Origin of the sequence: Nocardioides sp. (assembly GCA_037045645.1) — a bacterium.
Taxonomy (GTDB): Bacteria; Actinomycetota; Actinomycetes; order Propionibacteriales; family Nocardioidaceae; genus Nocardioides.
The window spans coordinates 1-57,671 of sequence record JBAOIH010000006.1; the positions used below are offsets into that span (position 1 = coordinate 1).

A 57,671-nucleotide genomic window follows, 5' to 3' on the forward strand; every position below is an offset into this window, starting at 1 on the left:
ATTGTAATCACCGCACCCTCAAGCAGGTCCTGCGCGCGCGTATGAACGGCGAGAAGGGCAACGACAGCTTCAAGGCGATCGACGGCGTCTCGTTCGAGGTCCAACAGGGCGAGTCGATCGGGCTGATGGGTCTCAACGGATCAGGCAAGTCCACCCTGCTCAAGATGATCAACGGTGTGATGCGCCCCGACGAGGGCCAGGTCCTCACCCGCGGCAGGATCTCGGGCCTGATCGCCACCGGCGCGGGGTTCCACAAGGAACTCACCGGCCGGCAGAACATCTACATGAACGCCGCGATCCTGGGGATGTCGAAGCAGGAGACCAACGCGAAGTTCGACGACATCGCGAGCTTCGCCGATGTCGGCCGCTTCATGGACACCCCGGTGGGCAACTACTCGTCGGGGATGTTCTCGCGCCTCGGCTTCTCGGTCGCGGTGCACGTGGACTGCGACATCTTCATCGCCGACGAGGTCTTGGCGGTGGGGGACAAGCCGTTCAAGACCAAGTGTCTGGCCAAGATGGAGGAGATCCGCGACTCCGGCGTGACGCTTTTCTATGTCAGCCACGCCGCTGGTTCGGTCAAGCGCATGTGCGAGCGCGTCGTCGTGCTGGAGCAGGGCCGGCTGGGCTACGACGGTGAGGTCAAAGCGGGCATCAAGTACCTCAAGTACGACGACGACGTGGACGAGAAGGACGCCGAATCCGAGCGTGACGACGCGCTCGCCAACGACATCTGATTTGACATTTCCAGAAACTACCGGCGTGTCGACTGGAAATTACAGGCTTGTAGTTACTCGCGAACCCTTGCGGTGACCAGTGTGACTGATGTGAAACTTGCGCATCCTGTGACGTCTCTTCCCCACGGAGTCGCTTGTCATGCGCGCGCTTCAAGGTCGTGTGATCACCGCGTGCCAGCAGTTGCTGGCCCTCGCGGTGGTCCTGGCCGCCCTCACCCCGGCGGCGTCTGTCGTCAGCCTCGATGTCGTCGGGGCGGACTCCGGATCGCGCACCTCTGACGCGGTGCACACCCGCGCGCTGGAACTCTCGGCGTACGCCCGCAAAGCGAGTGCGCCTGCGCTGGTGGACCGGGCTCCCGTCGAGCCCCGCGTACGCAAGATCGCGCTGACGACGCCCACCGGCAAGCCTCTCGCCGGACTCGCTGCCCGAGCCGGTGGCGACGAGGCGCTGTCCGCGCGGGTGGTCAGCAAGCCCCAGGCGGTCTCAGGCTTCGGCGCCGTGGGAGTCACCTGGGCTCGTGGGACGCAACTGGCCGACGACCAGATCACCGTGGAGAGTCGCACCCTCGACAACGGTCGCTGGTCGAAGTGGACCCAGATCGAGTTCCACGACGAGCACGGCCCCGACCCGAAGAGTGCCGAGGGGCGTCGGGCGATTCCCGGCACCGACCCTCTGCTGGTCGGGCGTGTCGACGACGTCCAGGTGCGAGCGACCACGGCGAAGGGCGTACCCATGCCTGCGGGCATGCAGGTGTCCCTCATCGACCCGGGGACCGACCGTGTGACCGCACGTGCGCGTCCCGAACTCTCGCCGACCCAGGCCAGCGACACCGCCGCGTACACCGCGAAGACGAACGCGCGCGCGGCCTTCACGCCGATGCCGGCGATCTTCTCGCGTGCCCAGTGGGGCGCCGACGAGCGGATGCGCGGTGCGAGCTCGCCGAAGTACTACGAGGTCCATGCGGGCTTCGTCCACCACACGGTCACCGGCAATGACTACACCCAAGCCGACGTCCCGGGCATCATCCGCGGGATCTATGCCTTCCACACCAAGTCTCGGGGCTGGAGCGACATCGGCTACAACTTCCTGGTCGACAAGTTCGGCCGGATCTGGGAGGGCCGCTACGGCGGAATCGACCGGCCGGTGGTGGGTGCCCACACCTTGGGCTACAACGAGTACTCGTTCGCGATGTCGGCGATCGGCAACTACGAGACCGCGAACCCGACCCCGCAGATGCTCCAGGCGTACGGCGCGATCTTCGCCTGGAAACTCTCCCTGCACGGCGTCTCCGCCTCGTCGCCGGCACAGCAGGTCGGGCGCAAGACGTTCCAGGCCATCAACGGTCACCGCGACGCCGGCTCCACGGCGTGCCCGGGCAGGAACCTCTATGCCGAACTCCCGACGATCCGGGCGTACGCAGCCGGCGGACAGGTTGGCTGGTCGGGCCGAGAGCGGGAATCGAATCTGATGGGCACCGCTCACCCAGACCTGATCGTGCGTCGTGCCTCGGACAAACAGGCCTTCATCATCCAGACGGCCGGATCAGGTGCGGCCGTCGCTTCGCCGGTCGCCACCGGCGTCGACCTGTCGTCCGCGCGCCAGGTGCTCAACGTGGGGGACTGGGATCGTGACGGCAACGGTGACTTCATGACCCGGCAGGCCCCGGACAACGCGCTCTGGCTGTATCGAGGTGACGGAGCCGGCGGGTTCGCCGCCCCGGTGCAGGTCGGCACCGCGGCCGGGCTCAGGCTGCTCAGCGCGGTCGGCGACATCACGGGGGACGGCTATCCGGACCTGATGGCGCAGCCCAAGGGTGCCTCCATGCGGATCTATGTAGGTGCCGGGATGGGCGGCTTCTCGACCAGCTATGTCGCGTACTCGCCGATCACGGCCCGACAATTCATCGGCATCGGACTGATGAACGGTGACGGGGCGCCCGACGGGCTCTACGTGACAAAGGGGCCCGACCGGGTATTGATGCTGGTGGGCGGCAACGGCCCCGGAGGACTGACCAAGGGTGCTCGGCAGGTCAAGAAGCGGATGCAGCGCTTCGACTGGGTCCTCGGCGTCTCCGACGTGGACGTGACCGGCCATGCCGACCTGGTCGTACGCCGTAAGTCCAACGGCGCCCTGCTCGTGATGCCGGGGTCGGAGTCCGGCTTCGGGCGCGCCATCAAGATCGGCAACGCCTCCGGGTTCGACCTGGCGGGCTGATCGATGACTGTGCTGCGGCCCGCTACTCGGCCTCGACCGGCCAGGACGAGGTCGCACGTTCCACGTCGTAGGTGTGCCGACGAGCGGCGACATCCCCGCCGCTGACCCAGACCGCCGAGCCACCCAGTGCGAGTGGCGCGGTGAAGGTGGCCAATCCGGAAGGGGAAGCCGGGTTGGCCCCAGTGAAGAGGCGGCCGCCGCGGACGAGACCAGAACCCTCGAGTTCGGTCGCAGCGGTGGCCGCCTCCCACACTTCTTCGTGGGTCAGTCCCGACACCGCCAGATCGTCGGGCTCCGGCGGGTCCCACGGGATGAAGGCATCCGGCTGGCTCCATACCTCGACGCCGAGATCGCGTACGCCATCGGGCAGCGCCCCGGGTGCAAACCGCAGCCCGAGCGGATGCAGCGCACTCGCGAGCACCGGTCGCCCCTCGAACGAGCGCGCCTGCATCGAGCCGGGTCCGCAGATCGCCAGATCCGCATCCCCGTCCCAGACGACCTCCGCTCCCACGGTCCATGCCGCCCCCAACGCGACCGGTCCGAGCCAACTGGCGGGCAGGTCGATCAGCACCCGCCCACCTCGTTCGATGTCGAACTCCTCGGCCAGCAGCGAGGCGACCTTGGCGACCCAGTTGGCGTACGTCGTCACGGAGAGTTCGGTGCGCTCGGCCGTGGTCAGGTCGTAGTACGTCACCAACGGACGGCCCGGCTCAACTCGCAGGGCAGCCTGAAGGATCGAGGCGAAAGTCGTCACCCAGCGCACAATAGAGGCACACATTAAGGTTCGGGCCATGACGTTCTGGGCGGTGATCCCAGCCGGCGGTGCCGGCACCAGGCTCTGGCCACTCTCGCGGCAGGCGCGCCCGAAGTTCCTGCTCGACCCCACCGGTGCCGGTCGTACGCTCATCCAACAGACCCGCGACCGCTTGCGGCCCCTCACCGACGACCGCGTGCTCGTGGTCACCGGGCTGCTGCACGCCGCCGAGGTCGGAAGTCAGTTGGACGACCTGCCCCGCGACCACATCCTGGCCGAACCGTCGGCGCGCGACTCGATGGCCGCCATGGGCCTGGCCGCAGCCGTCCTCGAACTGCGAGATCCCGACGCCGTGATGGGAGCCTTCCCCGCCGACCACGTGATCTCTGATCCTGCCGGGTTCCGGTCTGTGGTCACGACGGCGGTCTCCGTTGCTGCGGAGTCCGACCTCCTCGTCACGCTCGGTATCGACCCGACGCATCCGGCCACGGGCTTCGGCTACATCCGCCTCGGTGCCGCGTTGGGTGAGACCGGCGCGTACGCCGTCGAGGAGTTCGTGGAGAAGCCCGACGCCGAACGCGCTGCGTCCTATCTCGCGCAAGGGGGGTTCCGCTGGAACGCCGGAATGTTCGTCGTACGCCCTACCGTCCTGCTCGACCTCCTGGCCGCCCAAGACCCCGACTTCGCGGCCTCGCTGCGTGCCCTCGCAGCGGCGCCCGATCGGCTCGACGAGTTGTGGCCCACACTCACCAAGATCTCGGTCGACTATGCGGTCGCCGAACCGGCCGCCGCAGCGGGCCGGGTGGCCGTCGTACCCGGCGCATTCGGCTGGGATGACATCGGCGACTTCGCGTCATTGCGCGAACTCGCCGGGAATGATGCCCTCAACGTGATCGGGCCCCGCGACCTCGTCGTCTCCCGTGATGCCACCGGCCTGGTCGTCCCCGGCTCGGGGCGCACGGTCGCCGTCATCGGTCTCGAGGACATCGTCGTGGTCGACACCCCCGACGCGCTGCTGGTCAGCAGTACGGACCGCGCTCAGGACGTGAAGTGGATCGTCGACGAACTACGCGAGCGCGCCCCCGGGTTGCTCTGACGGCCAGCGCGCTGGGCTTGTTCGGACGTACGTCCGAAGAGGCTCGTGTGAGCCCTCAGACGACATTGAATGTCGCCCTCGGGCCTCCACTCGTCGCTCGCTCCCGGCTGCGCCGGGGCGACCTCCTCGCTGCTTGAATGTCGCCCTCGGGCCTCCACTCGTCGCTCGCTCCCGGCTGCGCCGGGGCTCCCTCCTCGCTCCAGCCCTCGGACGACGCAGCCCTCAGACGACGGTCGGCTCGGGCGAGTCCATGTACGGGTACTTGATCATGAAGTCCTGCAACGCGGCACCGCTGGGAGACGAGCAGTACTGCCATACGCCGACCTGCTTGCCGGTGGCGTCCGAGCCGGTGCCGCCGACAGACCAGTGGGTGTAGGCGATGTGCTGGCCCTTCGGGAATGCCTTGCCGTCCGACTTCAGCCACGGCACCGCAATGAACTTGTGCCGAAGGTTGGTCGTGCCACCGAACTTGTCGGCCATTCCGCGGATCACGCTCATCATCTCGGGATCACCCGCGGCCGTCTTGTCGTACCACACCAGCGTGTAGCCGTGTTCGAGGTTGTGGATCAAACGCCCCACCTCCGGGCGGTCGCCCTTGGTGTAGAGTTTCTTGTCCATCGGCTCCCACACGTTGTAGTGCGTGCCGAAGGCCGGGGGAGCGTCCTTGAGATCCAGTGGCGTGCCCGGCTCGACGTGCTCCTGGTTGCCGGTCGCCTCCTTCGTCGTGATCTTCTGGCATGCCGACGCGGGTGCGCCCAGATCCTCCAGCGCGGTGTCGCGGTGCTGGCGCGCGTCGAGCCGTTCCATGATCGGCTTGTACGCCGCCGCGCCGATGATCAGCAGGCCGACCAACATGCACGCACCGACGATCATCATGCCGCGGCTCCGCTCGGCGGAGCGCTGCTGGTTGAGCATCTTCTCGACGCGGGCTTGCCGCTCGGTGCGCTCGGACTTGGTCGGTTTTGCCACAGGAATCCTCGAGACAGAAAGAGACAGACAGAACTGGCGGGGTAGGTGGCGCGGAGTCTACGGAGCGGTCGGTCGGATCATGGGCCCCCGGTCGTCGACGCGCACGAGAGTCCAGCCATGGGCGTACGCCAGCACGCGCACGAGCGCCTCGCCGACGTCCGGTACGACCAGGCCGTGCTCGACCTGCTCGGCATCGATGTCGAACGCGATCCGGACTGCCTGCGCCACCTCGGCCTCGCTGGCGGGGGATCCGAAGATGGCCATGTCGTCGGCTGCGCCCGCGAGTGCTCGTACGACCGCCTCCCGCGCACCGAACCCGAACAGATCGCCGCCTTCGGGTCGCACCAGAAGCTGCCGCGCCCGGACCGTCGACGTCAGGAGGCAGTACGTGTCGCGCCAACCCGCGCACGATCGCGAAAGGCCGCCCGCCCAACTTGGTCTGTGCCAACTCGGCCGCTCCCGCGATCTCGTCGGCGACGGCCGGGGCGGTGACGGCCAACTCGTTGCCGTGCGCATCGAACTGACCCGCGAAGGACTCCAGCGGCAGCAGTCCGGCCGCGCCGATGGCCACGTCGGTCTGTCCCTCGCGCCACGGCCGGCCCAGCGTGTCGGTCACGATCACCGCGACGTCCACCCCGCGCCCGGCCAAGGCCGACCGCAGTCGGCGTGCGGACGCGTCGGGATCCAGGGGTAGCAGGACGACGCTGCCGGTCTCCACATTGGAGGCGTCGACTCCGGCCGCAGCCAGAGTCAACCCGTTGCGGTTGCGTACGATCGCCAGCGGGCCACGGCGCGCGACCACGCGCACCGTCTCGGCTGCGATCGCCTCCTCGCGCGGTGCGGTGACGACGCGGCCCTCGGACTTGCTCACTGCCTTGCTGGTCACCACGACCACGTCGCCCGAGACCAGTGGCCGCGCGGTGCTCGCCGACCACACCAACGAGGCAAGGTCGTCGCCCGCAGCGATCTCCGGCACCCCGTCGGGTGCCCAGACCTGGATCACGACACCATCCGCATCACGACACCATCCGCATCACGACACGAGGTCCAGTGCCTGCTCGGCCATCGCGCCGGTGGCGTCATGGTCCGTCATCAGCAGGGGTACGGCCCGGCAGGCGATTCCGAGCGACTCGACCCGGGCCACGGCGTCGGAATCTGCTTGATCGACCAGCCAGCCGTCGAGCACGCCACCTGCGGACCTGGCGCCGTACAACTGCGCGACCCCCGCAGCCGACACCTCGATGCCCTTGGCGGCCAACAGTTGATTCGCCATACCCCGCACATGCGAGCCGCCGATGATCGGCGAGAGCCCGACGACCTTTGCCGAGGAGGATCTGAGGGCGTCGGTGATCCCCGGCACGCCCAAGATGGTGCCGACACTGACCACGGGGTTCGAGGGAGGCAGCACGATGACATCGGCGTGGGCAAGCGCCTCGACCACGCCGGGGGCCGGAGCGGACTTCTCCAAGCCCACGACCAGCACCTCCAGCGCCGGGGGAGTGGCTTGCAGGCCGACCCAGTACTCCTGAAAGTGCACGACGCGACGCCCGGACGGGGACTCGTCGTCGGGGATGACGATGTGCGTCTCCACCCGGTCGTCGGTCATCGGCAACAACTCCACGCCCGGCTGCCAACGGGTGCACAGCGCCGAAGTGACCTGGGAGAGCGGGTAGCCGGCGTCCAGCATCCGGGTCCGCATCAGATGCGTGGCGATGTCGCGATCACCCAGCCCGAACCACGGTGCTTCACCGCCGTACGCCGCCAATTCCTCCTTGACGCTCCAGGTTTCTTCACGCCGACCCCAGCCTCGGTCGAGGTCGATGCCGTTCCCGAGGGTGTACATCACAGTGTCGAGGTCGGGGCAGATCTTCAGACCGTGCAACCAGAGGTCGTCGGCGGTGTTGGCAACCACGGTGACCTGCGCGGATGGCATCTGGTGCAGCAGGCCTTGCAGGAATCGGGCACCGCCGATCCCGCCGGACAGCACGGTCAGTCGAAGCCCGTCGGAGGGGCCATGGGGAGCAATCGTCACGAGGACAACCTTGGCGTACGCCCTGGCGTATAGCAGATCCGGGCTTGACTTCCTGGGTACGACAGGCTTGTAATTCCCACAGTGTTATTCGCGGCGTGTCGCTGCGGAATTCTCAATCTCGATCTGATCCACCACTTCCAATGTCTGCACCACCCGGGCCGAAAGGGCAGTTTGATGAAGGAGTTGCTTCTTCTCGAGGCCGACGGCGGCGAACTCGGCTGGCAAGAGCGCGGATTGTGCGCGCAGACCGACCCGGAGGCGTTCTTCCCCGAGAAGGGCGGCTCGACTCGTGAGGCGAAGAAGGTGTGCCTGACCTGCGAGGTCCGCACCGAATGTCTCGAGTACGCCTTGGCGCACGACGAGCGATTCGGCATCTGGGGTGGACTCTCCGAGCGCGAGCGGCGCAAGCTCAAGAAGCGCGCGGTCTGAGGCGTTCGCCCAGATTCGCTGCGCTCTCGGCCCGCTGAGTAGGGTGCCCGAGTGGCAGCGCAACCCGAGGAAACCGTAGGGGTCGTCCTCGTCAGCCACTCCGGAGAGAGTTGGCTCGGTGCCGTCCTGGACGGCCTCGAGGAGCAGACCGTCCTGCCTACGGCCCTTGCCGCTGTCGACACCGGCAGCAAGGACGGCAGCGTCGCGTTGCTGCAAGAGCGGGTGGGCGAGGCCGGCGTCGTCACGCTGGGGCGTCAGACCTCGTACGCCCAGGCCGTCGCGGCCGGTGTCGAGCTGCTGCACACCCGAGGCGCGCAGCCGCGCTGGCTCTGGCTCCTCCACGATGACAGCCGACCCGCACCCGAGGCGTTGGCGCGGCTGCTCGAAGCCGCCAGGCAGCACCCCGAGGCCGCGATCTTGGGGCCGAAACTGCGCGAGTGGCCGTCGTTGCGACGTCTCCTGGAGCTCGGCGTCACGATCTCGGGCACCGGCAGGCGGGAGACCGGACTCGAACGCGGTGAGTACGACCAGGGCCAGCACGACGACGTGCGCCGGGTGCTGGCCGTCAACACGGCCGGGATGCTCGTACGCACCGACGTGTGGCGGCGGCTCGGTGGCTTCGATGACGCCCTGCCCGTCTTCGGCAACGACATCGATCTCGGCTGGCGTGCCGCCAACGCGGGAGAGACCACGCTGATCGTCCCGCAGGCGGTGGTCTTTCACGTCGAGGCTGCCCACCGGGGCATCCGCCGTACGCCCCTCACGGGCCGGCATACCCACTATCAAGAGCGCCGCGCGGCTCTCTACACGCTGCTCGCCAACGCGCCCGGTCGTACGCTGCCCTGGCAGATCGTCCGGTTGACCTTCGCGACGATGTTGCGCGCACTGGGGTTCCTCCTGCTGCGCTCGATCGGCGAAGCGGCCGACGAACTGGCCGCCTGGGTCAACGTCCTGGCCCGGCCCGGACAGGTACGTGCGGCTCGACGCGACCGCGCCCGGCTGCTGGGGGGCGACGAGGCAGCCGCGGTCGCACAGCTGCGCCCGCCGTGGTGGTTGCCCTATCGGCATGGCCTCGACAACGTCTCGGACTTCGCCGAAGCGGCCACCAATCAGGCCCAGGACGTCGCCGAGCGGCGCCGCGCCGCCGCGCTGGTCGACGCGGGACCGGGCGCGCTCCCTGCGGCCGTACGTTCCGATCTCGATCCGTTGGACGACGACGAGGACGACGTCGGCGAGGACACCGGTCTGGTCGCCAGATTCCTCACCAGCCCCGTCGCGCTCGGGCTCGCGGCGCTGGTGGTCGCGATGCTCGTCGGCACCCGCTCGGCGTGGGGCCGAGTCTCAGGGGCGGGTCTCTCGGCGGCTCCCGAGCGTGCCGCGGACTGGTGGCAGCTCTACGCGGAGTCCACCCACCCGCTCGCGCTCGGCACCCAGGTTGTCGCGCCGGCCTACACCGCCGTGCTGGCTGCTCTCGGCACGGTTCTCGGAGGGTCCGGCCCGGCCGCGGTCAGCGCCGTGCTGCTCGCCTCGATGCCGCTCGCACTATGGGGCACCTGGCGGCTGCTGCGCGTGATCGGTCGCTTCCTCGATCCGGTCGGTGCTCCCCGTTGGTTGGTCGCGGCGGGGTCTGCGACCTACGCGCTGACCCCGGCCGTGAGTGGCCTGTGGGGCGACGGCAGACTCGGTCCGATCGTGACCACGGCGCTGTTCCCGTGGTTCGCGCATGCGTTGCTCGGCTTCGCAGATCCCGAACCCGAACGACGCTGGCGTGCTGCCTGGCGTACGGGTGTCCTGCTCACCGTGATCACGGCTTTCGCGCCCTCGCTCTATGTCTTCGCGGTCCTGCTGGCAGTGCTGGTGATCGCGCTCGCGGCCATGTTCAGCCGGTCGTTGCTTACGGATCGTTCGGTGTCGGCTCCGCCCCTGCTGGCCTTGAGCCTGCCCGTGTTGTTGCTGGTGCCCTGGTGGTGGCCGCTGCTGACTGCGGGTGATGGGGCCGGGCTGCTGCTCGAGCCCGGTCGTGTGCCACCGTCGACGACGACGCCACTGGAGTTGCTGGGCGGCCAGCTTGCGGATGCGGCTCCGGGCTGGCTGGTGCTCCCGCTGGGACTTGCCGCGATCGTGGCCCTCCTGCATCCCAGGTCGCGTCCAGCGGCCCTGCTCGGCTGGCTGCTGGTCGCGGTCGCCGCACTTGCGGCGGTGCTCGTGACGACACCGACGCTCGACCTGCGGGTCGGGGACGTGCGCGCGAGTTCCGCATCGCTGCTGCCGGTGCTGGTGGTGGGCTTGGTCGTGGCAGCGGTCTCGCTCGGCCTGGCGCTGGTGCGCTCGGACTGGGGGAGCCGAGCGCGGCTGCGTACCCCCGTGGGGGCATGCTTGATCGCGCTCGCGCTCGCAATGCCCGTTCTGGGTGCCGGCTGGTTCGCGGTCCAGGGCGGGTCGGGACTCAGCGCCGCCGGTGACGACGAGGTTCCCGCGTACATGCGCCAGCGCGCTGCCCTCGGGCCCGAACACGGTGTGCTGCTGGTGCGCGGCACGGTCGAGGATGGCTTCACCTACTGGGTCCGTCGCGGCGATGGTGCCACCCTCGGCGAGGACGAGGTGCTCGCCCTGACGCCACCCGACGCCGACTTCGTGAAGAGCCTGAGCACGCTCGCCATGCGCCCCGCGCCCGCAGCCGTACGCTCGCTGGCCGATGCGGGCGTCGAATACGTCGTCTTCCCCGAGCCTGCCGATGGTCGAGTGGCGGCGCACCTCGACGCGACGACGGGGCTCTCCCAGGCAAGTGCTGAGAATCGCCGGACCCGCGCCTGGAAGGTGGACCTCCAACCGAGCACGCCCTTCCATGCCGGTGCTGTCACGTGGGGTCGTGGGCTGCTGCTCGCGGCCCAGGCGATCGCGGTGCTCGTGGCCCTCGTGCTCTGCGGACCGAGCCGTCCGCGTCGGCGCCGCGAGCCGGACGCGGAGGTCGAGGTGTCGACGCTGTGACCGACTCCATCACGCCACGCTCGGGGCGCCGCGCGGCAGCAGCCCGGGACACCTCCCGGGTCAGCAAGGCCGGTGCCCTGGCTCTGGTCCTGCCGCTGATCTCGCTGGGCCTCCTGCTCCTGGTCAATCCGGATGCGCCGCCGGTCGAGAAACACCCGCCGGCGGACATCGCCCTCGCTCGCCTCGACCTGGTCTGTCCGGCGGCCGTCGCCCCGGGCGACTCGGTGCTCGCTGCTCAGCAGGAGACCGACGGCGAGATAACCGTCCGGGTCGGGAAGGCCGAGCCGGACACCGTACGTGTCGACGTCTCGGCCGCCAAGGTCTCGTCCTCGCGCCAGCCGGTGGTCGTGACCGGCGTCGACCAGGTCGCTCCCGGTCTCGTGGCGGCGCGCGTCGGTCCCCGGGGCGCGACCCAGTGCGCAAGTCCGCGCGCGGAGGCCTGGTTCACCGGGCTCGGCGCGCGACCCACGCACCGTTCCTCCATCCGGCTTACCAACCCCGACGCCGGACCCGCGATCGCCGACTTCGAAGTCTTCTCCCGCCGGGGACCACTCAACGTGGCGGCACTGCGCGGCATCCGAGTGCCCGGCCGGTCCACGCTCACCCTCGACCTGGCCGAGGTCAGCCCCCGGCGCACCGACCTCGCCGCAAAACTCACCGTGCAGAGGGGGAGGATCGGCAGCAGCGTCTGGGACGAGGGAGACCCCTTCGGCCGGGGCGCGGTGCCTGGAGGTTGGCTCGCCCCACAGGCCGAACCCGGCACGGCGCTGCGCCTGCTCGGGGTGCCCAGATTCGACCGGGGCACTCAGACCCTCACGCTGTTGAACCCGGGCGACTCCGAGGCCCGCGCGACCCTGCGCTTCATCGGAGCGGAGAGCGAGTTCGCTCCCGAGGGCCTCGACGACGTCACGATCGCACCCGGAAGCGTGGTCAACGTGGCGCTGCACGATCTAGTGGCCGCCGAGCAGGGCGACATCCTCGGTGTTCTCGTCGAGTCGACCCTGCCCGTCACCGCCACCTTGCGCGCGGAGACCGAGGACCGCCTGACCCACGCGACGCCAGGTGCCGAACTCTCCGATGCGGCAGGAGTGATTCCCGCTGGACAGGCCGCGATCGTGATCGCCGGCGCCACCAAGGCCGGAACAGTGGTGCTCTCCACCGACACCGGCGACGACGTCCGGGCGCGTGTCGGGCCACGTCGCGGCACCACCTTGGAGATCCCGGCCGGCGCGAGCACGTTCCGGGTCCGGTTCACCGGCACGACCGCACGCGCGGCCCTGGTCGTGCGCACGCGCACCGGGATGATCTCCACGCCGTTGGCCCCGCTGGTGTTGCAAGGCCAGGCGCCTTACGTGGGTCCGGCTCTGCCCGGTGCCGATCAGCCGGAGTAGCGGGGGTCGACCTCGTCAGGGTCGAGGCCGAGGATCGCCGCGAGTTGCTCGGCGAGCAGGGACCGTACGCCCGCCTCCAGATCGGCCCGACCGGCGCAGCGTGCCTCGATCGGACGACGGAACAGCACGATCCGGTCGGGCTCGCTCCCGGTCCCACGCAGCAGCGAAGCCAGCGGGACCGGGTCGCTCCAGTCATCGGGCAACAACGGGGTGTCCTCCACGGCGTACTCCACGAGCCCGAGTCGGTCGTGCCAACGGGCGTCGTACTCCGCCACCACTCGCAGCGTCAGCTCGTCGAAGACCTCGCGTGCGGTCGGTCGCGCCGGCCGCCCGGGCAGCAGCGACCCCACCGCGGGACCCCGCATGCCGCGACCGCGACGATCGCGGATGCGTCGAGGACGCGGGCCCTCCACATCGCCTCGACTCACTCCGCGAGCCTACGCGGAGCCTTCCTGCTCGCGGAGTACCGTCACGCCCGTGAGTCTGTCGCGTCGTTGTTCTCGCACTGCGTGCGGTCGCAATGCCGTCGCCACGCTTACCTATGTGTACGCCGACCAGACCGCCGTCCTCGGTCCGTTGTCCACCTACGCCGAGCCCCATGCGTACGACCTGTGTGCCCAGCACGCCGACCGGCTCTCGGTCCCTCGCGGCTGGGACGTGCTGCGCCTGGCCCCGGTGAGCGAGGACCCCGGGCCCACGACCGACGACCTGCTCGCGCTGGCCGATGCCGTACGCGAGGCCGGGCGACCGGCACCGCAACCCCAGCAGATCCAGGAGCCGCCCACCAAGCACGGTGTCCGGCGCGGCCATCTGCGCGCGTTGGCCACCGACTGAGGCGGCACTTCGGTTCGTTAGTCTTGCGCGGTGCCAGACGACAGTTATACCGACGAGCAACTCGACGCGGTCTTCAAGGCCTACGACGTGCGCGGCCTGGTGGGTTCGCAGATCGACGAGCGACTCGCCACCCGAGTCGGGATGGCGTTCGTCGAGGTGCTGGGGGCGGACAGCGTCGTGGTGGGCCACGACATGCGGCCCAGTTCACCCAGCCTGGCGGGAGCATTCGCGGCGGGTGCGACCCATGCGGGTGCCGACGTGACGATGATCGGGCTGGCATCCACCGACCAGCTCTATTACGCCAGCGGCGCGTTCGGGATGCCCGGGGCGATGTTCACCGCCAGCCACAACCCGGCTGCCTACAACGGCATCAAGTTGTGTCGCTCCGAGGCTCGCCCGGTCGGGATGGAGTCGGGTCTGCGTGAGATCCGCGACGCGCTGCTGTCCTCGGCGCGGGCACCCCACGCACGAGAGGGCCTGATTCGCCGCCGCGACGCCCTCGCCGCGTACGCCCTGCACCTGCTCACCCTGGCACCGGTCTCCGGCCGCCGCCTCAAGGTCGTGGCCGATGCCGGGAACGGGATGGCCGGGCACACCGCGCCCGCCGTGTTCGCCCGCCTGGGCGAGGCGCAGGTCGACCTGATCCCCCTCTACTTCGAACTCGACGGCACCTTCCCCAACCACGACGCCAATCCGCTCGACCCGACCACGCTCGTCGATCTGCAAGAGCGTGTCCTGGCCGAGGGCGCGGACATCGGCCTGGCGTTCGACGGTGATGCCGACCGCTGCTTCGTGGTCGACGAGCGCGGGGAGTTGGTCTCCCCATCCACGCTGACCGCGCTGATCGCGACTCGCGAACTCGCCAAAGAACCCGGCGCCACGATCATCCACAACCTGATCACCAGTCGCGCCGTGCCCGAGATCGTCGCCGAGTCGGGTGGTACGCCGGTCCGCACCCGGGTCGGGCACTCCTACATCAAGCAGCAGATGGCCGAGACCGGCGCCGTGTTCGGAGGCGAGCACTCGGGGCACTTCTACTTCCGAGACTTCTGGCGGGCCGACAGCGGCATGCTGGCGGCGTTGCACACCTTGGCGGCGCTGGCGCAGACCGAGCAGCCGTTGTCGGTGCTGTTGTCCCGCTTCGAGCGGTACGTCTCCAGTGGCGAGATCAACAGCGAAGTCGCGGACGTCGACGCGGCGCGCGCTCGTGTCGAGGAACACTTCGCCGACTACGACGGCGTCACCCTGGACCACCTCGACGGGCTCACTGCCACCCACGCCGACTGGACGGTCAACGTACGCCCGTCCAACACCGAGCCGTTGCTGCGCCTCAACGTCGAGGGAGCCGATGCTGCCACCATGGTCACCCTGCGTGACGAGACCCTCGACCTGATCCGGAGTGCCTCATGATCGACCCCCGCCTGCGCGAGATCATCCGTTGCCCCCAGTGCCACGGCGATCTGACCGATGCGCCTGACGAACTGCTCTGCGCCACCTGCGCTCTGGCCTACCCCATCCGCGGTGAGATCCCGGTCTTGCTGGTCGACGAAGCCCGTACGACCCGCTGAGCCCATGGCCTCCTGGTTCGACGACTCCCGGCTCGACGACGCGCGGATCCTCGAGCGTCACGACACAGTGCTGCGCCAGTTGGCAGAGTCCGGCGCCCGGGTACGGCGCGATGCGGCCGAAGCCGAGGCAGCCCTGCGCGAGGCACTGATCGCCCAGCGCGAGGCGGCGCGGCCCCGAGCCGTGCTGGCCGCCGGCCCGGATGCCCGGCTGTTGCGCGCGGTGCTGGAGCAGACCTGCCCCGTGCCGTTCGTGGCGTGGCCCCATCCGGCGCTGCCAGGCTGGGTCGGTGGGCTCGACCTGGTCGTGGTGCTGGCCCCCGAGGGCAGCGACCGAGGTGCCGCCGCAGCAGTAGCCGAAGCGGTCCGACGTGGCTGCCAACTCGTCGTGGTGGCCCCTGAGCGCTCGCTGGTGGCCGAGCACGCGGTGGGCCGCTGGGTGACCCTGCTGCCGACGGTCACCGGGGATCCGCTCGGCACCGCAGTCGTGATGCTCGACTACCTGGCCCGCCTGGCGCTCGGTCCGACCTCGGATGCCGAGGACGTGGCCACCGCCCTGGACGCCGTCGCGACCGCCTGCTCGCCGCACCGCGATCTGGCCGTGAACCCGGCGAAGATGAGCGCCATCGCGCTTGCCGATGCCACCCCGGTGGTGTGGGGCGGCTCGGTGCTTGCTGCACGCGCCGCGCGCCGCGTCGCCGAATCCTTGCGGCGGACGACAGGTCGCAGCGCCGTGGCGGGGGAGTTGGGACAGGTGTTGCCCCTGATCGAGGGTGCGCCGCTGCGTGACGTCTTCGCCGACCCGTTCGCCGAGGATGCGCCGTCGGCGCCGCCGGTGCTGCTGATCCTCGAGGACGGCGCGGAGGAACCCTGGGTTCGTGAGGACCGCGGACGACTGCTTGCCGCGGCCCAGCAGCGTGGCGTACGCGTCGAGACGCTGCGCAGTGACCGGGCGACCGAGGTCGCACGCTACGCCGACCTTTTGCTTCAAGGCACCTATGCCGCCGAGTATCTACGCCTCGGTCTGATTGAGGAGACACCATGAGCGCCGGACTGTTCGGACTGCTGGACGACATCGCCGCGCTCGCGCGGATCGCGGCCGCATCCGTCGACGATGTCGGCGCTGCCGCCGGTCGCGCCTCGGCCAAGGCGGCCGGTGTGGTGGTCGACGACACCGCGGTGACCCCGCAATACCTGCAAGGTTCCGCCGCCGAACGCGAACTCCCGATCATCAAGAAGATCGCGATCGGCTCCCTGCGCAACAAGTTGCTGTTCATCCTGCCTGCGGCGGTGCTGCTGGGGCAGTTCCTTCCTCAGTTGTTGCCGGTGATCTTGATCTTCGGTGGCGGCTTCTTGGCCTACGAAGGCGCGCACAAGGTCCACGAGCGACTCAGCGGGCACGACACCGCCGCCGAGCAGGACATCTCGGGTCAAGGTGAGTTCACCCCCGAGCACGAGAAGGCCACGATCGCCGGTGCCATCCGCACCGACTTCATCCTCTCGGCCGAGATCATGGTGATCGCGCTGAAGGAGGTCGTCAGCGGCGATCCGGACGCCGGCATCTGGATGCGCGCGATCGTGCTCACGGTCGTGGCGATCATGATCACGTTCTTGGTGTACGGCGTGGTCGCGCTGATCGTGAAGATGGACGACGTCGGTCTCTCGCTGGCCAAGCGAGAGTCGGCGTTGAGCCAGCGCATCGGACTCGGTCTGGTCGCGGCGATGCCCAGACTGTTGGCCGCGATCTCGCTGATCGGCACCTTGGCGATGCTGTGGGTGGGTGGTCATATCTTCTTGGTGTCCCTGTACGAGATCGGTGGTCACGACGGCCTGCTCGACGGCACCGCGCTCGGGCATGCCCTGCACGCCCCGTACGCCCTCGTCCACGACTGGGAGGGATCGGTCCACGACGCCATCGGAGGTGCGCTCGGGTCGTTGGCCGGCTGGCTGGTCAACACCTTGCTGTCCGCCGTGGTCGGCCTGGTGGTCGGCTTCGTCGTCTTCTATGTCCTGCGCCTGTTCGGCGTGGGAGGACACGGCGACGACGCGCACGCGGACGCGGCCAGCGCCCAGGCGCACTGATCGGCCCCTCGCAGCATCGAGGATTCCTCGATCCGCACTCGGCACGCCTACTCTCGTGGGGTCAGCGTGGGAGATCCCGACAGCGCGCAGATGCGCGACGCGACACCTACTCCATTTGATCCCAGGAGACAGCTTCATGGACTTCAAGGTCGCAGACCTCACGCTCGCCGAGTTCGGCCGCAAGGAGATCGAGCTCGCCGAGCACGAGATGCCCGGCCTGATGGCGATGCGCGAGCGCTACGGCGCTGACCAGCCGCTCAAGGGTGCTCGCATCGCCGGCTCGTTGCACATGACCATCCAGACCGCCGTCCTGATCGAGACGCTGGTCGACCTCGGCGCCGACGTGCGCTGGGCCACCTGCAATATCTTCTCCACCCAGGACCACGCCGCCGCAGCGGTCGTCGTGGGTCGCGACGGCACCGTCGACGCCCCGGCCGGCACCCCGGTGTTCGCCTGGAAGGGCGAGACGCTCGCCCAGTACTGGGACGAGGCCGAGAAGGTCTTCGACTTCACCGACGCCGACGGCAACCGCGTCGGCCCCAACATGCTGCTCGACGACGGCGGCGACATCACCCTGCTCGTGCACAAGGGTGTCGAGTACGAGAAGGCCGGCGTCGTGCCGCCGCTCGACTCCACCGACAACGAGGAGTTCAAGGAGGTCCTCCGGGTCCTCGCGCGCTCCCTCGCAGCCGACCCCCAGCGCTGGACCCGAATCGCCGCGGACATCAAGGGTGTCACCGAGGAGACCACGACCGGCGTCCACCGCCTCTACGAGCGCTTCAAGGAAGGCTCGCTGCTCTTCCCGGCGATCAACGTCAACGACTCGGTGACCAAGTCCAAGTTCGACAACAAGTACGGCTGCCGCCACTCGCTGGTCGACGGCATCAACCGCGCCACCGACGTGATGATCGGCGGCAAGGTCGCGGTCGTGTGCGGCTACGGCGACGTCGGCAAGGGCTCGGCTGAGTCTTTGCGCGGCCAGGGTGCTCGCGTCATCGTCACCGAGATCGACCCGATCTGCGCGCTCCAGGCCGCGATGGACGGCTACGAGGTCCGCCGCCTCGAGTCGGTCGTCGAGACCGCCGACATCTTCGTCACCACGACCGGCAACTTCGACATCATCAAGGTCGAGCACTTCGAGCGGATGAAGAACCAGGCCATCGTCGGCAACATCGGCCACTTCGACAACGAGATCGACATGAGCGGTCTGGCTCAGATCCCGGGCATCGTCAAGGACGAGATCAAGCCGCAGGTCCACCAGTGGATCTTCCCCGGCGAGAACGGTCAGGCCGGCAAGAAGATCATCGTCTTGTCGGAGGGCCGCCTGCTCAACCTGGGCAACGCGACCGGACACCCCTCGTTCGTGATGTCGAACTCCTTCACCAACCAGGTGCTGGCCCAGATCGAGGTCTTCACCAAGGCCGACGAGTACCCCATCGGCGTACACGTGCTGCCCAAGCATCTCGACGAGGAGGTGGCACGCCTGCACCTGGACTCGCTGGGCGTGGAGCTCACCGAACTCACCAAGGAGCAGGCCGAATACATCGGCGTCGCGGTCGAAGGCCCCTACAAGCCGGAGCACTACCGCTACTGACGTGGTGGCGGTGGCACACTTGCCCCTATGACCGTTGACTCGTCCGGGGGAGTACGAGGCCGGATCCTCGTCGTCGACGACGACGCGTCCCTGGCCGAGATGCTCACGATCGTGTTGCGCCAGGAAGGCTTCGAGTCCCGCGTATGTGCCCGCGGGGACGAAGCCCTCGACGCGTTCCACGACTACCGCCCCGACCTCGTCCTGCTGGACCTGATGCTGCCCGGTGCCGACGGCATCGACGTATGCCGTCAGATCCGGATGGAGTCCGGCGTACCCATCGTGATGCTCACCGCCAAGAGCGACACGATCGACATCGTGGTGGGGTTGGAGAGCGGTGCGGACGACTATGTCGTCAAGCCGTTCAAGCCCAAGGAGTTGGTGGCGCGGATCCGCGCCCGGGTCCGCCGCAACTCGGCCGTCGAGGGGGAGACGATCTCGGTCGGCGACGTCAGCATCGACGTGGCCGGGCACGCGGTGACGCGCGACGGCGAGCCGATCAGCCTGACGCCGTTGGAGTTCGACCTGCTGCTGTGCCTGGCGCGCAAGCCCTGGCAGGTGTTCACCCGTGAGGTGCTGCTGGAACAGGTCTGGGGCTACCGCCATGCGGCGGATACCCGCCTGGTCAATGTGCATGTGCAGCGATTGCGCTCCAAGGTCGAGCACGATCCGGAGAATCCCGAGATCGTGCTGACCGTGCGCGGCGTCGGCTACAAGGCGGGCGCCCACAACGCGGGTGCGTCCTGAGCGTCCGCGAGGGCCCGCCCACGAGAGGCGGCCTGCGTTGGTGGCTCACCTTCTGGCGCCGGTCGTTGCAGGCGCGCGTCGTCGCGAGCACCGTCTTGCTGTCGGCGATCGTCACGACGGCTGTCGGCTGGTTCCTGTTGCAGAACACCCGCGACGGACTGGTGGACCAGCGCGTCAACGCGGTGCTGCGTGAGACCGGCACCGAACGAAACGAGGCGGTCAACGCACTGGTCCGCGTCCCCGGCAACCAGAGCGATGTCGGGACCCAATTGCGAGAACTCGTCGACCCGATCATCGAGCGGGGAGCGGCGCGCGACTTCAAGGTCGTCCTGACCGGACCTGTCGGGATGCAACGGCCCCTGACCGAGGGCGGCACCCATTACAGCGACGGGCTCGACCCCGACAGCGTGCCCGACTCGATGCTGCGCGCGTTCGCCGCCCCGAGCGCTCCCAAGTGGACCTACACCGAGATCCGCACCATCGCGGCCGACGGCACCGAGGACCAGACGCCCGGCATCGTGACCGGCACCCAGTTCCAACTGCCGGCAGACAACAACAATCTCTACACCCTCTACTTCCTCTTCCCGATGTCGGAGGAGCAGAAGACGCTGGCCCTGGTGACCCGCAGTGCTCTCACGGCCGGCATCTTCTTGCTGGTCCTGGTGGCCGGGGTGACCTGGCTGGTCACCCGACAGGTCGTGACCCCGATCCGGATGGCGCGACGTGTGGCCGAGCGATTGGCCGCCGGTGGTCTGCAGGAGCGTCTGCGGGTCAGCGGCGAGGACGATCTGGCCAGATTGGCGACCTCGTTCAACCAGATGGCCTCCAACCTTCAGCGCCAGATCCGCCAGCTTGAGGAACTCAGCCGAGTCCAGCGCCGGTTCGTGGCTGACGTGTCGCACGAGTTGCGCACCCCCTTGACGACCGTACGGATGGCCGGCGACGTCTTGCACGATGCGCGCACCGAGTTCGACCCGGCCACGGCGCGCGCGGCGGAGTTGTTGCAGAAGGAACTCGATCGCTTCGAGACCCTGCTCGCCGACCTGCTGGAGATCAGTCGTTTCGACGCGGGTGCCGCACAACTCGACCTCGACGACGTCAACCTCGTCGACGTGGCGCATCGCATCGCCGACATGACCCGGCCGCTGGCGCAGCAGCGTGGCGTGCAGGTTGTCGTACGGTCCCCGCAGCGGGCCTGCCTGGCGGAGGCCGACGTACGCCGGGTCGAGCGGATCGTGCGCAACCTGGTCACCAACGCCATCGACCACGCCGAGTCACAAGACGTCGTCGTCACCGTGGACAGTGCGGACGATGCGGCGGCGATCTCCGTACGCGACTATGGCGTCGGCCTCGACGCGGCGGAGACCGCGATGGTGTTCAACCGGTTCTGGCGTTCCGATCCGGCCCGGGCACGCACGAGTGGTGGCACCGGACTCGGTCTCGCGATCGCGCTGGAGGACGCGCACCTGCACGGTGGCTGGTTGCAGGCCTGGGGTCGGCGTGGTGCGGGTGCGCAATTCCGGTTGACCCTGCCGCGCCACGCCGGGGATCGGTTGCGGCACAGCCCGTTGCCTCTCGTTCCCGCCGATGCGCAGGAGAGGGTCTGAGATGCGTCGACTCTCCTTGCTGTTGCTGATCGTGCTCGCCCTGACGGGGTGCGTACGCCTGCCCAGCAGCGGACCCGTGGTGGAGGCCACGGACGTGGGCGGGTCCGGGCAGCGGGTCGACTGCTGCTATCTGCCCAACCCGCCACGGGTGGGCGAGACGACCAGCCAGATCGCGGCGCACTTCCTCGAAGCGATGACCGCCACTCCGTTGCAGACGACGGTGGCCCAACAGTTCCTCACGGCGCGAGCGCGTGAGCAGTGGCGCCCCGAGCGGTCCACCCTGATCTACGGCAGTGTCGCGATCAGAGGTCAACGTCAGGTGTCGATCACCCTGCGTGATGTCTACGAGGTGGACGAACACGGCACCTATCGCCGTACGGATCGCAGTCGCAGCCTCGTCTTCGGCATGGAGCGGGAGTCCGGGGAATGGCGGATCAGCGGCGTGCCGGACGCGCTGATCGTCCCCGCGACCTGGGCCAGCGACAACATCGAGACCGCCAACGCCTATTTCGTCGACCCCACCAGCCGGGTCTTGGTGCCGGAACCGATCCACGTGCCGCGCGGGGACGGCTTCGCGACCGCGTTGATGGAGAGCCTGCTCGCCGGGCCCGGTCGGCGACGCGAGGGCGTGATGCAGAGCTTCCTCCCGGCCAACCTCAGCCTCGGCCTGTCGGTCCCGGTCGACGCGGACGGCACCGCGATGGTCGAGTTGGAGGGGGACGCGTCCGGAATCTCGGCCGATCAGGCCGAGTTGATGGCGACGCAGATCGCATGGACGCTGCGCCAGGACACCACGATCCGCAGGATCAAACTCACCGCAGATGGTCGCACCCTGCCCGGACAGCCGACCGAGATCTCTCTGCAGACCGGGGACCAGTTGGACCCTGCGGCCTTCGGTGCCTCGACCCGACTCTGGGGGATTCGGCAGGGACGAGTCGTCTCAGGCACGGTCACGATGCTCGACCCGGTCGTCGGGAAGCTCGGGCGCAGTGATTTCGGCCTGCGCAGCCTGGCGGTCAGTCTCCGCGGCACCGAGATCGCCGGTGTGTCCGGCGACGGCACGGCGGTTCTGCGCGGTCCCGTCGGTGCCGGGCAGGTCGACGAGGTGGTCAGTGCCGCCTCAGACCTGCTGCCGCCCGCGTGGGACGTGCAGGGCCGACTCTGGCTTCTGGACCGCACTCCGGTCGGCACGCAGGTGAGCGTGATCCTCGACTCCGATCAGGCGCCACTGCCGGTGCCGGGACTTCTACCCGGTCGGGTGGCGAACTTCGTGGTGTCGCGTGACGGCACCCGTCTGGTGGGGCTGGTGCGTGGCGAACGCCGCGATCGGCTGGTGAGCTATCGGATCGAGACCCGCGTCAACGGTGCCCCTCGGCTCGTCACTCCGGTCGCGCTCGGAACGGGGGCGAGCCCGCGCCTGCGGCGGATCCGCGACATCGCCTGGCGCACCCCGACAACCTTGGCGGTGCTTGCGCCCCTCGGCGAGTTGTCCCAACTGCGCACCTTGAACATCGACGGGTCACCGTCTGGTCTGCAGAGTTGGCCGACCCTGGCCAAGGAGTTCGCGAACCTTGCCGGCGCGCCCGATCCCGACACTGAATTCCTGGCGACGTACCCGGGCTACGTAACCTTGCCCTACGCCTCCAGCCGCCAGTTGGTGGCGGTCGACGTCGACGCTTCGAGCCTCACCTACGTCGGCTGAACGCCGCTGCTCCAGGCCTGCTCTCCACAGGCCGGACCAGCCTGCTGGCGCGAGCCCGTGACACCTGCTGCGATGGGCGCTATGGCGAGTGCGGCCGAGCCGGGGTGGTTGCGCGACGGACTGCGCGACGTGCTGGCCGGGTCGCGTTGTCTGGGTTGTGAGCGTCCCGGTCGGTTGCTGTGTCCTTCGTGCGGTGCCACCCTGCGCTCGCCCGCCCGGCGGGTCGAGCCTCAGCCGTGTCCGCCCGGGCTGGCGCGGTGTTGGGCGGCTTGGGACTACTCGGGGCTGGCCAAGGACGTGATCAACGGACACAAGGAGCACTCCTACTTCGGGTTGCGTACCCCGCTGGCACGAACACTCGCCGACGTGGTCGTGGCGGCCTCGGCGCCCGCCGTCGACCCGGTCGTACTCGTGCCCATCCCGAGTGCGCGGGCCACCACTCGGGCACGCGGATACGCACCGCTGCAGGTGGTGGTTCGGATGGCCGCGAGCCGGTTGCGAGCCCAGGGGCACGAGGTCAGGACGCAGACCCTGCTCCGGCCCTGGTGCCCCGCGCGAGACCAGGTGGGGCTCAACGCCTCGCAGCGGTATGCCAACCTGCGCGATTCGCTGGTCTGCGACAGTGCCGCAGTCCGTCGGCTCGGGCGACGGCAGTCTCGCGCCTGGGTGGTGTTGTGCGACGACGTCATCACCACCGGCGCCACGGCGTACGAAGCCCAGCGCGCGCTCGTCGCGGCGGGTCTGCGGCCGGCTTCGATCGCGGCGATCGCTGCCACGCAACGCACCTGGCAGCCCCGCGCGTGACGGCGCGTCCCCCCACCCTTTCGCCGCAACCGGGGCTGGACTAACGTCTGGTCATGGAGTCCGTCCGGGTCCGTGGTTGCGCTTCTCGGGCCAGTTGTGTCTTGACACACTCCTCGGGCAGCAAGCCGATGCCAGTCGCAGGCGAAACGGCCCACGTAAGCCCGGCTCCGCGACGGAGTCGCGTGATCACGGTGCGGCTTAGAAGTAAGTCCTGCCTCGCCTCCGACGTCAGATACGTCGGCGCGTCCGTTCCCTTCGGGGTTCGGCGTACGCGGGAGAAGGTCAGTAGTGGCACCAAGCTGCGAGCACCTCAGCAGGCGGCTGTGGGGACGAAGACCAGGTCGGCCGGACGGGCTCCATCCGAGCATTCACACCCAACCCCCTCCAGGAGGAAAAGATGGATGTTGTTGTCAGCGGGCGTCACTTCGAGGTCACGGATCGATTCCGTAGCCATGTGACCGAGAAGCTTGCTCGGTTGGAGAAGCACGATCACCGCATCATCCGTGTCGACGTGGAGGTGGAGAACGAGCGCAACCCGCGACTGGTCGACCGCGCCGTACGCGTCGAGCTCACCGCGTTCTCCAAGGGTCCGATCATCCGTGCGGAGGCTGCGGCCAGCGACAAGATGGGGGCACTGGACCTGGCGCTGGACAAGATGGCCTCGCAGATGCGCCGCGCATCCGACCGGCGCCGCACCGCCAACCGAGGAAAGCCCAAGGCCGGGGTCGCGGCGGAACTCAACGCCATCCTCGACGGTCAGGACGCAGCGGACCTCGACGGTGCGAAGCCCACGGATCAGGCGGGGCCGATCGAAGTCGACGGCGACGGGCCCCTGGTCGTACGCCAGAAGTCGTTCAAGGCCTCGCCGATGTCGCTGGACCAGGCGCTGTACGAGATGGAGTTGGTCGGCCACGACTTCTTCCTCTTCGTGGACAAGGAGAGTCAGCGTCCGTCGGTGCTCTACCGCCGCCGCGGTTATAACTACGGCGTGATCGACCTCGACGTGGAGAACGGCGACGCCTGATCATCTCCAGAACTAGTCCCCGGTGGTCCGTGTGACCCCGGGGACTAGTTTCATTTTGCGTCACAGGACTAGTCCTTCTGTCATGATTCGCGAATGGGTGCTCCCTCATCCTCGGCCGGCGAGCCGATCCGAGTGCTCGTCGTCGACGACCAGGAGTTGTTCCGGCGCGGGATCACGATGCTGCTTGCGGACGAGCCCGGCATCAGCGTGATCGGAGAGGCGGGCGACGGGTTGGCCGGAGCCTCTGCCGCAGCCGAGCTCGCACCCGACGTGGTGCTGTTGGACGTACGCATGCCGCGCCGCTCGGGGATCGAGTCGTGTCGCGAGATCAAGACCGTCTCGCCGACGACCAAGATCGTGATGCTGACCGTGTCCGATGACGAGAACGACCTGTATGAGGCCGTCAAGAGTGGTGCCTCCGGGTACCTGCTCAAGGACTCCTCCATCGAGGAGGTTGCGCAGGCGGTGCGAGTGGTGCACGACGGGCATTCGCTGATCTCGCCGGCGATGGCCATCAAGCTGATCGAGGAGTTCAAGGAGTTGGCGCGCCGCTCGCACGGTGAGGCGGCGTTGCGGCTCACCGATCGAGAACTCGAAGTGCTTCGCCTGGTGGCCCAGGGGCTGGCCAACCGTGACATCGCCGCCGAGTTGTTCATCTCCGAGAACACCGTGAAGAACCACGTCCGCAACATCTTGGACAAGCTCCAACTGCACTCACGGATGGAAGCGGTGATGTACGCCGTGCGCGAGAAGCTGTTCGAGATCGAGTGATCCCCTCGGTGACCACACAGTCGCTCAGCCGGGCTCAGGCCCGACGCATCGGCCTGGCCGCCCAGGGGTTCCTCGATCCACCCGTGGCGCGCCCGACGCTGCGTACGCTCGAGCGCACCGTGGCGCGCACCGGAGTGCTGCAGGTCGACTCGGTCAATGTGTTGCAGCGGGCGCACCTGATGCCGTTGTACGCCCGGATGGGGCCGTACGACACCGACCTGCTGCGTCGAGCCAGCACCGGCACCGCGCGCTCGCCGCGGCGGCTCGTGGAGTATTGGGCGCACGTCCAGGCGCTGATGCCCGTGGAGTTGTGGCCCGCGATGCGGCATCGGATGCGCGACTATCAGGTAAAGGGCAGCCACTGGGGCTTCACCGCCGACCACGGCATCACCCGTGAGGTGCTGGAGGTCGTCCGTGGGCGCGGCCCGGTGACGGCGCGCGACCTTGAGACAGAGTTCGAGTCTGGCCCGCGCAGCAAGGAGCACTGGGGCTGGAACTGGTCACAGGCTCGCCAATCCCTCGACTTCCTCTACCGTTGCGGGGAGTTGGCGATCGCCGGGCGCAACAGCCAGTTCGAGGTCAGCTACGACGTGGCGCAACGGGTGATCCCGGCACGGCACTTCGAGGCTCCTGAACTGTCGGCGGAGGACGCGCGCGTCGAACTCGTGCGCCGCGCTGCACGTTCGTACGGCGTCGCGACCACTGCGGACCTTCGTGACTACTACCGGATTACCCGACTCTCCGACACCCAACGAGCCGTCGATCGCCTGGTCGAGGGAGGCGAGTTGCATCCGGTCGTGGTCGAGGGCTGGCGTCGCCCGGCGTACCTGCATCACCAGGCGCGGCTCCCGCGACGCGTGTCGGCGCGCACCCTGTTGAGCCCGTTCGATCCCGTGGTGTGGCACCGCGAACGCACCGAAGCACTCTTCGACTTTCACTACCGCATCGAGATCTACGTGCCGGCAGCGAAGCGACAGTTCGGCTACTACTGCCTGCCGTTCCTGCTCGGTGACACCGTGGTCGGACGGGTGGATCTGAAAGCCGACCGCAGGCACGGCCGTCTCCTGGTCCCGGCCGCGTACGCCGAGCCGGCGGCGCCCGCCGACACCGCGACGCATCTGGCGTGGGAGTTGCGTCGACTGGCGGACTGGCTGGGGCTGGCGCAGATCGTCGTGCAGCCTCGTGGAGATCTCGCGCCGGCGCTGGGCGCCGCAGTTGGGGGCCTCGGCCTGGCTGGGTAGAGTGACCGAGGCTCGGAATCGGGCCGACACGAACCCTCCAGGAGTCTCCGCACGTGCCTGCCATCATCGACAAACTGCTCCGCATCGGCGAGGGCAAGATCATCCGCCAGCTCGAGGCGATCGCCAAGGCCGTGAACGCAGTCGAGGATGACTTCGTCAAGATGACCGACGAGGAACTCCAAGCCATGACCGAGGAGTTCAAGCAGCGCTATGCCGACGGTGAGTCGCTGGACAAACTGATGCCCGAGGCGTTCGCGACCGTACGCGAAGCCGCGCACCGCGTGATCGGCCAACGCCACTACGACGTCCAGATCATGGGCGGCGCGGCGCTGCACTTGGGCAACATCGCCGAGATGAAGACCGGTGAGGGCAAGACGCTGGTCGCGACCCTCCCGGCGTACCTCAACGCCATCTCGGGCGAGGGCGTCCACGTCGTCACGGTCAACGATTATCTGGCGAAGTACCAGGCCGAATGGATGGGGCGCATCCACCAGTTCCTGGGGCTGACGGTCGGGGTGATCCTGCCGCACATGCGCCCCGCGGAGCGGCGCGAGGCGTACGCCTGCGACATCACCTACGGCACCAACAACGAACTCGGTTTCGACTACCTGCGCGACAACATGGCCGGCGCTCTGGCGGACTGCGTCCAGCGCGGCCACAACTTCGCCATCGTCGACGAGGTCGACTCGATCCTGATCGACGAGGCCCGGACCCCGCTGATCATCAGCGGCCCGACCCAGGACGAGGTCAAGTGGTACGGCGAGTTCGCCAAGATCTCGAGCCGGATGACCCGCGACGTCGACTACGAGGTGGACGAGAAGAAGCGCACGATCTCAGTGCTGGAGCCGGGCATTACCAAGGTCGAGGACCACCTCGGCATCGACAACCTGTACGACTCGGTCAACACCCCGCTGATCTCCTTCATGCACAACTCGATCAAGGCCAAGGAGCTGTTCCACAACGACAAGGAGTACGTCGTCTTGGACGGCGAGGTCCTGATCGTCGACGAGCACACCGGCCGCATCCTGGCCGGGCGTCGCTACAACGACGGTCTGCACCAGGCCATCGAGGCCAAGGAGGGCGTCGAGGTCCAGGAGGAGTACCAGACGCTGGCGACGGTCACACTGCAGAACTACTTCCGCCTCTACAACAAGCTTCTCCGGCATGACCGGCACCGCGATGACCGAGGCGTCGGAGTTCGACAAGATCTACAAACTCGGTGTGGTGCCGATCCGCACCAACAAGCCGATGATCCGCAAGGACCAGCCCGACCTCGTCTACCGCACGGAGGAGGCGAAGTACGCCGCCGTCGTCGAGGACATCGAAGAGCGACACCGTGCCGGCCAGCCGGTGCTGGTCGGCACCGTGTCGGTGGAGAAGTCGGAGTTGCTGGGCAAGTTGCTCAAGCAGCGCGGCATCGCCCACACCGTCCTCAACGCCAAGCAGCACTCCAGCGAGGCGAAGGTCGTTGCGCTGGCCGGTCACAAGGGCGCCGTGACGGTGGCGACCAACATGGCCGGTCGAGGCACCGACATCATGCTCGGTGGCTCGGTCGACTTCCTCGCCGACGAGGAGTTGCGCAAGCAAGGTCTCGACCCGACCGAGGACGCGGACGACTACAACGCGGCCTGGCCGGCGACCGTCGAGCGCATCAAAGCGCAGGTCGAGGCCGAGCACGATGCGGTCAAGGAACTCGGCGGCCTGTACGTGATCGGCACCGAGCGGCACGAGTCGCGCCGCATCGACAACCAGCTGCGTGGTCGTTCCGGCCGTCAGGGTGACCCGGGCGAGTCGCGCTTCTATCTGTCCTTGCAGGACGAGCTGATGCGGCTGTTCAAGTCCGACTGGGTCGACCGTGTCCTGGTGATGATGAAGATCCCCGACGACGTCCCCATCGAGAACAAGCGCGTCACCGGCGCGATCGCCTCGGCGCAGAGCCAGGTCGAGGCGCTCAACTTCGAGTCCCGCAAGAACGTCTTGAAGTACGACGACGTGATGGATCGCCAGCGTCAGGTGATCTACGGCGAGCGTCGTGAGGTGCTCGAAGGCGCCGACCTCGAGGCCCAGATCCGTACCTTCCTCGATGACGTCATCGCCGACTTCGTGCACGCGTCGACCGAGGACCTGGCAGAGGCCTGGGATCTCGACGCCCTGTGGGTCGCGCTCAAGCAGCTCTACCCGGTCGCCATCACCGCCGCCGACGTGGAGGGTTCGACCGGTCGCGGCGGGCTCAGCCGTGAGGCGTTGATCGAGGATCTGCGCAAGGACGCTCAGGCGGCGTACGACGCGCGCGAGGCCGCGGTCGGCGAAGAGGTCATGCGCGAGCTGGAGCGTCGCGTCACGCTGTCCGTGCTCGACCGCAAGTGGCGCGAACACCTCTACGAGATGGACTACTTGCGCGAAGGCATCTACCTGCGGGCCTACAGCCAGCGGGACCCGCTGGTGGAATACCAGCGCGAGGGCTTCGACATGTTCACCAACATGATGGGTGGCATCAAGGAGGAGGTCGTCGGCTACCTGTTCAACCTGTCGGTGGAATTGGAGGACGACGAGGACGACGCGCCCGAGGCTGAAGTGATCGAGCCGATGCGCCAGTCGGTGCCCGACATCCCGTCCGCAGAGGACGAGTCGGCGGCCCCGCCCTCGGTCTTCGAGAAGCAGCCACACTTCCGCGCACCTGGTCTCGACCGGCCCAAACAGCCACAGCATCTCGCCTACTCCGCCCCGCGCGAGGGTGTCGGCGAGATCGGGGACGACGACGTCGAGGTGCGCTCGGAGGCGGTGGCGGGCGATGACGAGTTCGCCGGCGTCGGCCGCAACTCGTTGTGCCCGTGCGGTTCGGGCAAGAAGTTCAAGCGCTGTCACGGTGCGCCGGGTGGCCCCAGCGGCCTCAAGGCGCGGGTCAACTGACCCTCAGGCCCACTCCAGGGCGGTGCACTGCATCCGCCCCTCGATCAGTTCGAAGCGAGCCGCGATTGCGCGATGGCGCGCGCCATAACGCACGACCGCAGCAGCCTCGCAGGTCGTGGCGGCCACGAAACTGGTGTGCAACGACGTGATGCTGGGCCGGACCGTCGGCCCCGCGATCGTCGCTGCCCGCCCGGGCAGGGACGTCACCGACCCGCGGACGAGTTGGGCACGTCGGACCAGATCCTCATAGACCTCCTCCTGCATCCAGCGGACCAGTTGCGTGGCACTGCGTTGGCCGGCCACGACGTCGACAGCCGACTGCAGGAATCGGCCCGCCCATTGGTCGAACCGCTTGCGCCGGAGCGGGTCGATCCGCGCGACATCGTGGGCACAGTTGCGGTCCGCAGGGTCGGGGGGAGCGACGGGCTCGTGCAACGAGAGTGCAAGGGTGCCCTGCAGTGGCGCGATCGGCGCGGGCATTCGTCGGCGTCGTGCTTCCTCTAGGGCGGTCATCGCGGATTCCTTTCCATCGGTGTCGGGAGGCGAAGACGAAGGCCGGGGCGGATCAGATCCGGATCCGGGCCGATCTCGTGCCGGTTGAGCGCGTGCAGACGGGCCACGACGCGGGCGATGTGCGCAGGTGTGGCTCCGGCGGGCAGGGAGCGCTCGGCCAGTCGCCAGAGGCAGTCGCCTGGGCGTACGACCATCACGGCAGGTGGCGGCGCGGCTTCGGTGGGGCCGGTGCTCGGGAGGGTCGGCACGGTCAATCCCTCGAGAGGAGTCGGTGCGTCATCCAGGGCGTGGGAGGGTGCGGCCGAGACGACCAGACCGAACCCGCACGCCGCGAACACCAGGCGGCGGACCAGGAGCGGGCAACCACGTCGTCCCTGCGCCCGGCCGCGCAGCACGTCCACGACTGACAACAGACCGCACAGCCACAGCCAGAGCAGGCACGCGAAGGCCAGGCTTCCGCAGAGATGTCCCAGGGCCTGGTCGAGGGTCTCGTTCGCGCGTACGCCCGGGTGCCGCAGCGCGGCGACCGCGACGAGGTCCGGCCACAGCCAAGCGCAGGCCGCCGACGTCGCGGCGGTCAACAGCACCGCCACAAAGAGTGGGCGGAGTCGAGAGCGTCCGTTCAGCCACATATCCCTATGTTTGCGACTGTTTGCGTGGGTCAAACCTGTTTTGCCAATCTGTGCATAACCCACGGCCCCGCGGGAACGTCACCTCACATGGGCTGGGACGACGACCTGTTCGCGGTGTTCGACGACCTCGAATCGCAGGCAGGGGCGCTGTTCGCCCAGGAGCGGGACCTCGAACTCGCCGACCGGGCGCGCTCGGAGTACGCGTCGGTGACGTTGGCCAGCCGGCTGATGGCAAGCGTCGGTCGATCCCTGCTCCTCGACGTCGAGGGCGTCGGACAGATCCGCGGCGACCTACGCCGCGCCACCGGCTCCTGGAGCCTCCTGGAGGGTCACCGGCAGGAGTGGATCGTCTCGCACGCGTCGCTCACCTCGGTCGTCGGTGCCTCGACGCGGTCAGTGCCCGAGGCGGCGTGGTCGGCACTGGCGCGGTTGGGACTCGGCTCCGCGCTGCGACGACTCGCCGACGAGCAGATGGCGTGTGTGATCCGGCTTCGCGACGGTGCCGCCCATCGCGTGGTTCCCCAACGCATCGGTCACGACTTCGTCGAGGCAGCCGATCCCTCGGGGCACCGCCGGCTCCTCGCGCTCGCCGCCGTGGCGGCAGTTCAGAGCCGTGACGACATCGTCGAGGTCTGAGCCTGCTCAGGTCGCTTCTGAATCGAAGGGTGGCCGTTCGCCGCTCTGCTCGGCAGCCAACTCCGCGGCGACCTCCTGGGTCACCTTGGCGCGCTCCTCGGCATCGAGATCCTTGAGCGCTTCGGCGATGTGCTTGCGTACGATCGTGCGCGGGTCCAGGTCCTGCAGGCGCAGGTCGGCGAACTCGGGACCGAGTTCCTGACGCAGATCGGTTTTCGCCTGGTTGGCCATCTTCGTGGCCGAGCGGACCATCCGGCCAGCCTGACGAGCCAACTCGGGAAGCCGGTCAGGACCCACGACGAGCACCGCGACGAACGCGATAAGCGCGAGTTCTTGAAGACCGATCCCGAACACGGATCAGAACCTACTCGCTGGCGTCAATCCGAGTTGCATTCCTGCCAAACCTCGTCCCCGTCCCGACAGGGTCGAAGCGATCCGGATGAGTTCCGACGCGGCGGGAAGGTCGGGGGAGGTGCCGACGATCGGCTCGCCCGAGTCGCCGCCCTCACGCAGGGTCGACTCCAACGGGATCTGGCCCAGGACGGGCACGTCGTAGCCGAAACGCTCCGACAGGGTCGCTGCCACCTTCGCGCCCCCTCCGGAACCGAAGATCTCCAGACGGTGGTCTTCCTCGGCCGGGCAGTGTGGGCACACCAGGTAGGCCATGTTCTCGATCACGCCGACGACGCGCTGGTGCATCATCGAGGCCATGGTGCCGGCTCGCTCGGCGACCTCGGCGGCAGCTTCCTGCGGTGTCGTGACCACCACGACCTCCGCGTTGGGCAGATGCTGCCCCAGCGAGATCGCGACGTCGCCGGTGCCCGGGGGGAGGTCGAGCAGCAGGACGTCGATATCGCCCCAATACACGTCGGCAAGCATCTGAACCAAGGCGCGGTCGAGCATCGGTCCGCGCCAGGCCACGACCTGATCACGGCGCGGCTTGAGCATGCCGATGGAGATCACCGAGACGCCGGAGGGTGTCGGTACCGGCATGATCAGGTCCTCGACCTGCGTCGGCCGCGCGTCCGCGACGCCCAGCATCGCGGGCACCGAGTGTCCGTAGATGTCTGCGTCCACGACGCCGACCTTCAGTCCCTGGGCGGCCATTGCCTGAGCCAGGTTGACCGTGACCGAGGACTTGCCGACCCCGCCCTTTCCGCTGGCGATGGCGAAGACCTTGGTCAGGCTGCCCGGCTGTGCGAACGGGATCTCACGCTGGGCCTGACCGCCGCGCAGTTTCTCCTGAAGTTGCGCGCGCTGGTCTTGCGTCATCACGCCCAGATCGACCGTCACACCGGTGACGCCGGCGACCGCCGACACGGCTGCCGTGACATCTCGGGTGATGGTGTCCTTCAAGGGGCAGCCGGCGACGGTGAGCAGCACGGAGACCACGACCTGCCCGGCGTCATCGACGTCGACCGAGGACACCATGCCGAGGTCGGTGATAGGGCGTTTGATCTCCGGGTCGTTCACCGTGGCCAGTGCGGCGTTGATGCGATCCAGATCGGGGTGACTCATGAGGTCAGAGCCTACGTCTCGCTCCCAGTCTCGCGGTGGGCGGCCCGCGTCAGCGAAACACCACGTAGCGATAGCCCAGGAAGTTCAGGGTCAGCCCCACGCCGGCAGAGAGCACCTTGCCCACGACCGCTGGCATCCCGGCCCACACCGCGCACCAGATCACGAACGGGACGGCTACCCAGGCCGTGGTGGCGCTCACGCCGTAGAAGAGCACCGCATGGCGCAGATCCAGACGCTCGCGCGAGAAGGTGAACTTGCCGTGCATCAAGAAGCCGGCCGTCATCGCAAGGGACGTCGCGAAGAAGTTCGCCCACCAGATGCCCAAGGACGGCTCCAGCAGCGCGAAGGTGCCGACATCGATGGCGGTGTTGGTTGCCCCCACCAGGAGGTAGCGCACCTTGGGGGACGCGGCCAGTGCCCTCAAGCCAGCGACGGCGCCGGTCATGCCTCCTCGGCCTCGTCCTCGACGGACTGCCTGCCGTGCTCGCGCTCACTCTGGCGCTCCTCGAGTTCGGAGAGCAGCGCGCGCAGTTCCGAACGCAGGTAGTCGCGAGTGGCCACCTCGCCCATCGCCATCCGCAGTGAAGCGACCTCGCGTGCCAGGAACTCCATGTCCGCATGGGCCCTGGTGTTCGCCTGGCGATCCTGTTCGGCGATCACCTTGTCGCGCTGTTCTTGTCGGTTCTGGGCGAGCAGGATCAGCGGGGCTGCGTACGACGCCTGCAGGCTCAGCATGAAGGTCAACAGGATCAGCGTCTCGTCGTCGAACCGGGAGCTCGTGCGGCCCGAGCAGGTTCCACACGATCCAGGCGACTACGAAGATCGTCATATAGACGATGAACTGGGCGGTGCCCATGAAGCGGGCGAATTTCTCCGCGAACACACCGAAGGCATCCGGGTCGTACGACCTCAGTGCCGACCCGCGCCGATGGGTCAGTGGCGTGTCGAGGCCCGGGCGGCGACGCTCGCTCACCATTCACCTCTCTTGTTGTCGCGCCACCCGTCGGGCAACAGGTGGTCGAGGAGGTCGTCGACCGTGACCACGCCGAGCAGGCGGCCCTCCTCGTCCACCACCGGGGCAGCGGTGAGGTTGTAGAAGGCCAGATGCACCGCGACGTCCTGCAAGGACGCGTCGGCTCGGATATAGGTCGTCTCCTGGTCCAACAGCCCGGCGACCTGCGTGGAGGGAGGCTCTCGCAGCAGACGCTGGATGTGGACCAGGCCGAGAAGGCGCCCCGTGGGAGTCTCCATCGGAGGACGGCAGACGTACACCTGCGCGGCCAAGGACGTGGGCAGTTCCTCTCGGCGTACGTGTGCCAGCGCCTCGGCCACCGTCGCGTCCGGAGGCAGGATCACCGGCTCCGGCGTCATCATGCCGCCCGCGGTCTCCTCGCCGTACTGCATCAGGCGGCGTACGTCCTCGCGCTCCTCCGGGCGCATCAACTCCAACAGCGCGGCGGCGGTGTCGGGAGGCAGATCGGCGATCAGATCCGCCGCGTCGTCGGGCGACATCTCCTCCAGGACGTCCGCGGCACGTTCGTCGTCGAGGTGCTCCAAGATCTCGACCTGGTCCTCCTCGGGGAGTTCCTCGAGCACGTCGGCCAACCGCTCGTCGTCCAGTGCCGCGATCACCTGGGCTCGCCGCTCGCTGGGCAGGTCGTGCAGGACGTTGGCGGCATCGGCCGGGCGCATCTCGTTGAGTGCCGCGACCAGGTGGGCCGCGCCCTGGGTCTCCTCGTGCCGAGCCAGGCCCTCGACGTCGTCCCACTCCGCGACATGCTGCTGCCCACGCCGACGCAGTCCCTTGGCCGGCTCTTGTACGGCGACCCGGCTCAGCACCCAGTCGCGATTGCGGCTCTGCTCCATCGCCACGTCGAAGACGGTCCCGGTCACCGCAGTGGAGCGGATGGTGACGCCACGGTCGAGCATCTGACCGATGACCAGCGTCTCGGAGGCGCGCAGTTCGAAGCGGCGCATGTTGAGCAGTCCGGTGGTGTACACGGCCCCGGCATCGATATTGGTCACCCTGGTCATCGGCACGAAGATCCGCTTGTGGCCGAACACCTCGACCACGATGCCCAGTACGCGGGGTTGGCTTCGCTCGGCTCGAATGGTCACCACGAGGTCGCGAACCTTGCCGACCTGGTCGCCGAGCGGGTCATAGACCGGGAAGCCGACGAGCCGGGCGGCGTAGATGCGCGAAGGACCCTGTCTCACCGTCCGCACGCTACCGCCCAGGACGTTCGGGATGGGGGAGCGCCGCGAAGGCGGCTCCCCGCGCCTGGTCGGGGTATGCTCGCTCGGTCCGTTTGCCACGGCGCCGCACTTTGGGGGATAGCGGTGCCGTCATAGAACGAAAACCTGGGAGCCTGTCTGTGGCGAAGCATGCCGGTCGACCGAGCCTTGCGCGGCGCCTGAGCGCGCCCTTCTCCGTGCTGATCACCGGTCTTGCGGTGCTGCTCGGGCTGGTGCTGCTGACGCGACCGGACACGGCCCCTACCTCGCCGGCCCAGCTCGCGGTCGCCGGCGACCCGGCCGCGCAGACAACCGCAGGCAAGATCACCACTTTGTCGCCCGAAGGCGACGCGCAGAAGAACGCGAAGGCGCGTCCTGGCAGCCAGATCGCCTCGCGCAGTCAGACCTCGCCGAGACCGGCCAGCGACCCGCACAAGTTCAAGCTCGCGCAGGAGCAGCGGCGCCTGAACGTGCGCGCTGCCCTGGTCACCGCACGCCAGTCGGCGCAGAAGGCCGAGCGCAAGGCGCAGCGGGTGGCGAAGGCCAAGAAGAGGGCCCAGGCCGCAGCCGCCGCGGGCACGAGTTCGTCGTCCTTCCGGATCGGCACGCTCAACATCCTGGGCAGCCAGCACACCCGTGGATCCAAGCGGTACGCCTCCGGTCCGGTGCGGGCAGGGTATTCGGCCGGACTCATCACCAGCCGAGGCCTCGACGTGGTCGGCATGCAGGAGGTGCAGGACGACCAGTTGCCCGTGCTGCTTCGTGGACTCGGCGGCTATGCCGTCTGGCCGCAGCACTCCATGGGCAGCAACGGCCAGCGCCTGCAGATCGCCTGGCGCACTTCGCGCTTCGAGATGCTCAGCGGCGGCTCGGTGACCTACACGTTCGACAATCAGAACATCCCGATGCCGTACGCCCTGCTCAAGGACCGAGCCACCGGCGCAGAGTTCTGGGTGATCAACACCCACAACTCCGCACGCAACCTCGAGGCGCAGCGCGACTCTGCCACCGCGATCCAGATCAGCCTGATCAACCGCCTCAAGGCGTCGGGCAAGCCGGTCTTCATCCTCGGCGACGTCAACGAACACACCGAGTTCTTCTACAAGGTCTGTGGTGCCACCGGACTGCGCGCCGCCAACGGTGGCGGGCCCGGCTGCGGACTGCCCGGCGGACCGCTGCGCGTGGACTGGATCATGGGCGGCGGCGGACGCGGAGTTGTCTTCTCCGGCTACGTTCAAGACGCAGCGTCATTGGCTCGGGCTTCCGACCACTACTTCCTCTACGCCAACGTCACGATCAACCCGGGAGGCTGACATGAGCGGACTATCCTCTCGCGCCGTCGTCGCGGTCGCGCTGGTGGCGCTCGGCCTGGTCGGGTGCGGCGACAGCGGGGACTCGGCCACCGACCCCGAGACTCCGACGAGCCCGGCGACCTCGGCGACCACGACCGAGACCGAGCCGACGGACTCCGAGTCGCCCCAGACCCCGACCGAGCCCTTGTGCTCGGACGTCGTCGTGGCCGGCGAGATGCTGCCCGAGGAGTACGCCGGCTGTTACGACGACGCCGCATCCACCTGGCTCAAAGCGCAGTCGCGCCAGTGCTCGTCAGGCCAGGGACTGACCGTGCTGGGGCCCAAGGCGTACGCCGTCGAGGGCCAACCGATCGTGGTGACCAAGAAGCCACTGGCCAAGAACAAGGCGTTCTTGGCCCTGGTCGAGAAATGCTCGGCCTGACCGAACCGATGCGAGGAAATTCGCGTCTGTGACCAATGTGGCGCATGATTCTTGTGTTGCCAGTGAGTTAATATCCGTCGACCGTTCCGGTCCCGGCTGTGTGGTCAGCCGCCGCGACCGCCAGCCTCCGTAGGGATCAGAACACGTGCGCAAGTCCATCATCTCGCTCGTCGTGGCCGGTATGGCCGCGACGATGCTGTCGCTGATCGTGCCGACCGCGTCGGCCACACCGGATCACTACACGCCCGCTCGTGGTGTGTTGTTCAACAACCCCTACGGAGCACAGCGCAATGTCCGCAACCTGATCCAGCACGTCAACCGCACGATCGACTCGGTGCCCAATGGTCAGCGGATCCGGATCTCGGCCTGGAACGTGCGCAGCGCGAACATCACCCGGTCACTGGTGCGCGCGCACAACCGTGGCGTCTCCGTGCAGGTCGTCATGGACAACAAGAACTGGAACCCCACCTGGCCCAATATCGACGCGGCGCGCCTGTACGCCGGGCTGAAGAAGGGCAACAAGGAGCGGCCGAAGGAGATGCGCAGCTGGCTGCGCCGCTGCAAGCGGTCATGTCGCGGCACCAACGGGATCCCACACTCGAAGTTCTACCTGTTCAGCGCCGTGAAGGTGAAGGACGGCAAGACCAAGAAGGGCAAGCAGAAGTACACCAGGGTGCCGTGGGTCACGATGTACGGCTCCTACAACGCCACCGAGCTCGGCGCCACCATCCAGTGGAACGACCTGTTCACCTTCCGCAACGACTACCCGCAGTGGGCGGCCTTCGAGGCCGTCTTCGAGCAGATGAAGAAGGACAAGGCGGTCGAGCAGCCCTACGTCAGCTTCGACGACGGCCGGGTCTGGTCGATGTTCTACCCCTACGAGGGCAAGGGCACGAAGAAGGACCCGGTGCTGGAGTGGTTGGCGCCGGTCAAGTGCAAGGGTGCCTCGACGCCCTCGGGACGTACGAAGATCCGGATCGCGCAGACCGCGATGTACGGCGAGCGCGGCATCAAGTTGGCCACCCGGATCGCCCAGTTGCGTCGCGCGGGCTGCGACATCCGATTGGTCTATGCGATGTTCGGCAACGAGGTTCTGGCCGTGATGCGTCGCGCCGGAGTGCCGCTGACCCACCTGGCGTACGACGCTGACGACGACGGTCTCTACGACCGCTACGTGCACATGAAGGCGATGGCGATCCACGGCAACGTGGGCGACAACCCGGACTTCAAGATCACCTACAACGGCTCGGCCAACTGGACGGCGGTGGCTCGCTCCTCCGACGAGATCGTGGGCATGGTGCGCAACCCGAAGGTCGCCGACGCCTACATCGCGCACATCGACTACATGTTCACGCACCGCCCGGCCTGGTGGGGCCCCCAGCACCCGCTGAACAAGACGGCAGCCGGCGAACTCAAGACGATGGGCCGCGCCCAGATGCAGGAGATGCTCGACGAGCGAGTCGAGCGGATCGCGCGCGAACGCGGTGTCGACCCCTACGCACTCATCAAGGCGGAGCTTCGACGTGAACTCCCTGGCCCGGTCCACAACCACTGCACGCACCTTGGGGTTGCGAGCCGGGCTGGCGGGAGTGCTGGCGATCCCGCTCCTCGGCACGGTGGTGTCCTCGACGCCCGCGTCCGGGAGTCCGCCGATGGCGATCACGGCTTCGACCGCGCAGGCGGCGCGCGCCAGTTGCGTCGACACGCTGATCCTCGGCATCGACGGCAACGGCCAGGGCAAGGGCCAAGCGCTCGGCAAGGTCGTGCGCCGGGTGGCCAAGCGGATCGGTCGGACCGGAGCATCCCAGTCCCGGGCCTGGGCGTCGGCTCGGATCCGAGTGCGTACGGCGCAGCCGAGGGTGCTGGTCACCTCGCCCAGGCTCGCCACCCGAAAGGCGCTGTCGAAGCCGGGTGCCCGCACCTGGGCCAAGAGCATCCGTAAGGCCACCAAGAAGGCCAACCAGCGGCTCGCTGCAGCAGCGGTCGCCTGTCCCGAGCAGCAGGTGGTGCTCGTGGGCTACGCCCAAGGCGCTGGCGCCGTGCACACGCTGTTGGGACGCCTGGACGCGGCGGGACGACTCGACCAGGTGGCGGCTGCGGTGACGGTCGCCGATCCCTGGCGCGTCAAGGCGTCGGTGGCCGGCGCGCCCCTGGGCGCGCCCAATGCGCCGCGGCGTTCGGTGGGCGTCCTGACCCGACTGCGCGACAAGTCCGTGGACGTTCCGACCGGTCCGGCCACGTTCCGCACCATCTCGGTGTGCACCAGATCCGACCTCGTGTGTCATCCCTCCAAGGAGTCGGCCAAACGAGGCTTGAAGGCGACGCGCTCCTATGCGACGAAGTCCGGCAAGATCGTGCTCCATCAAGCAGCCGATGTGGCGGCTGCGCAGGTCGCGCAGTGGCCCAAGCCGATCGCCGAGACGATCAGCGTCGTCCAGGGCACGCCGGTCTCGCATCAGTTGAAGGTCTCGGGCGGTTCCGTCGGAACTCCCGCCACCTGGACCGCGTCGTCGCTGCCCGAGGGGCTGAGCCTGTCGTCGACCGGCCTGTTGACCGGCACGCTCACCGCTCCCGGCAGCCACGAGGTGCGCTATACGGTGGCGGGAGTATCGCCTGCCACGTCCGCGAAGTCCGGTGTGGTGACGCTCAACGTGACACTCAAGACGGGTGTGCTCAGCGCCGGTGGCATGACCACCTGTGAGGTACGCGAGGACGCCACCGCCTGGTGTTGGGGCCGCAACGACTGGGGACAGATCGGCGACGGGACTCGCGACCTGCGCACCAGTGCCACCCAGGTGCAAGGTGCAGGGTGGCGCCAGGTCGACACTGGTGGAAGTTCCACGTGCGGGGTCCGGACCGACGGCACTTTGTGGTGCTGGGGGCTCAACAAGTTCGGCCAACTCGGTGGCCGTGACCGCAAGACCGTCTCGACCCCGCGCCAGGTCGGCACCCGGACCGATTGGACCTCGGTGTCGTCGAGTTGGACCCATGCCTGCGCCACGGCGACGGATGGCTCGTTGTGGTGCTGGGGTCAGAACCTGCGTGGTCAGCTCGGCACCGGCAAGGTGTTCGCCGCGAGCAACAAGCCGATGAGGGTCGCCGGGGGCCTTACCTGGTCCAGTGTCACCGCAGGAGGCTGGCACACCTGTGGCATCGCGACGAACGGTGCCGGCTACTGCTGGGGCGACAGCATGCTCGGTCAGGTCGGCGACGGCACGGTGGTCCGGCGCCCGGCACCTACGCCCATCGCGGGCGGGCGATCCTTCAGCCAACTCAGTGCCAACTTCGGCCGTACCTGCGGAGTCACCACGGGCCGGGAAGCCTACTGCTGGGGCGAGAACTCGTACGGCGAACTCGGCAACGGCAACCGCCTCGACTCGCTGGTGCCGGTCGCGGTGATCGGCGGGGCAGTCTGGACCTCGATCGCGGTCGCGAACACCAGCACCTGCGCCACGTCGACGCAGCGGCGGGTCTTCTGTTGGGGAGACAACCGCTACGGACAACTCGGCCCGGCCTCGACGGGCCTGTCGATGAGCGCATCCCCGGCCGATGCGGGGCTGGTGGCTGACCAGATGGGGACGGCCGGGTGGCTGCATCAGTGCGCGGTCGGTGTGTCGTGTTGGGGTGGCAACGAACTGGGCCAGCTCGGAATCGGGGCCGTAACGCCGCCGGGGATGCCGGCCGAGACGCCGCCGACCTTCACGCCAGGGCCGACGCTGAGCAAGAAGCAGGTGTTCAAGCGCACGCCCGCCCGGATTGCGCGTGACGTGCTCGCCTCGCGCCCCGCCGCGAACGCGCGGGCTCGCCGTGCGGGTGGCACGTTCAACGTGATGACCTTCAACCTGCTGGGCAGCCAGCACACCTCGCCGACCGGGGCCAGGCCGGCCTTCGCGCCAGGGCGCCTGCGCTCGGAGTGGGCACGAGAGCTCATCGAGCGACGCGAGATGACCTTGGTGGGGCTCTCGGAGCCACAACCCGACCAGATCGTCAGCCTCGACATCGCCACGAAGGGCGAGTTCACCGCGTTCCCCGGCAACACGATGGGCTACGCCTCCGCACCCCAGTCGGTGATGTGGAAGGACTCGGAGTGGGAGTACGTGTGGGGCACCACCGCGCCGATGCCGTTCATGAAGGGCGTGCGCCCACAGCCCGTCGTACGCCTGCGCAACCGTCAGACGGGCAGCGAGGTCTATTGGATCAACGCCCACCTCTCGCCAGGAGGCATGCAGCGTGACCGCGACCGGGGCACGGCCATCATCGCGGCGATGGTGAATCTGTTGACCCCGGAGGGCCTGCCGATCCTGGTCACCGGTGACCTCAACGAGAAGGCGCGCGCGTTCCGCCGGATCGCGTGCAAGACGGGCATGACCGCCGCCATCGGTGGCACCTCGATCAACGGGTGTACGCCACCGTCGGGGATGCGCGTCGACTGGATCTTCGGCAAGGGCGGCACCTTCGCCAACACAATGGTCGAGATCGGCCCGCGGGTGCAGCGCACCACGGATCACGCAATCGTCAGTTCCCGGTTCACCGTGCAGTAGGGTTTTGCGCAGTCGGCGCCCAGGCCCGGGGCCCGGCGGATCCAGGGAGGAGAACCATGCTTCCGCAGGTGGTGGGCGTCGGCCTCGACGGCATCGTCTTCGGAGCAGGATTCACCGGCTCGCTCGACGTCTTCTTCGATGACTGGCGGACCTGGTCGGTCGCGGTCGACGAAGACGAGCCGTTCACGCTGCGTTGGCCCAAGCGGCTGAGCACTCGGCTGGACGGGGTCGCCACAGTGGTGATCTCGGCCGACGACGAGGAGATCTTTCGAGACGACGTCCGCTTCGGCGACAGCGACGCCCGCGTCGAACTGATGGGACGGCACGGCTCTCGGATCTTCATCGACAAGTGGGGGCTCATCCAGCGTCCCTTCGACGAGCGCCGAGAGTCAGGCGCGGTCGATGCGATCGCCGCGAACGCCGTACGCGTGCTCGACTTCCTCAAGACCGAACTCGACATCGACGCCTGGATCTCCTTCGGCACACTGCTCGGCGCCGCCCGCAGCGGCTCGGTGATCGGCCACGACAGCGACATCGACCTGTGCTATCTGACCGAGAAGGTCGCGCCCGCGGAGATGGCGATCGAGTTGTGGCAGATCGCTCGGACCCTGACCAAGGCCGGCTGGGAGGTGCGGCACAAGACGTCGAGCTTCATCACGATAATGTTCCAGGCCCCCGACGGCGGCGTCGACGGGATCGATCTCTACACCTGCTTCTACCTCGACGGGCTGCTCTACGAGACCGCCACCGTACGAGCCGACGTCCCCCGCAACGCGATCCTTCCGCTGGGCACCTTGCAGTTCGAGGGCCACCCGATGCCCGCCCCCGCCGATCCGGCCGCCCTGCTCAGCGTCTCGTACGGGCCCAACTGGCGGGTGCCGGACCCCTCCTTTCGCCATCTGCCCGGCGATGACACCGTCACCAGGTTCGACGACTGGTTCGCCAGCTTCATGACCCAACGCCGGGACTGGCAGTTGTTCAACAACGAGGCGGCGCTGCAGGCGCGCGATCAGGAGCCGAGCCGCTTCGCGCGCTGGGTCACGCGACAGGTCCCGGTGGGCACCAAAGTCCTCGATCTCGGCTCCGGCGCGAGCGCAGACGTGGTGTTCTACGCCGAGCGCGGCCACCGCGTGGACAGCTATGACTTCGCCCACCCGGTTAAGACACGTCTGAAGGCCGGAAGGCTACGTGGCGGCTCTCGACTGCGGCGCAAACCGCTCAACCTGCTGGACGAGCGCGACGCGTTTACCGCGGGTGCGCTTGCCGCTCGTTTCAAGAAGCGACAGGTCGTGACTGCCCAGGGCCTGATCGAGGCCCTGCCACCGCGCTCACGCGAGACCTTCTGGCGCTTCACCTCCATGGCGCTGTCGCGAGGTGGGCGGGCCTATCTGGAGGGGGTCAGCCGCTCCGCGCGCAGATGCAAGCGTCGACGTGACAGCGGGTTGCCGAGACTTTGGCCCGTGGACCCGGCCGACCTGGTCCGTCAGGCCGAGGCGACGGGAGGCAGACTCGTACATTCCTCCGGATTCGAGGCAGCAGGCAAGGCCAGCCGCGGGGGGCCACCCGCGCGCTGGCGGATGGTGGTGGAATGGCCCGAACAGGAAGAGGTGTGAGATGACCCGGACGCTCTATCTGCATGTGGGCGCCCCGAAGTCAGGCACCACCTTCATCCAGCAAGTGCTCGCCCAGAACAGCGATCTGCTCGCCGAGCGAGGCGTGCTGGTGGTGGGTCCGCGGTTGCAGTTGATCCGTGCCGCGATGGCCGTACGCGAGGACAAGCGGCTGGCCACGCTGCCGCCGGAGGCGGCGCAGTCCTGGGAGCAGGTCGTCGCGAAGGTCCGCGACTGGTCGGGAGAGTCGGCCATTGTCAGTTATGAACTTTTCGCCGGCGCCTCGCAGGAGCAGGCGACCGCGGCGTTGAGCCTGCTTGAAGGCGTCGAGGTACACGTCGTCGTCACGGCACGTGACCTGGGCCGTGCAGTCGCGTCGGCCTGGCAGGAGCAGTTGAAGTTCGGGTTGACGAAGTCGCTGGAGGAGTGGACCCCGCCCGGCGAGGACGCGCCGCGCAGTGAGTGGGGTTGGCGGACCATGCAGCCGGCCAACGTGGCCGTCCGATGGGGCGCCACCGTGGCGCCGTCGCGGGTCCATATCGTGACCGTCCCGCGTGTCTCGTCGGATCCGGGTGAGTTGTGGCACCGGTTCGCCGCGGCGACGGGCCTGGCCGACATCCCCGGTCTCGACATTGCGGTGCCGCCGGCCAACGAGTCCCTCGGCGCCGTGGAGGCCGAGGTGTTGCGTCGAGTCAACGTCGCTCTGGACGGCGCTATCGACAGCAGCCGCGAACGCTCAGTGTGGTTGCGCGACCTGCTCGCGCACCATGTGCTCGCGCCTTTGGGGGGCCGGCCGTTGCGAGCGAACTCCGCGCAACTCCAGGCAGCCCGGGCGCAGGCTACCGACGCCATCGCCGCCATCACGGCTGCGGGCTATTCGGTGCACGGCGATCTCGACGACCTCCTGCCGCAAGGAGAGGCGGTCGAGGTCTCGACGCCCGACGCGGCGGACGTGGCCGACTCTGCGACGAAGGCTCTGGCGGCGCTGCTGTCCTGGGCCCGTACGTCCGGCGCCGACCCACGATCGGAGGTCTCGCCGCCCCAGGTTTCTCCCGCCGCTTCGGGGGTGACGCCCGCTGAGGCACCGAGGGGAGTCGTCGATGCCGCGAAGGGTGTCGTACGCGCCTCTGTCGTGCGTGCCACCGCACCCAAGCGCGACCGACGGATCAAGGAACTCGAAGCGCGGATCAAGGAATTGGAGTCCGAGGTGCGCCGCGCCCGCGCGCTGCACCTGCGGGTCGCCACCTTGTCCGATCTGGTGTCGGACCTGCTGCTGCCCTCGGCATTGCAGCGCCGGTCCATCACCCGCGAGACGCTCAACGACTACCGCCAGGACTCCCTGTGACCTCGCGGATCGACACGCTGCGCGACCGCATCGCCGACATCAGTGGCCTGGACGAGGTGGGCTTCCTGGAGGACCGGGTGCTCAAGTTGGAGGTGGCCGTGCGTGAGAACGAGGCCGTACGACCCGCGTTGACCGCCGTGGTCGACCAGGTCGAGGCCGCGCTGATCAAGGTGATGGACCAGCGGGAGGACGAAACGTGACGGCACCGGTCGAACTCTCGGTGATCATTCCGTGCTTCAACGAGGAGGACTCGTTGCCGCACATGTTCGCCGCGTTGGAGGAGGAACTCGGGGCGATCACCGAGTCGTACGAGGTGATCTTCGTCGACGACGGCAGCCGCGATCGCACCCTGCCACTGCTGCGGGCCGAATCCCAGGTCAGGCCGCGGTTTCGCTACCTCTCGCTGAGCCGCAACTTCGGCAAGGAGGCGGCGATGCTCGCGGGACTGAGCAACTCGCGCGGTCAGCGGGTCGCGATCATGGACGCCGACCTGCAGCACCCGCCGCACCTGTTGCCGCAGATGCTGGCCAAGCTGGATTCGGGCGAGTATTCCCAAGTGGTGGCACGGCGCACCCGCACCGATGACCCCTGGCTGCGGACCCAACTCTCGCGGCTGTACTACCGGATGATGAACCGCCTGGTCGACGTCGAACTCCAAGACGGGGTCGGCGACTTCCGGGTGCTCGACCGGGCCGCGGTCGATGCCCTGCTGACGCTGGGGGAGTCCAACCGGTTCTCCAAGGGGCTGTTCGCCTGGATCGGCTTCCCGACCGCGATGATCGACTACGAGAACGTGTCTCGGGCCGCGGGCGCCACCAAGTGGCGGTTGCGCGACCTGTTCAACTACGGCATCGACGGCGTGGTCTCGTTCAATTACCGCCCGCTGCGGATGTCGATCTGGTTCGGGGTGCTCTTCACCGCGATTGCGGTGGCGTACGCCCTGTGGGTCCTCGTGGACGCCCTACTGCACGGCAACGCAGTCCCTGGCTATGTCACGATCATCGCTGCTGTCACCGGCTTCGGCGGTGTCCAGCTGATCGTCCTGGGTGTGATCGGCGAATACCTCGGCAGGATCTATGCCGAGACCAAGCAACGCCCCCTCTTCCTGGTCAAGGAGAGCAGCGACCGAGCCGCGATCGCCTCCGTCGATCCGCACCAGGCCGGTCGCTCCTCCGTGGGAGGTCCCGAGCATGAGTGAGCCCGACCTCGACGTCACGGCTACACCCGTGCGTCGGCGGGTTGGCGTGCTGTGGGCAGTGCTGGTCTGCGCCGTCACTGCTGCCTACACGGCCATTCCCTACCTCACCACGCCGTTGTTCTTCCAGCGTGGCGACACCGCTGCCCAGTTCGCGCCCACCTGGTTCCACCTGGGCGAGATGGTGCGCGCGGGTCAGTGGCCTCCCACGATGGACACCGCCTCCTGGGCAGGTGGCAACTACGCCGGCGAGGCACTCTTCGGGGTCTACAACCCGCTCAACGTCGCGGTGTGGTGGTGGGTCTCCGGAGCGGACAACCTCGCCTTCGCGACCTACGTCGTCAAAGCCGCCGTGATGGTGCTGCTCGCGCTGGGCACCTATCTGCTCGCGCGCGAGTACGGCAGCCGCCCTGCAGCCGCGGCCGTGGTGGCAGTCGCGCTGCCCTTCTCCGGTTTCACGCTCTTCTGGGACGCCGGGTCGTGGCCCTCCGGGCTGATGTCCTTCGCGTACGCACCCTGGGTCTGGGTGACGATGCGCCGCGCGCTGCGGGGGGTGGGCAGCCCGTTCTGGGCGTTCCTCGCCGGGACGCTCGCCGTGCTCAACGGCAACCCCTATGGCACGTTGGCCGTGGTCGTGATCGGTGCGGCGCTGATCCTCGAAGGGCTCGTGGCGCGTGAGTGGGGCGGCGCGATCCGCCTGGCGCTGACCGGTATCGCGATCGCGGCCTTCCTGCCGTTGGTCTACATCCCGCTGCTGGAGACGGCCGATCTGGCGATCCGTTCCACCGGCGCGCTCTTCGAGAACTCCGGCAAGTTGCGTCCCGAGCCCGGCGATCTGATCTTCGCCAGCTCGCCGCTGCACACCCCGCCGATTCGGGCGATCACCGGACCGATGAAGGTGCCGGCCACGTTTGCGGCCTGGTTCCTGATCCCGCTGCTGCCATTCCTGCGCTGGGAGCTGCTGCGCGGACGCGCCCGCGAGTTCACCGGTGCGGGGATCATCGCGGCGGCGTACCTCGCGATGACCCTGGGGCCGAGCAAACTATGGCTCTTCCGGTGGCCGTTGCGCGTCTTCGAATACTTCCTGCTCGCGGTCTTCGTGGTCTTCGCGATCGCGCTCAGCGCGGGCTTGGCCCGCACCCACCTCAAGACGCGCGCCGCTGCGTCGCTCGGGTTGATCCTGGGCCTGGGCTGGTTGTCGTGGTCGCAAGATCCGGAGATGACTCGCCGGGTCGGACTCGGTGTCGTGCTGCTGCTCGCGCTGACCCTCGTCGTGGTGGTGGTGCACGCTTTCGTACGCAAGGCCGTCCTCGGCGAGGCCGCGATCGCCGCGGCACTGGTGCTCGGCATCGGCGCCACCTTGTTCGTCCAGATCCACACCTTCGGCGAGAACAAGAGTTCGCGGGTCTGGCATGTGCCCAGCGAGGTCGCCCAACTGCAGCAGCGCTTCGACGATCTCGACGGGCGCGTCATGCAGTTCACCGACCTCAAACCCCTGCAGAACAAGGGACAACTGAAGAAACTCGAAGCCTCCTGGCACGACTACCTCCCGGGCAGCATGTATCACCCGGCGGGCGTCGACGCCGTCAACAACTACACCGGCATGGGCTTCCTGCCGTTCACCAAGCGGTTCTGCATGGAGTACGACGGCTTCACCCAGCCGTGTGGCTACCGCAACCTCTGGCAGCCGGCGGAGCCGGGCCAGCCCTCGTTGGCCGAACTGATGAAGCTCGACACCGTAGTGGTGTCGCCGGCGATCGCCCAGGACACCGAGGCCGGAGCGGGATGGAGTGAGGAGTCGTCCGACCAGGACGTCATCCGCCTCGTGCACGACGGCAGCTACCCGTACGAAGGGTCCGAGCTCAGTTGGGCGTCCTCGGGCGTCGAGGTCGGCAACGCGGAGACCACCGGCGTCCACAGCCAGCGCCTCGAGGTGTTCGACGCAGCCCAGGACGGCAGGCTCGTCTTCTCGATGCTGGGCTGGCCCGGGTGGTCCGCCCGGATCGACGACACGCCACTCAAGACCGGCTACAACGCCGCCGGCCTGCTCACGGTCGAGATCCCGGCGGGCACCAGCGGGGTTCTCGACCTGACCTACCGCACCCCCGGGCAGCGCCTCGGCATGATCGGTGCGATCGGCGGCACCGCCCTGGCGCTGATCCTCGCCCTGGTCACCTTCGTGCGCCGTCGCCGCGCCCGACAGGACGAGGAGGCACACGACGAGGTCTTCTGGCTGGATGAGGATGATCACACCGAGCCGGAAAGAACGATCTAGCAGGAGTTTTCGCGCCGCACTTGTGTCAGGCTGAGCCGGTTGAGCGACCGCGCGTGAGAACGGAGAGCCAGATGGCGCGTCTTTGCCAGACCGAGGGACTGACCGAGGACCAGCAGGAGATCCTCAAGGCCGTACGTCAGTTCGTCGAAGAGCAGATCATGCCGGTCGCGACCGAACTCGAGCACAGGGACGAGTACCCGACCGAGATCGTCGAGGGCTTGAAAGAGCTCGGCATCTTCGGCTTGATGATCCCCGAGGAGTACGGCGGCCTCGGTGAGTCGCTGCTGACGTACGCCTTGTGTGTCGAGGAGATCGCGCGCGGCTGGATGAGCGTGTCGGGCATCATCAACACCCACTTCATCGTGGCCTACATGCTGCTCCAGCACGGCACCGAGGAGCAGAAGCAGAAGTACCTGCCCCGGATGGCCGAGGGCGAGATCCGCGGCGGCTTCTCGATGTCCGAGCCCGGCTGCGGCTCTGATGTCTCGGCGATCAAGACCAAGGCCGTGCGTGACGGCGACGACTACGTCATCAACGGCCAGAAGATGTGGCTGACCAACGGTGGCTCCTGCAACCTGGTCGCGGTGCTGGTCAAGACCGACGAGGGCGCCGACAGCGTCTACAAGAACATGACCGTCTTCCTGGTCGAGAAGGAGTCCGGCTTCGGCGAGACCGCGCAGGGCGTCACCGTCCCCGGCAAGATCGAGAAGATGGGCTACAAGGGCGTCGACACCACCGAGATGGTGTTCGAGGATGCCCAGATCGCGGCTGGCCAGATCCTGGGCGGCGCGCCGGGCAAGGGCTTCTACCAGATGATGGACGGCGTCGAGGTCGGCCGCGTCAACGTCGCGGCACGTGGCTGCGGTGTCGCCAACCGGGCTTTCGAACTGGGCGCTCAGTACGCCCAACAGCGCGAGACCTTCGGCAAGAAGATCGCCGAGCACCAGGCCGTCCTGTTCCGCTTGGCGGAGATGGCCACCAAGGTCGAGGCCGCGCACCAGATGATGGTCAAGGCGGCCCGGAAGAAGGACTCCGGGGAGCGCAACGACCTGGAGGCCGGGATGGCGAAGTACCTCGCGTCTGAATACTGCGCCGAGGTCGTCGAGGACTCGTTCCGCATCCACGGCGGCTACGGCTTCTCCAAGGAGTACGAGATCGAGCGGCTCTACCGCGAGGCTCCGATGCTGCTCATCGGTGAAGGCACCGCCGACATCCAGCGGATGATCATCGGGCGGCGTCTGTTGGAGGAGTACAAGCTCTAGAGCGACGGGCGAAAATCGCTCGACTCGCTTGGGGGAGTTTGCCAAGGTGGGGGCAGCAACCGCTGCGACACAGGAGGACCCATGAACCGCCCTGCCGGAGAAGACGGACCCAACGCCGACCTCAAGGCCAAGATGCGCGAGGCCCTGGAGAAGAAGAAGCAACAGCATCACGGCGTCGACCCGGCGGTGGCCAAGGAGTCGGTGCACGGCTCCGAGGTCAGTGACAACTCACCGAAGATGCATCGGCGCAAGGCCGGTGGCGGGGGCTCCTGACCCGTCCGGCACGATTGGGCACATGGCTGCCTCCAAAACCAACCCCGGCAACTTCTTCGAGGACTTCACCCTGGGTCAGGTGATCGAGCACGCCACGCCGCGCACCCTGACCGAGGGTGACCGGGCGGCGTACGGCTCGCTCTATCCGACCCGTTTCGCGTTGCCCTCCTCGGCCGAGTTCGCCCGCGGCGTGGGGCTGGATCCGCACCCGGTCGAGGAGTTGATCGGCTTCCACATCGCCTTCGGCAAGACCGTCCCGGACGTCTCCCTCAACGCCGTCGCCAACCTCGGGTACGCCGAGTGCCGCTTCCACAAGCCGCTCACCCCCGGTGACACCCTGCGTACGACGTCCGAAGTCATCGGGCTCAAGCAGAACTCCAACGGCAAGTCCGGCGTCGTGTGGGTGCGCTCGGTAGCCACCGACCAACACGGCGACGTCGCGATCGACTGGGCGCGGTGGGTGATGGTGCACAAGCGCGACGCCGACGCACCCGCCCCCGAGGTCACGGTGCCGCAGTTGGCTCCCGTCGTCGCGGCAGACGACCTGATCGTGCCGACGGGCCTGGACTTCAGCGCGTACGACTTCTCGGCCGCGGGCGAGTCACACCGCTTCGACGACTACGAGGTCAGCGAGCGGATCGACCACGTCGACGGCGTCACCATCACCGACGCCGAGCACATGCTGGCCACGCGGCTGTGGCAGAACACCGCCAAGGTGCACTTCAACACCGAAGCCCGACCCGACGGCAACCGCCTGGTCTACGGAGGTCATGTCATCTCGCTGGCGCGGGCGTTGTCGTTCAACGGCCTGGCCAATGCCCAGCTGATCGCCGCGATCAACGCCGGCTCCCACGTCTCGCCGGCGTTCGCGGGCGACACCGTCTATGCCTGGTCAGAGGTCCTCGACAAGGCGGAGACCTCCGCCCCGGGAGTCGGGGCGCTTCGACTTCGTCTGGTCGCCACCAAGGGCCGCGACGAGTCGATGACACTGCGCGGCGAGGACGGCAAGCACGCGGGCGGCGTGCTGCTCGACCTGGACTACTGGGCGTACGTGCCGCGCTGAGGCGTGCGGGGACGGCTCAGGCCGCGTCCCACTCGAACGAGTCCAGCACCTCGTCGGCGATCTCGGCGCGCTCGGCGTCGGTCGACGACTTCTCGTGGCTCAACGTGATCACGAAGACGCGCCCGTCGAGCGACACGACGTATTGATCGGTGAAGATGTCCTGGCCACCGGACGACTGACCCGAGGTGACGTGCGCGGCGGGTTCGTCACCGACCTCGGTGTCGTCGAGCCTCTTGACGTCGCTGGCCTGCTTCTCGATCAGCGGCAGCGCGATGTCGAGATATTCGTCCAAGGAGCCCGGGAAGTCCTCGATGATCACGTTGATGTTCTCGGCGAAGCCGTCGGCGGCAGGAGCGCCGGTCGCGATCGCGCCGGTGTCGACCATCTGGTTGAGCTTCCTTGAACCGGGCAGTCGCCTCTTTCCAACCGTCGGGCAGGTCGTAGGAGTATCCGTCACCGGCCACCTCGCCCTCCACATCATCGGCGTCAGTGTCCGTGCCGTCGTCGCCCGTGTCCTCTTCGGTATCCACCGTCGGCGCCTGGGTCGCGGAGGTCGTCGCGTCGGCGGCAGCGTCGGGTGTCTCGTCGTCGGAGCCTCCGCATGCGGTCAGGGCGGCGATCAGCAACAGCGGGGCGAGGGCAGAGCCGAGTCTCTTCATGCGGACAGCCTAGGGGCGAGGCACGAATGCGCGAGCCAACGGGACCAGGGCAAGCGTCAGCACCGCCGGAATCACGAACCCGAGGCGCAGGTCACCGGCCCCCACCAGGCCCGTGACGACCGAACCCATCAGTGCGCCGACATAGTTGAACAGGTTGAATCGCGCGATCACCGCGTCGACCTGACCACGCACCTGTTCAGGATCGCCTCCCGCGCTGCGCGCCAGCGCGGCGGCGGCGGAGAAACTCAGTGGCGCGACGCAGGCCAGACCGGCACCCGTGAGTGCGAATGCCGCCATCGCGACCTGCCACGACGGCGCGAGCACCACACCGGCCAGGCCGAGCGCGCCGAGCACCGCGCCGACTCGAAGCACCGGCACGACGCCGACCCTGCGTACGAGTGCGTCGCCCCCGAGTCGGACGGCGCCCGAGGCGACCAGGTAGGCGAACACCGCCGCCGCGGCCGTGCCCTTGGAGGTGTCGAAGACCTCGTGGGTATAGCTGGCGCCCCAGGTCTGGACCGCCACATCGACGAGATAGAACAACGACATCGCGGCGCCGACGAGCAGGATCGGTCGCCACGGTACGGCGAGGGGCTCCGCGAGGGCGTCTGCTCCGCGCTCGCCAGGCAGGAAGGCCAGGCTGGCCACGACAAGGGGCACCACGATGCTCAGCGCGGGAAGCCAGTCCGCCAGGTCACTGGTCACCACGGCCAACAATGCGGCACCGATGCCACCCATGGTCCAGGCGCCGTGGAAGGAGGGGAGGATCGGGCGGGCGTAGCGGTGTTCGAGAGCGACCGCCTGCATGTTGGAGGTCGCATCGACGATGCCGAGCGCCAGGCCGTACGCCCCCATCCCGATCGCACCGAGGGTGAAGGAGTCGCCCAGGACGATCAGCGGCACCGCCGCGACCGTCAACAGCAAGCCCGCGCGCAGCGTGACCGCACTGTCGCGCCTGGCGGCGACGCGCTCGGCGAGCACCGAGCCGATGCCGGACAAGATCACCATCCCGAGCAGCACCAGCGAGAGTTGGGTGGTGTCGAGTCCCCACTTCTCCTGGGCCCGTGGCAGGCGAGTGGTCATCGCGATGAAGACGAAAGCCTGACTGAAGAAGGCTGCGGCGGTGGCGAGCCGATGCCGCGACAGATCACGTGGGGTCGACGGCACGACCGACATCGTCGCACTTGGCGACCTTGAGTGTCGGCGCTTCCTGCCAGACTCTGGTCATGGCTTCGGACATGAGGATCGATCTGCACTCCCACTCGATCCTCTCCGATGGCAGCGACTCGCCCGCAGAAGTCATCCATCGGGCTGCCCGCAATGGGCTCGACGTGGTGGCGCTCAGCGACCACGACCACGCCCACGGGTGGGACGAGGCCCGAGAGGCGGCAGCCGAAGTGGGCATCGGCTTCGTCCCCGCCGTCGAGGTCAGCGTCACGCACCGAGGCAAGGGCGTGCACCTGCTGGCCTACCTCGTCGACCCGACCCATCCGGATCTCTCGGACGCGATGAGCCGCACGATCCTGGGGCGAGACGAGCGCCTTGATGCCTGGGTCGCCCGAGGCGAGGCGGCCGGCATCCCGATCAATCGGGCCAGGGTCCTGGCCAAGTCGGGTCGGTCATTCTCGGTCAGCAAGAACCACGTGGCGGATGTGCTGGTCGAGGACGGCGTCCGCGCGACGCGGCAGCAGATCTTCGACGACCTGTTGTCCGACGGCAAGCCGCTGTTCGTCAAGCGGTACGCCCTGCAGTTGGAGCCCGCGATCGGGCTGGTTCGCGCTGCTGGCGGAGTGCCCGTGCTGGCGCACCCCTGGGGTCGCCAGCGCGACGAGGTCCTGCCGGTGACCGAGTTGCGACGGCTGGCCGGCCTCGGGCTGGCCGGGTGGGAGGTCGACCATCAAGAGCACGATCAGGACGCCCGCGCCCAACTGCGCAGTCTCGCCGACGAACTCGGCCTGATCGGCACCGGATCAAGCGACTACCACGGTGTGCGCAAGCGCAACCACGAGTTGGGCTGCAATACGACCCGACCCGAGCAGTTCGAGCGGTTGCTGGCTGCTGCCGCCGAGCAGCGGGTTGCCTCGGGCCGTGGCACCGAGCCCAGCCTCTAGGTCCTACTTGCGGCCCATGCTCTGGAAGCGTTGCAGGATCGACGACGGCACGGCCTTGGTCAGCGCGATGATGGTCTTGTACTGCGCGCCCGGGATCGAGAACGTCCGCCCCTTGTCGTAGTCCTCCAGCGCCTTGCGGACGAGGAACTGCGCATCGAGCCACATGAACTCAGGAGCCGACCCGCGCGAGACACCCATCCGCTGATGGAACTCGGTCTTGGTGAAGCCCGGGCACAACGCCATCACGCTGACGCCGCGTGACTTGTATTCGTCGTGGGCCCACTGACTGAACGAGTTCACCCAGGCCTTGCACGCCGAATAGGTGCCCCGCGGCACGAACGCCGCCACCGACGAGACGTTGATGACGCCGCCGCGACCGCGCTGCGCCATCGGACCCAGCGCCGCGTGCGTCAGTCGCAGTACGGCGGTGACCAGGATGTCGAGGTGGGCCTGCTCGGTCTCGATGTCGTTGTCCAGGAAGCGGTGCTTGAGTCCGAAGCCGGCGTTGTTGACCAGCAGGTCGATCGGGCGGTCGGCGTCGGCGAGTCGTTCCTCGACCGCGCGCAGTTGGTCCCTGTCGATCAGGTCGGCGGCCAGGACCTCGACCGAGATGCCATACGTCTGCTCGAGCTCGGCGCGCACCTCGCCGAGTTTGGCAACATCACGCGAGACGAGGACGAGCGCATGGCCACGCTCGGCGAGTTGGCGGGCGAACTCGTGTCCGATGCCGACGGTGGCACCGGTGACCATGGCGACCCCGGGGTCGGAGGTTGTGGTGGGCGACATGGGTCCACTCAAGCAGGTGCTGCCGCGAACCGGCCTGGTGGTCCGGCACAATGGCTCGTGTTATGAGTGCGAAGAGAACCGTCCTGGCCGTCGCCAACCAGAAGGGTGGTGTTGCCAAGACCACCAGTGTCGCCTCCATCGGCGCGGCGCTGGCCGAATTGGGCCATTCGGTCCTGCTCGTCGACCTCGACCCCCAGGCGTGCCTGACCTTCTCACTCGGCATCGACCCCGAGGATGTGGACACGTCTGTCCACCACGTGCTGACCAAGGGCATCGACCCGGCCGAGGCGATCTTGGAGACAGAGGACGGAGTCGACCTGCTGCCTGCCACCATCGAGCTCGCGCGCGCGGAGTCGGACCTGCTGACCCGCACCGGCCGTGAGCACGTGATCAAGGGGGCGGTGGAGGATCTGGACGAGTACGACTGGATCCTGCTCGACTGTCCGCCCTCGTTGGGCGTGCTGACCGTCGCCGCCCTCACCGCCGCAGACGGTGTGCTGGTGCCGTTGCAGTGCGAGACGCTCTCACATCGCGGAGTCGGACAGTTGCTCGACACCGTGCATGACGTGCGCCGCTTCACCAACCGTGGCCTGGAGGTCTGGGGCGTGCTACCCACGCTTTATGACGGCCGCACCACGCACGCGCGTACGGTCCTCGAAACGATCTCCGACACCTATGACCTCGACGTGATCGAGCCGCCGATCCCCAAGACCATCAAGTTCGCCGAGGCACCGGCCGCCGGGCGTTCGATCCTGAGAACGTCCAAGTCCAGCAAGGGTGCGGTGGCCTACCGTGAGGTGGCCGAGAACCTCGTCAAGCGCAGCCAGCGCCCCAAGAAGCGCGCCACCAAGAAGGCTGCGAAGAAGACTTCCGCCAAGAAGGCAGCCGCCAAGTCGTGACTGGTCCGCGACGCCTGCGTACGCTCGGCACGGCCGCTGCCGCGCTGGTCACGGTCGTCGCGGTCCTCGGCGGCCTGGGTTGGTTGCCCGGGTACGACGCGCGCGATCGGGCCGAAGTGCGACTGTCGGGAGCCGCCGCACAGCCCGCGGACGTCACCGGCAGGGAGCACCGGCGCTTGGCGCGTCGTCACCAGCATGCAGCCGAGCGTCGAACCGAGCGCCGACTTCCGGCCGGCACCGGGGTGGGTCGTCGGATCGTCTTCGATCAGAGTCGGCAGCGGGTCTGGCTGGTCACGGGCACGCAGCGCGTACGCCGGACGTACCTCGTCTCGGGCAGCATCTATGACAACCTCCACCCGGGCGTCTACCGCGTCTACAGCCGTTCGCGTTGGGCCGTCGGTGTCGACGACTCGGGCGTGATGGAGTACTACGTGCGCTTCCTGCGCACCGCGCGTTCGACCATCGGATTCCACACCATCCCGCGCAGGCACGGCGTGGCTCTGCAGACGCCACGGCAACTCGGGACGCCGCTCTCGCACGGCTGCATCAGGCAGCGCACCAGCGACGCGGTCGCCTTGTGGCGCTTCGCGCCGGTCGGCACCCGCGTCGTGGTCGTGGCCTGAACCTGGGTAGCGACGGGACTCAGTCGCTGGTCGGTGTCTCCGACTTCGCGCCACCGGAACTGCGACGGCGCCGACGGCGGCTGCGTGCCGGGCGGGTAACCCCGTCGTCTTGGCCCTCGACCTTCGGCGCGTCGGAGGATTCGGAGCCGTCGACCGGCCGTCCGCCACGCGAACGGGTCCGGTTGCGGTCACGCTTGGGCCGCTCGCTGCGCTCCCGGCGCGGTTCGCGGTCCTGGCGCGGTGCCGGGGGAGCCGGATCGACGATGCGGCCCTTGGTGCCCGGCGCGATGCCCTGGTCGTGGAAGAGGTGCTCGGAGGTCGAGTAGGTCTCCACCGGCTCCGGGAAGGGCAGGTCCAGGGCCTTGTTGATCATCTTCCAGCGGTGTACGTCGGCCCAGTCGACCAGCGTGATCGCGGTGCCGCTTGCGCCCGCGCGCCCGGTGCGACCGATCCGGTGGACATAGGTCTTGTCGTCCTCGGGGCAGGTGTAGTTGATCACGTGCGAGACGCCGCGGACATCGATGCCGCGCGCGGCGACGTCGGTACAGACCAGCACCTGGATCTTGTCGTCGCGGAACTTCGTCAGCGCCTTCTCGCGTGCGATCTGGGCCATGTCGCCGTGCAGCGGTGCAGCCTTGAAGCCACGCTCTGCCAGGTCGTCGGCCACCCGCTGAGCCTGCCGCTTGGTGCGCGTGAAGACGATCATCTTGTCGGCGTCCTCGGCCTGCAGGACGCGGCCGATGATCTCGGGCTTGTCGAGGTCGTGGGCCAGATAGATGTGTTGCGCGGTGGCGGGCACGGTCGAGTTCTCGTACGACGACTCGGCCCGGATGTTCATCGGGTGGCGCATGTGGGTGCGCGCCAAGGCCACGATCGCGGCCGGCATCGTGGCGGAGAACAGCATCGTCTGCCGGGTCTCGGGGGTGTGCTTGAGGATGCGCTCCACGTCAGGCAGGAAGCCCAGGTCGAGCATCTCGTCGGCCTCGTCCAACACCAGGGCGTGCACGTGGGAGATGTCGAGTGCGCCGCGGTTCATCAGGTCGATCAGGCGACCGGGCGTGCCGACGACGATGTCGACGCCAGAGTCGAGTGCGTCGAGTTGGGGTTCGTACCCGACGCCGCCATAGACGGTCAGCACCCGGAAGCCGCGGTCGGCGCCCGCCAGGGCGAGGTCGCCCGATACCTGCAGGGCGAGTTCGCGCGTCGGGGCGACGATCAGTGCCTGCGGCTTGCCCTGGGGGATCTCGGAGTAGTCTGGGTCCTTGGGCGCGATCGAGCGCTGGAGGACCGGGATGCCGAAGGCCAGCGTCTTGCCGGTGCCGGTGCGGGCCTGCCCGATCAGGTCGGTGCCCATCAAGGCGACCGAGAGGGTCATCTCCTGGATAGCGAAGGGGGTGGTGATGCCTGCGCGCTCAAGCGCGTCGCAAATCTCGGGGAGCACCCCGAGGTCTCGGAAGGTGGTGATTTTCTTGTCGCTTTCGGTAAGTGTCCTGCGGCGGACACCCACGTCGAACAACGGGTGAGAGTCTGCCGCGCACATGCGGAGCGCGCCTGGCACACCGAGGCGGTGCGTCACTCGCGGCGCGCGGACCATGCAGGTCGAGACCAGATTCTATCGGTAGGGTCCGACCATGGCTGCATCAGCGTCAGACGGCGTCCCGGCGGACGGTTCGCTGGCATTCGAAGAACCTGGCTATCGCGAGGCCGTGGTCGACCTGCTCGGCGTGATCGCGTACGGCGAACTCTCCGCCTTCGAGCGCCTGGCCGAGGATGCCAAACTGGCGCCGACGCTGGAGGACAAGGTGGCGCTGGCCACGATGAGCGCCGCGGAGTTCGGCCACTTCCTGCCGCTGCGCGAACGGATCGAGGAACTCGGCTCCGACGCGTTCGAGGCGATGGCACCCTTCCGCGAGGCACTCGACGCCTTCCACGCCAACACCGCGCCCAGTGACTGGTACGAGGGCTTGATCAAGGCGTACGTGGGGGACGGTCTGGCAGCCGACTTCTATCGCGAGATCGCAGCGTCGCTGGATGTGCGTACGCGAGACCTGATCGTGTCGTCGCTGGCCGATGCCGGTGCCAGCGACTTCGTGGTCGAGCACATCAGCGACGCGATCTCTCGCGACCCTCGGCTCGGGGGGCGTCTGGCCCTGTGGGGTCGGCGGCTGATGGGTGAGGCGCTGCTGCAGGCGCAGCGGATCGCGGCCGAGCGGGACTCACTGACGGCGTTGCTGGCCGGGGGAGTGGATCGTCCCGGGATGGACCTGGCCGC

General features: G+C 68.1%; 51 protein-coding genes and 3 pseudogenes (1 of these 54 running past the window's edge). 37 read left to right on the forward strand and 17 right to left on the reverse strand.

Translation table 11 applies throughout. The annotated features are described in order from the left end of the window. Nucleotides 1-737, forward strand: a 737-nt coding sequence (locus V9G04_16165; protein MEI2714778.1) for an ABC transporter ATP-binding protein, incomplete at its 5' end; no start/stop codon positions are given. A 139-nt stretch (nucleotides 738-876) separates the two neighbouring features. Further along, a complete protein-coding gene (locus V9G04_16170) occupies nucleotides 877-2,952 on the forward strand; it encodes an N-acetylmuramoyl-L-alanine amidase (GenBank protein MEI2714779.1) in 2,076 nt (691 codons plus the stop codon). A 22-nt stretch (nucleotides 2,953-2,974) separates the two neighbouring features. Here the strand turns inward: V9G04_16170 and V9G04_16175 are convergent, their stop codons facing one another. Next, entirely contained in the window at nucleotides 2,975-3,706 is a 732-nt protein-coding gene (locus tag V9G04_16175) for a TIGR03089 family protein (GenBank protein ID MEI2714780.1), read from the reverse strand. Between the two features lie 37 nt (nucleotides 3,707-3,743). Here V9G04_16175 and V9G04_16180 point away from each other — a divergent pair, with 37 nt between their 5' ends. Continuing rightward, on the forward strand, nucleotides 3,744-4,802 hold the full coding sequence (locus V9G04_16180; GenBank protein MEI2714781.1) for a mannose-1-phosphate guanylyltransferase: 1,059 nt from the start codon (nucleotides 3,744-3,746) through the stop codon (nucleotides 4,800-4,802). A 222-nt stretch (nucleotides 4,803-5,024) separates the two neighbouring features. Here the strand turns inward: V9G04_16180 and V9G04_16185 are convergent, their stop codons facing one another. From V9G04_16185 to cofD, 4 genes and pseudogenes are all read right to left on the reverse strand, one after another. Further along, nucleotides 5,025-5,771 carry a DUF3105 domain-containing protein gene (locus tag V9G04_16185; GenBank protein MEI2714782.1) on the reverse strand — a complete coding sequence of 249 codons (747 nt, stop codon included), beginning with the start codon at nucleotides 5,769-5,771 and terminating at the stop codon, nucleotides 5,025-5,027. Between the two features lie 57 nt (nucleotides 5,772-5,828). Beyond that, nucleotides 5,829-6,116, reverse strand: a complete 288-nt coding sequence (locus V9G04_16190; protein ID MEI2714783.1) for a hypothetical protein — start codon at nucleotides 6,114-6,116, stop codon at nucleotides 5,829-5,831. Between the two features lie 109 nt (nucleotides 6,117-6,225). Next, nucleotides 6,226-6,774 (reverse strand): annotated as a pseudogene (gene cofE / locus V9G04_16195) (coenzyme F420-0:L-glutamate ligase). 30 nt (nucleotides 6,775-6,804) lie between these two features. After that, the gene (gene cofD, locus V9G04_16200; GenBank protein MEI2714784.1) at nucleotides 6,805-7,803 is read right to left on the reverse strand and encodes a 2-phospho-L-lactate transferase; all 999 of its coding nucleotides are present in this window, start codon (nucleotides 7,801-7,803) and stop codon (nucleotides 6,805-6,807) included. Between the two features lie 174 nt (nucleotides 7,804-7,977). Between cofD and V9G04_16205 the strand changes: the two genes are divergently transcribed. Genes V9G04_16205 through V9G04_16215 form a run of 3 tightly spaced genes read left to right on the forward strand, consistent with a single transcriptional unit; the run spans nucleotide 7,978 to nucleotide 12,611 of the window. After that, nucleotides 7,978-8,232: a WhiB family transcriptional regulator gene (locus V9G04_16205; GenBank protein ID MEI2714785.1), complete on the forward strand. Its 255-nt coding sequence runs from the start codon at nucleotides 7,978-7,980 to the stop codon at nucleotides 8,230-8,232. Between the two features lie 51 nt (nucleotides 8,233-8,283). Next, nucleotides 8,284-11,220 (forward strand): glycosyltransferase family 2 protein, encoded by a 2,937-nt coding sequence (locus V9G04_16210; protein ID MEI2714786.1) that lies wholly within the window; start codon nucleotides 8,284-8,286, stop codon nucleotides 11,218-11,220. Continuing rightward, a complete protein-coding gene (locus tag V9G04_16215; protein ID MEI2714787.1) occupies nucleotides 11,217-12,611 on the forward strand; it encodes a DUF5719 family protein in 1,395 nt (464 codons plus the stop codon). Before V9G04_16210 ends, V9G04_16215 begins: the two co-directional genes overlap by 4 nt. On the opposite strand, the gene V9G04_16220 is transcribed toward V9G04_16215, so the two are convergent. Then, nucleotides 12,599-13,039, reverse strand: coding sequence for a metallopeptidase family protein (locus tag V9G04_16220; protein ID MEI2714788.1), 441 nt, complete (start codon nucleotides 13,037-13,039; stop codon nucleotides 12,599-12,601). The genes V9G04_16215 and V9G04_16220 overlap by 13 nt on opposite strands. 49 nt (nucleotides 13,040-13,088) lie before the next feature. Here V9G04_16220 and V9G04_16225 point away from each other — a divergent pair, with 49 nt between their 5' ends. From V9G04_16225 to secA, 14 genes and pseudogenes are all read left to right on the forward strand, one after another. After that, complete coding sequence (locus V9G04_16225) at nucleotides 13,089-13,445, forward strand: DUF3499 domain-containing protein (GenBank protein MEI2714789.1); 357 nt, start codon at nucleotides 13,089-13,091, stop codon at nucleotides 13,443-13,445. 30 nt (nucleotides 13,446-13,475) lie between these two features. Beyond that, nucleotides 13,476-14,855, forward strand: a complete 1,380-nt coding sequence (locus V9G04_16230) for a phosphomannomutase/phosphoglucomutase (protein ID MEI2714790.1) — start codon at nucleotides 13,476-13,478, stop codon at nucleotides 14,853-14,855. Next, entirely contained in the window at nucleotides 14,852-15,013 is a 162-nt protein-coding gene (locus tag V9G04_16235) for a Trm112 family protein (GenBank protein MEI2714791.1), read from the forward strand. Before V9G04_16230 ends, V9G04_16235 begins: the two co-directional genes overlap by 4 nt. A 4-nt stretch (nucleotides 15,014-15,017) precedes the next feature. After that, entirely contained in the window at nucleotides 15,018-16,055 is a 1,038-nt protein-coding gene (locus V9G04_16240; protein MEI2714792.1) for an SIS domain-containing protein, read from the forward strand. After that, entirely contained in the window at nucleotides 16,052-17,092 is a 1,041-nt protein-coding gene (locus V9G04_16245; protein MEI2714793.1) for a DUF808 domain-containing protein, read from the forward strand. The genes V9G04_16240 and V9G04_16245 overlap by 4 nt, the downstream gene beginning before the upstream one ends. A gap of 136 nt (nucleotides 17,093-17,228) precedes the next feature. Beyond that, entirely contained in the window at nucleotides 17,229-18,686 is a 1,458-nt protein-coding gene (gene ahcY / locus V9G04_16250) for an adenosylhomocysteinase (protein ID MEI2714794.1), read from the forward strand. Nucleotides 18,687-18,713: 27 nt separating this feature from the next. Next, on the forward strand, nucleotides 18,714-19,430 hold the full coding sequence (gene mtrA / locus V9G04_16255; protein ID MEI2714795.1) for an MtrAB system response regulator MtrA: 717 nt from the start codon (nucleotides 18,714-18,716) through the stop codon (nucleotides 19,428-19,430). 65 nt (nucleotides 19,431-19,495) lie between these two features. Then, a complete protein-coding gene (gene mtrB / locus V9G04_16260; protein MEI2714796.1) occupies nucleotides 19,496-21,037 on the forward strand; it encodes an MtrAB system histidine kinase MtrB in 1,542 nt (513 codons plus the stop codon). A 1-nt stretch (nucleotide 21,038) separates the two neighbouring features. Beyond that, nucleotides 21,039-22,739, forward strand: a complete 1,701-nt coding sequence (locus V9G04_16265) for an LpqB family beta-propeller domain-containing protein (GenBank protein ID MEI2714797.1) — start codon at nucleotides 21,039-21,041, stop codon at nucleotides 22,737-22,739. Between the two features lie 81 nt (nucleotides 22,740-22,820). Then, nucleotides 22,821-23,543 carry a ComF family protein gene (locus V9G04_16270; GenBank protein MEI2714798.1) on the forward strand — a complete coding sequence of 241 codons (723 nt, stop codon included), beginning with the start codon at nucleotides 22,821-22,823 and terminating at the stop codon, nucleotides 23,541-23,543. Nucleotides 23,544-23,940: 397 nt separating this feature from the next. Continuing rightward, nucleotides 23,941-24,567 (forward strand): ribosome-associated translation inhibitor RaiA, encoded by a 627-nt coding sequence (gene raiA, locus V9G04_16275; protein MEI2714799.1) that lies wholly within the window; start codon nucleotides 23,941-23,943, stop codon nucleotides 24,565-24,567. Nucleotides 24,568-24,660: 93 nt separating this feature from the next. Continuing rightward, entirely contained in the window at nucleotides 24,661-25,338 is a 678-nt protein-coding gene (locus tag V9G04_16280; protein MEI2714800.1) for a response regulator transcription factor, read from the forward strand. An 8-nt stretch (nucleotides 25,339-25,346) separates the two neighbouring features. Continuing rightward, entirely contained in the window at nucleotides 25,347-26,579 is a 1,233-nt protein-coding gene (locus V9G04_16285; GenBank protein MEI2714801.1) for a crosslink repair DNA glycosylase YcaQ family protein, read from the forward strand. A 53-nt stretch (nucleotides 26,580-26,632) separates the two neighbouring features. Continuing rightward, nucleotides 26,633-29,489: pseudogene (gene secA / locus V9G04_16290) on the forward strand (preprotein translocase subunit SecA). A gap of 3 nt (nucleotides 29,490-29,492) precedes the next feature. Here the strand turns inward: secA and V9G04_16295 are convergent. Then, nucleotides 29,493-30,002 (reverse strand): Rv3235 family protein, encoded by a 510-nt coding sequence (locus V9G04_16295; protein ID MEI2714802.1) that lies wholly within the window; start codon nucleotides 30,000-30,002, stop codon nucleotides 29,493-29,495. Next, the gene (locus V9G04_16300; GenBank protein ID MEI2714803.1) at nucleotides 29,999-30,589 is read right to left on the reverse strand and encodes a hypothetical protein; all 591 of its coding nucleotides are present in this window, start codon (nucleotides 30,587-30,589) and stop codon (nucleotides 29,999-30,001) included. Before V9G04_16300 ends, V9G04_16295 begins: the two co-directional genes overlap by 4 nt. Before the next feature lie 132 nt (nucleotides 30,590-30,721). Here V9G04_16300 and V9G04_16305 point away from each other — a divergent pair, with 132 nt between their 5' ends. Beyond that, nucleotides 30,722-31,270 carry a hypothetical protein gene (locus tag V9G04_16305; protein MEI2714804.1) on the forward strand — a complete coding sequence of 183 codons (549 nt, stop codon included), beginning with the start codon at nucleotides 30,722-30,724 and terminating at the stop codon, nucleotides 31,268-31,270. Between the two features lie 6 nt (nucleotides 31,271-31,276). On the opposite strand, the gene V9G04_16310 is transcribed toward V9G04_16305, so the two are convergent. From V9G04_16310 to V9G04_16330, 5 genes and pseudogenes are all read right to left on the reverse strand, one after another. Continuing rightward, a complete protein-coding gene (locus tag V9G04_16310; protein MEI2714805.1) occupies nucleotides 31,277-31,624 on the reverse strand; it encodes a sec-independent translocase in 348 nt (115 codons plus the stop codon). 3 nt (nucleotides 31,625-31,627) lie between these two features. Next, the gene (locus V9G04_16315; GenBank protein ID MEI2714806.1) at nucleotides 31,628-32,788 is read right to left on the reverse strand and encodes a P-loop NTPase; all 1,161 of its coding nucleotides are present in this window, start codon (nucleotides 32,786-32,788) and stop codon (nucleotides 31,628-31,630) included. 49 nt (nucleotides 32,789-32,837) lie between these two features. Beyond that, nucleotides 32,838-33,233: a GtrA family protein gene (locus V9G04_16320; protein MEI2714807.1), complete on the reverse strand. Its 396-nt coding sequence runs from the start codon at nucleotides 33,231-33,233 to the stop codon at nucleotides 32,838-32,840. After that, nucleotides 33,230-33,761: pseudogene (locus V9G04_16325) on the reverse strand (DUF1003 domain-containing protein). Before V9G04_16325 ends, V9G04_16320 begins: the two are co-directional and overlap by 4 nt. Continuing rightward, on the reverse strand, nucleotides 33,758-35,005 hold the full coding sequence (locus tag V9G04_16330; protein MEI2714808.1) for a CBS domain-containing protein: 1,248 nt from the start codon (nucleotides 35,003-35,005) through the stop codon (nucleotides 33,758-33,760). Before V9G04_16330 ends, V9G04_16325 begins: the two are co-directional and overlap by 4 nt. A 158-nt stretch (nucleotides 35,006-35,163) precedes the next feature. On the opposite strand from V9G04_16330, the gene V9G04_16335 reads away from it, so the two are divergent. From V9G04_16335 to V9G04_16390, 12 genes are all read left to right on the forward strand, one after another. After that, nucleotides 35,164-36,336 (forward strand): endonuclease/exonuclease/phosphatase family protein, encoded by a 1,173-nt coding sequence (locus tag V9G04_16335; protein MEI2714809.1) that lies wholly within the window; start codon nucleotides 35,164-35,166, stop codon nucleotides 36,334-36,336. A 1-nt stretch (nucleotide 36,337) separates the two neighbouring features. After that, nucleotides 36,338-36,757: a hypothetical protein gene (locus V9G04_16340; GenBank protein MEI2714810.1), complete on the forward strand. Its 420-nt coding sequence runs from the start codon at nucleotides 36,338-36,340 to the stop codon at nucleotides 36,755-36,757. A 145-nt stretch (nucleotides 36,758-36,902) separates the two neighbouring features. Then, nucleotides 36,903-38,699, forward strand: a complete 1,797-nt coding sequence (locus V9G04_16345; protein ID MEI2714811.1) for a phospholipase D-like domain-containing protein — start codon at nucleotides 36,903-36,905, stop codon at nucleotides 38,697-38,699. Next, on the forward strand, nucleotides 38,617-41,298 hold the full coding sequence (locus tag V9G04_16350; GenBank protein ID MEI2714812.1) for a cutinase family protein: 2,682 nt from the start codon (nucleotides 38,617-38,619) through the stop codon (nucleotides 41,296-41,298). The genes V9G04_16345 and V9G04_16350 overlap by 83 nt, the downstream gene beginning before the upstream one ends. Before the next feature lie 56 nt (nucleotides 41,299-41,354). Next, entirely contained in the window at nucleotides 41,355-42,911 is a 1,557-nt protein-coding gene (locus V9G04_16355) for a hypothetical protein (protein ID MEI2714813.1), read from the forward strand. Nucleotide 42,912: 1 nt separating this feature from the next. After that, the gene (locus V9G04_16360) at nucleotides 42,913-44,253 is read left to right on the forward strand and encodes a DUF6752 domain-containing protein (GenBank protein MEI2714814.1); all 1,341 of its coding nucleotides are present in this window, start codon (nucleotides 42,913-42,915) and stop codon (nucleotides 44,251-44,253) included. Further along, complete coding sequence (locus tag V9G04_16365) at nucleotides 44,250-44,453, forward strand: hypothetical protein (GenBank protein ID MEI2714815.1); 204 nt, start codon at nucleotides 44,250-44,252, stop codon at nucleotides 44,451-44,453. The genes V9G04_16360 and V9G04_16365 overlap by 4 nt, the downstream gene beginning before the upstream one ends. Further along, on the forward strand, nucleotides 44,450-45,451 hold the full coding sequence (locus tag V9G04_16370; GenBank protein MEI2714816.1) for a glycosyltransferase family 2 protein: 1,002 nt from the start codon (nucleotides 44,450-44,452) through the stop codon (nucleotides 45,449-45,451). The genes V9G04_16365 and V9G04_16370 overlap by 4 nt, the downstream gene beginning before the upstream one ends. Beyond that, complete coding sequence (locus V9G04_16375) at nucleotides 45,444-47,723, forward strand: hypothetical protein (GenBank protein ID MEI2714817.1); 2,280 nt, start codon at nucleotides 45,444-45,446, stop codon at nucleotides 47,721-47,723. Before V9G04_16370 ends, V9G04_16375 begins: the two co-directional genes overlap by 8 nt. A 71-nt stretch (nucleotides 47,724-47,794) precedes the next feature. Further along, the gene (locus V9G04_16380) at nucleotides 47,795-48,985 is read left to right on the forward strand and encodes an acyl-CoA dehydrogenase family protein (protein ID MEI2714818.1); all 1,191 of its coding nucleotides are present in this window, start codon (nucleotides 47,795-47,797) and stop codon (nucleotides 48,983-48,985) included. Nucleotides 48,986-49,066: 81 nt separating this feature from the next. Beyond that, entirely contained in the window at nucleotides 49,067-49,258 is a 192-nt protein-coding gene (locus tag V9G04_16385) for a DUF5302 domain-containing protein (protein MEI2714819.1), read from the forward strand. A gap of 22 nt (nucleotides 49,259-49,280) precedes the next feature. Further along, nucleotides 49,281-50,321: a MaoC family dehydratase gene (locus tag V9G04_16390; protein ID MEI2714820.1), complete on the forward strand. Its 1,041-nt coding sequence runs from the start codon at nucleotides 49,281-49,283 to the stop codon at nucleotides 50,319-50,321. Between the two features lie 16 nt (nucleotides 50,322-50,337). Here V9G04_16390 and V9G04_16395 read toward each other — a convergent pair whose 3' ends face one another. Both V9G04_16395 and V9G04_16400 read right to left on the reverse strand, forming a co-directional pair. Continuing rightward, the gene (locus V9G04_16395) at nucleotides 50,338-50,706 is read right to left on the reverse strand and encodes a hypothetical protein (GenBank protein ID MEI2714821.1); all 369 of its coding nucleotides are present in this window, start codon (nucleotides 50,704-50,706) and stop codon (nucleotides 50,338-50,340) included. 283 nt (nucleotides 50,707-50,989) lie between these two features. Next, the gene (locus V9G04_16400; protein ID MEI2714822.1) at nucleotides 50,990-52,147 is read right to left on the reverse strand and encodes an MFS transporter; all 1,158 of its coding nucleotides are present in this window, start codon (nucleotides 52,145-52,147) and stop codon (nucleotides 50,990-50,992) included. A 59-nt stretch (nucleotides 52,148-52,206) separates the two neighbouring features. On the opposite strand from V9G04_16400, the gene V9G04_16405 reads away from it, so the two are divergent. Further along, nucleotides 52,207-53,091 (forward strand): PHP domain-containing protein, encoded by an 885-nt coding sequence (locus V9G04_16405; protein ID MEI2714823.1) that lies wholly within the window; start codon nucleotides 52,207-52,209, stop codon nucleotides 53,089-53,091. A gap of 3 nt (nucleotides 53,092-53,094) precedes the next feature. Here the strand turns inward: V9G04_16405 and V9G04_16410 are convergent, their stop codons facing one another. After that, entirely contained in the window at nucleotides 53,095-53,877 is a 783-nt protein-coding gene (locus V9G04_16410; GenBank protein MEI2714824.1) for an SDR family oxidoreductase, read from the reverse strand. 62 nt (nucleotides 53,878-53,939) lie between these two features. Here V9G04_16410 and V9G04_16415 point away from each other — a divergent pair, with 62 nt between their 5' ends. Beyond that, nucleotides 53,940-54,776 carry a ParA family protein gene (locus V9G04_16415; protein MEI2714825.1) on the forward strand — a complete coding sequence of 279 codons (837 nt, stop codon included), beginning with the start codon at nucleotides 53,940-53,942 and terminating at the stop codon, nucleotides 54,774-54,776. Then, nucleotides 54,773-55,399, forward strand: a complete 627-nt coding sequence (locus tag V9G04_16420; protein MEI2714826.1) for a L,D-transpeptidase — start codon at nucleotides 54,773-54,775, stop codon at nucleotides 55,397-55,399. Before V9G04_16415 ends, V9G04_16420 begins: the two co-directional genes overlap by 4 nt. Before the next feature lie 19 nt (nucleotides 55,400-55,418). On the opposite strand, the gene V9G04_16425 is transcribed toward V9G04_16420, so the two are convergent. Continuing rightward, nucleotides 55,419-56,840, reverse strand: a complete 1,422-nt coding sequence (locus tag V9G04_16425; protein MEI2714827.1) for a DEAD/DEAH box helicase — start codon at nucleotides 56,838-56,840, stop codon at nucleotides 55,419-55,421. 190 nt (nucleotides 56,841-57,030) lie between these two features. On the opposite strand from V9G04_16425, the gene V9G04_16430 reads away from it, so the two are divergent. After that, nucleotides 57,031-57,671: the 5' portion of a ferritin-like fold-containing protein gene (locus tag V9G04_16430; GenBank protein ID MEI2714828.1), read on the forward strand. Its footprint extends 73 nt past the window's final position; only the first 641 of its 714 coding nucleotides appear in the window; the start codon lies at nucleotides 57,031-57,033; its stop codon lies beyond the right edge, outside the window.

Coding starts and splice junctions, on each gene's coding strand:
- V9G04_16270 (MEI2714798.1), top strand. CDS start 22,821: ATGGCGAGTGCGGCCGAGCCGGGGTGGTTGCGCGACGGACTGCGCGAC.
- V9G04_16280 (MEI2714800.1), top strand. CDS start 24,661: ATGGGTGCTCCCTCATCCTCGGCCGGCGAGCCGATCCGAGTGCTCGTC.
- V9G04_16265 (MEI2714797.1), top strand. CDS start 21,039: ATGCGTCGACTCTCCTTGCTGTTGCTGATCGTGCTCGCCCTGACGGGG.
- V9G04_16295 (MEI2714802.1), bottom strand. CDS start 30,002: ATGACCGCCCTAGAGGAAGCACGACGCCGACGAATGCCCGCGCCGATC.
- V9G04_16340 (MEI2714810.1), top strand. CDS start 36,338: ATGAGCGGACTATCCTCTCGCGCCGTCGTCGCGGTCGCGCTGGTGGCG.
- V9G04_16170 (MEI2714779.1), top strand. CDS start 877: ATGCGCGCGCTTCAAGGTCGTGTGATCACCGCGTGCCAGCAGTTGCTG.
- V9G04_16355 (MEI2714813.1), top strand. CDS start 41,355: ATGCTTCCGCAGGTGGTGGGCGTCGGCCTCGACGGCATCGTCTTCGGA.
- V9G04_16395 (MEI2714821.1), bottom strand. CDS start 50,706: ATGGTCGACACCGGCGCGATCGCGACCGGCGCTCCTGCCGCCGACGGC.
- V9G04_16415 (MEI2714825.1), top strand. CDS start 53,940: ATGAGTGCGAAGAGAACCGTCCTGGCCGTCGCCAACCAGAAGGGTGGT.
- V9G04_16385 (MEI2714819.1), top strand. CDS start 49,067: ATGAACCGCCCTGCCGGAGAAGACGGACCCAACGCCGACCTCAAGGCC.
- V9G04_16375 (MEI2714817.1), top strand. CDS start 45,444: ATGAGTGAGCCCGACCTCGACGTCACGGCTACACCCGTGCGTCGGCGG.
- V9G04_16245 (MEI2714793.1), top strand. CDS start 16,052: ATGAGCGCCGGACTGTTCGGACTGCTGGACGACATCGCCGCGCTCGCG.
- V9G04_16240 (MEI2714792.1), top strand. CDS start 15,018: ATGGCCTCCTGGTTCGACGACTCCCGGCTCGACGACGCGCGGATCCTC.
- V9G04_16305 (MEI2714804.1), top strand. CDS start 30,722: ATGGGCTGGGACGACGACCTGTTCGCGGTGTTCGACGACCTCGAATCG.
- raiA (MEI2714799.1), top strand. CDS start 23,941: ATGGATGTTGTTGTCAGCGGGCGTCACTTCGAGGTCACGGATCGATTC.
- V9G04_16315 (MEI2714806.1), bottom strand. CDS start 32,788: ATGAGTCACCCCGATCTGGATCGCATCAACGCCGCACTGGCCACGGTG.
- V9G04_16410 (MEI2714824.1), bottom strand. CDS start 53,877: ATGTCGCCCACCACAACCTCCGACCCCGGGGTCGCCATGGTCACCGGT.
- V9G04_16380 (MEI2714818.1), top strand. CDS start 47,795: ATGGCGCGTCTTTGCCAGACCGAGGGACTGACCGAGGACCAGCAGGAG.
- V9G04_16405 (MEI2714823.1), top strand. CDS start 52,207: ATGGCTTCGGACATGAGGATCGATCTGCACTCCCACTCGATCCTCTCC.
- V9G04_16390 (MEI2714820.1), top strand. CDS start 49,281: ATGGCTGCCTCCAAAACCAACCCCGGCAACTTCTTCGAGGACTTCACC.
- V9G04_16180 (MEI2714781.1), top strand. CDS start 3,744: ATGACGTTCTGGGCGGTGATCCCAGCCGGCGGTGCCGGCACCAGGCTC.
- V9G04_16320 (MEI2714807.1), bottom strand. CDS start 33,233: ATGACCGGCGCCGTCGCTGGCTTGAGGGCACTGGCCGCGTCCCCCAAG.
- V9G04_16205 (MEI2714785.1), top strand. CDS start 7,978: ATGAAGGAGTTGCTTCTTCTCGAGGCCGACGGCGGCGAACTCGGCTGG.
- V9G04_16360 (MEI2714814.1), top strand. CDS start 42,913: ATGACCCGGACGCTCTATCTGCATGTGGGCGCCCCGAAGTCAGGCACC.
- V9G04_16235 (MEI2714791.1), top strand. CDS start 14,852: ATGATCGACCCCCGCCTGCGCGAGATCATCCGTTGCCCCCAGTGCCAC.
- mtrA (MEI2714795.1), top strand. CDS start 18,714: ATGACCGTTGACTCGTCCGGGGGAGTACGAGGCCGGATCCTCGTCGTC.
- ahcY (MEI2714794.1), top strand. CDS start 17,229: ATGGACTTCAAGGTCGCAGACCTCACGCTCGCCGAGTTCGGCCGCAAG.